Origin of the sequence: Klenkia soli, assembly GCF_900103975.1 — a bacterium.
Lineage (GTDB): Bacteria > Actinomycetota > Actinomycetes > Mycobacteriales > Geodermatophilaceae > Klenkia > Klenkia soli.
In genome coordinates this window covers 171,185-228,855 of record NZ_FNIR01000009.1, presented here as the reverse complement: position 1 = coordinate 228,855, position 57,671 = coordinate 171,185, and the positions used below count along the sequence as shown (strand labels likewise).

General features: G+C 74.4%; 53 protein-coding genes (2 of these 53 running past the window's edge). 28 read left to right on the top strand and 25 right to left on the bottom strand.

Annotated features, from left to right (window positions below; translation table 11 throughout):
• The 3 genes from BLS67_RS15435 to BLS67_RS15425 all read right to left on the bottom strand — a co-directional run.
• A protein-coding gene (locus BLS67_RS15435; RefSeq protein ID WP_091246764.1) for an ABC transporter ATP-binding protein crosses the window boundary here: on the bottom strand, positions 1–109 show its 5' end (the start). It extends 683 nt beyond the left edge of the window; only the first 109 of its 792 coding nucleotides appear in the window; its start codon is at positions 107–109; its stop codon lies off the left edge, out of view.
• 144 nt (positions 110–253) lie between these two features.
• A complete protein-coding gene (locus BLS67_RS15430; protein ID WP_165617611.1) occupies positions 254–826 on the bottom strand; it encodes a TetR/AcrR family transcriptional regulator in 573 nt (190 codons plus the stop codon).
• Positions 827–951: 125 nt separating this feature from the next.
• The gene (locus BLS67_RS15425; RefSeq protein ID WP_091246760.1) at positions 952–2,568 is read right to left on the bottom strand and encodes a hypothetical protein; all 1,617 of its coding nucleotides are present in this window, start codon (positions 2,566–2,568) and stop codon (positions 952–954) included.
• 191 nt (positions 2,569–2,759) lie between these two features.
• On the opposite strand from BLS67_RS15425, the gene BLS67_RS15420 reads away from it, so the two are divergent.
• The 7 genes from BLS67_RS15420 to BLS67_RS15390 are packed head-to-tail and all read left to right on the top strand — an operon-like array spanning position 2,760 to position 8,992.
• A complete protein-coding gene (locus tag BLS67_RS15420; protein ID WP_091246759.1) occupies positions 2,760–3,419 on the top strand; it encodes an HAD family hydrolase in 660 nt (219 codons plus the stop codon).
• 11 nt (positions 3,420–3,430) lie between these two features.
• Positions 3,431–4,675 carry a sedoheptulose 7-phosphate cyclase gene (locus BLS67_RS15415; RefSeq protein ID WP_091246757.1) on the top strand — a complete coding sequence of 415 codons (1,245 nt, stop codon included), beginning with the start codon at positions 3,431–3,433 and terminating at the stop codon, positions 4,673–4,675.
• On the top strand, positions 4,672–5,448 hold the full coding sequence (locus BLS67_RS15410; RefSeq protein WP_207500640.1) for an O-methyltransferase: 777 nt from the start codon (positions 4,672–4,674) through the stop codon (positions 5,446–5,448). The genes BLS67_RS15415 and BLS67_RS15410 overlap by 4 nt, the downstream gene beginning before the upstream one ends.
• 10 nt (positions 5,449–5,458) lie before the next feature.
• Positions 5,459–6,268 carry a TauD/TfdA dioxygenase family protein gene (locus BLS67_RS15405; protein ID WP_091246755.1) on the top strand — a complete coding sequence of 270 codons (810 nt, stop codon included), beginning with the start codon at positions 5,459–5,461 and terminating at the stop codon, positions 6,266–6,268.
• Positions 6,269–6,279: 11 nt separating this feature from the next.
• Positions 6,280–7,617, top strand: coding sequence for an ATP-grasp domain-containing protein (locus tag BLS67_RS15400; protein ID WP_091246754.1), 1,338 nt, complete (start codon positions 6,280–6,282; stop codon positions 7,615–7,617).
• Positions 7,617–8,621: a D-alanine--D-alanine ligase family protein gene (locus tag BLS67_RS15395; RefSeq protein ID WP_091246752.1), complete on the top strand. Its 1,005-nt coding sequence runs from the start codon at positions 7,617–7,619 to the stop codon at positions 8,619–8,621. Before BLS67_RS15400 ends, BLS67_RS15395 begins: the two co-directional genes overlap by 1 nt.
• 53 nt (positions 8,622–8,674) lie before the next feature.
• Positions 8,675–8,992, top strand: coding sequence for a hypothetical protein (locus BLS67_RS15390; protein ID WP_091246751.1), 318 nt, complete (start codon positions 8,675–8,677; stop codon positions 8,990–8,992).
• A gap of 96 nt (positions 8,993–9,088) precedes the next feature.
• Here the strand turns inward: BLS67_RS15390 and BLS67_RS15385 are convergent, their stop codons facing one another.
• The 11 genes from BLS67_RS15385 to BLS67_RS15340 all read right to left on the bottom strand — a co-directional run bounded on the left by BLS67_RS15385 (position 9,089) and on the right by BLS67_RS15340 (position 19,737).
• Complete coding sequence (locus BLS67_RS15385; protein WP_207500639.1) at positions 9,089–10,330, bottom strand: ABC transporter permease; 1,242 nt, start codon at positions 10,328–10,330, stop codon at positions 9,089–9,091.
• A 26-nt stretch (positions 10,331–10,356) separates the two neighbouring features.
• Positions 10,357–11,073 carry an ABC transporter ATP-binding protein gene (locus BLS67_RS15380; RefSeq protein ID WP_091246748.1) on the bottom strand — a complete coding sequence of 239 codons (717 nt, stop codon included), beginning with the start codon at positions 11,071–11,073 and terminating at the stop codon, positions 10,357–10,359.
• Positions 11,070–12,611: an efflux RND transporter periplasmic adaptor subunit gene (locus BLS67_RS24770; protein WP_207500638.1), complete on the bottom strand. Its 1,542-nt coding sequence runs from the start codon at positions 12,609–12,611 to the stop codon at positions 11,070–11,072. Before BLS67_RS24770 ends, BLS67_RS15380 begins: the two co-directional genes overlap by 4 nt.
• A 2-nt stretch (positions 12,612–12,613) precedes the next feature.
• On the bottom strand, positions 12,614–13,624 hold the full coding sequence (locus BLS67_RS15370) for a hypothetical protein (protein WP_091246746.1): 1,011 nt from the start codon (positions 13,622–13,624) through the stop codon (positions 12,614–12,616).
• Between the two features lie 117 nt (positions 13,625–13,741).
• Positions 13,742–14,437 (bottom strand): response regulator, encoded by a 696-nt coding sequence (locus tag BLS67_RS15365; protein WP_091246745.1) that lies wholly within the window; start codon positions 14,435–14,437, stop codon positions 13,742–13,744.
• Positions 14,434–15,651 (bottom strand): sensor histidine kinase, encoded by a 1,218-nt coding sequence (locus BLS67_RS15360; protein WP_242654118.1) that lies wholly within the window; start codon positions 15,649–15,651, stop codon positions 14,434–14,436. Before BLS67_RS15360 ends, BLS67_RS15365 begins: the two co-directional genes overlap by 4 nt.
• Before the next feature lie 80 nt (positions 15,652–15,731).
• Positions 15,732–16,424, bottom strand: a complete 693-nt coding sequence (locus BLS67_RS15355; RefSeq protein ID WP_242654117.1) for an HAD-IA family hydrolase — start codon at positions 16,422–16,424, stop codon at positions 15,732–15,734.
• A 105-nt stretch (positions 16,425–16,529) separates the two neighbouring features.
• Entirely contained in the window at positions 16,530–16,985 is a 456-nt protein-coding gene (locus BLS67_RS15350) for a universal stress protein (protein WP_091246742.1), read from the bottom strand.
• A 42-nt stretch (positions 16,986–17,027) separates the two neighbouring features.
• Positions 17,028–17,204, bottom strand: coding sequence for a hypothetical protein (locus tag BLS67_RS23855; RefSeq protein WP_165617610.1), 177 nt, complete (start codon positions 17,202–17,204; stop codon positions 17,028–17,030).
• On the bottom strand, positions 17,188–18,405 hold the full coding sequence (locus BLS67_RS15345) for a Rieske 2Fe-2S domain-containing protein (RefSeq protein WP_091246740.1): 1,218 nt from the start codon (positions 18,403–18,405) through the stop codon (positions 17,188–17,190). The genes BLS67_RS23855 and BLS67_RS15345 overlap by 17 nt, the downstream gene beginning before the upstream one ends.
• A gap of 75 nt (positions 18,406–18,480) precedes the next feature.
• Positions 18,481–19,737, bottom strand: coding sequence for an inorganic phosphate transporter (locus tag BLS67_RS15340; RefSeq protein WP_091246738.1), 1,257 nt, complete (start codon positions 19,735–19,737; stop codon positions 18,481–18,483).
• A 116-nt stretch (positions 19,738–19,853) separates the two neighbouring features.
• On the opposite strand from BLS67_RS15340, the gene BLS67_RS15335 reads away from it, so the two are divergent.
• Both BLS67_RS15335 and BLS67_RS15330 read left to right on the top strand, forming a co-directional pair.
• On the top strand, positions 19,854–20,210 hold the full coding sequence (locus BLS67_RS15335) for a DUF485 domain-containing protein (RefSeq protein WP_091246736.1): 357 nt from the start codon (positions 19,854–19,856) through the stop codon (positions 20,208–20,210).
• A complete protein-coding gene (locus BLS67_RS15330) occupies positions 20,207–21,832 on the top strand; it encodes a solute symporter family protein (RefSeq protein ID WP_091246734.1) in 1,626 nt (541 codons plus the stop codon). Before BLS67_RS15335 ends, BLS67_RS15330 begins: the two co-directional genes overlap by 4 nt.
• A 12-nt stretch (positions 21,833–21,844) precedes the next feature.
• On the opposite strand, the gene BLS67_RS15325 is transcribed toward BLS67_RS15330, so the two are convergent.
• Entirely contained in the window at positions 21,845–23,539 is a 1,695-nt protein-coding gene (locus BLS67_RS15325; RefSeq protein ID WP_091246732.1) for a class I adenylate-forming enzyme family protein, read from the bottom strand.
• Between the two features lie 182 nt (positions 23,540–23,721).
• Here BLS67_RS15325 and BLS67_RS15320 point away from each other — a divergent pair, with 182 nt between their 5' ends.
• From BLS67_RS15320 to BLS67_RS15280, 9 genes are read left to right on the top strand one after another with little or no spacing between them, the layout of a single operon-like run.
• Positions 23,722–24,876: an acyl-CoA dehydrogenase family protein gene (locus tag BLS67_RS15320; protein ID WP_091246730.1), complete on the top strand. Its 1,155-nt coding sequence runs from the start codon at positions 23,722–23,724 to the stop codon at positions 24,874–24,876.
• A gap of 11 nt (positions 24,877–24,887) precedes the next feature.
• Entirely contained in the window at positions 24,888–26,483 is a 1,596-nt protein-coding gene (locus BLS67_RS15315; RefSeq protein WP_091246729.1) for an AMP-binding protein, read from the top strand.
• Complete coding sequence (locus tag BLS67_RS15310) at positions 26,480–28,111, top strand: acyl-CoA carboxylase subunit beta (RefSeq protein WP_091246727.1); 1,632 nt, start codon at positions 26,480–26,482, stop codon at positions 28,109–28,111. The genes BLS67_RS15315 and BLS67_RS15310 overlap by 4 nt, the downstream gene beginning before the upstream one ends.
• A gap of 5 nt (positions 28,112–28,116) precedes the next feature.
• Positions 28,117–30,087, top strand: a complete 1,971-nt coding sequence (locus BLS67_RS15305; RefSeq protein ID WP_278247138.1) for an ATP-binding protein — start codon at positions 28,117–28,119, stop codon at positions 30,085–30,087.
• Positions 30,084–30,842: an enoyl-CoA hydratase/isomerase family protein gene (locus BLS67_RS15300; protein WP_091246725.1), complete on the top strand. Its 759-nt coding sequence runs from the start codon at positions 30,084–30,086 to the stop codon at positions 30,840–30,842. The genes BLS67_RS15305 and BLS67_RS15300 overlap by 4 nt, the downstream gene beginning before the upstream one ends.
• Complete coding sequence (locus tag BLS67_RS15295; RefSeq protein ID WP_091246723.1) at positions 30,842–31,627, top strand: TIGR03084 family metal-binding protein; 786 nt, start codon at positions 30,842–30,844, stop codon at positions 31,625–31,627. The genes BLS67_RS15300 and BLS67_RS15295 overlap by 1 nt, the downstream gene beginning before the upstream one ends.
• Complete coding sequence (locus BLS67_RS15290; RefSeq protein WP_091246721.1) at positions 31,624–33,384, top strand: acyclic terpene utilization AtuA family protein; 1,761 nt, start codon at positions 31,624–31,626, stop codon at positions 33,382–33,384. The genes BLS67_RS15295 and BLS67_RS15290 overlap by 4 nt, the downstream gene beginning before the upstream one ends.
• On the top strand, positions 33,381–33,974 hold the full coding sequence (locus tag BLS67_RS15285) for a TetR/AcrR family transcriptional regulator (RefSeq protein ID WP_091246719.1): 594 nt from the start codon (positions 33,381–33,383) through the stop codon (positions 33,972–33,974). The genes BLS67_RS15290 and BLS67_RS15285 overlap by 4 nt, the downstream gene beginning before the upstream one ends.
• Positions 33,975–34,008: 34 nt before the next feature.
• Positions 34,009–35,277, top strand: coding sequence for a glutamate mutase L (locus BLS67_RS15280; RefSeq protein ID WP_091246717.1), 1,269 nt, complete (start codon positions 34,009–34,011; stop codon positions 35,275–35,277).
• Between the two features lie 84 nt (positions 35,278–35,361).
• On the opposite strand, the gene BLS67_RS15275 is transcribed toward BLS67_RS15280, so the two are convergent.
• Together BLS67_RS15275 and BLS67_RS15270 are read right to left on the bottom strand one after the other, a co-directional pair.
• On the bottom strand, positions 35,362–35,997 hold the full coding sequence (locus tag BLS67_RS15275) for a pentapeptide repeat-containing protein (protein WP_091246714.1): 636 nt from the start codon (positions 35,995–35,997) through the stop codon (positions 35,362–35,364).
• A 24-nt stretch (positions 35,998–36,021) separates the two neighbouring features.
• Positions 36,022–37,464 carry an MFS transporter gene (locus BLS67_RS15270; protein WP_091246713.1) on the bottom strand — a complete coding sequence of 481 codons (1,443 nt, stop codon included), beginning with the start codon at positions 37,462–37,464 and terminating at the stop codon, positions 36,022–36,024.
• 122 nt (positions 37,465–37,586) lie between these two features.
• Here BLS67_RS15270 and BLS67_RS15265 point away from each other — a divergent pair, with 122 nt between their 5' ends.
• Positions 37,587–38,150 carry a TetR family transcriptional regulator gene (locus BLS67_RS15265; protein WP_165617609.1) on the top strand — a complete coding sequence of 188 codons (564 nt, stop codon included), beginning with the start codon at positions 37,587–37,589 and terminating at the stop codon, positions 38,148–38,150.
• 6 nt (positions 38,151–38,156) lie between these two features.
• On the opposite strand, the gene BLS67_RS15260 is transcribed toward BLS67_RS15265, so the two are convergent.
• Genes BLS67_RS15260 through BLS67_RS15250 form a run of 3 tightly spaced genes read right to left on the bottom strand, consistent with a single transcriptional unit; the run spans position 38,157 to position 40,679 of the window.
• Complete coding sequence (locus BLS67_RS15260) at positions 38,157–38,687, bottom strand: GNAT family N-acetyltransferase (RefSeq protein WP_091246709.1); 531 nt, start codon at positions 38,685–38,687, stop codon at positions 38,157–38,159.
• Positions 38,688–38,720: 33 nt separating this feature from the next.
• On the bottom strand, positions 38,721–40,166 hold the full coding sequence (locus BLS67_RS15255) for a PH domain-containing protein (protein ID WP_091246708.1): 1,446 nt from the start codon (positions 40,164–40,166) through the stop codon (positions 38,721–38,723).
• A 21-nt stretch (positions 40,167–40,187) separates the two neighbouring features.
• On the bottom strand, positions 40,188–40,679 hold the full coding sequence (locus BLS67_RS15250; RefSeq protein ID WP_091246706.1) for a PH domain-containing protein: 492 nt from the start codon (positions 40,677–40,679) through the stop codon (positions 40,188–40,190).
• A 42-nt stretch (positions 40,680–40,721) separates the two neighbouring features.
• Between BLS67_RS15250 and BLS67_RS15245 the strand changes: the two genes are divergently transcribed.
• Positions 40,722–41,051 carry a rhodanese-like domain-containing protein gene (locus BLS67_RS15245; RefSeq protein ID WP_242654124.1) on the top strand — a complete coding sequence of 110 codons (330 nt, stop codon included), beginning with the start codon at positions 40,722–40,724 and terminating at the stop codon, positions 41,049–41,051.
• Here BLS67_RS15245 and mptB read toward each other — a convergent pair.
• From mptB to BLS67_RS15225, 4 genes are all read right to left on the bottom strand, one after another.
• Positions 41,017–42,453 (bottom strand): polyprenol phosphomannose-dependent alpha 1,6 mannosyltransferase MptB, encoded by a 1,437-nt coding sequence (gene mptB, locus BLS67_RS15240; RefSeq protein WP_091246703.1) that lies wholly within the window; start codon positions 42,451–42,453, stop codon positions 41,017–41,019. The two genes, BLS67_RS15245 and mptB, sit on opposite strands and share 35 nt — an antisense overlap.
• A gap of 53 nt (positions 42,454–42,506) precedes the next feature.
• Positions 42,507–43,316: a polyprenol monophosphomannose synthase gene (locus tag BLS67_RS15235; protein ID WP_242654116.1), complete on the bottom strand. Its 810-nt coding sequence runs from the start codon at positions 43,314–43,316 to the stop codon at positions 42,507–42,509.
• A 107-nt stretch (positions 43,317–43,423) separates the two neighbouring features.
• Positions 43,424–45,022: a long-chain fatty acid--CoA ligase gene (locus BLS67_RS15230; RefSeq protein WP_242654115.1), complete on the bottom strand. Its 1,599-nt coding sequence runs from the start codon at positions 45,020–45,022 to the stop codon at positions 43,424–43,426.
• Between the two features lie 45 nt (positions 45,023–45,067).
• Positions 45,068–46,273 carry a cytochrome P450 gene (locus BLS67_RS15225; RefSeq protein ID WP_242654114.1) on the bottom strand — a complete coding sequence of 402 codons (1,206 nt, stop codon included), beginning with the start codon at positions 46,271–46,273 and terminating at the stop codon, positions 45,068–45,070.
• 40 nt (positions 46,274–46,313) lie between these two features.
• Between BLS67_RS15225 and BLS67_RS15220 the strand changes: the two genes are divergently transcribed.
• The gene (locus BLS67_RS15220) at positions 46,314–47,252 is read left to right on the top strand and encodes a DUF5926 family protein (protein ID WP_091246697.1); all 939 of its coding nucleotides are present in this window, start codon (positions 46,314–46,316) and stop codon (positions 47,250–47,252) included.
• Here BLS67_RS15220 and BLS67_RS15215 read toward each other — a convergent pair.
• On the bottom strand, positions 47,239–48,339 hold the full coding sequence (locus tag BLS67_RS15215) for a GGDEF domain-containing protein (RefSeq protein ID WP_091246695.1): 1,101 nt from the start codon (positions 48,337–48,339) through the stop codon (positions 47,239–47,241). The genes BLS67_RS15220 and BLS67_RS15215 overlap by 14 nt on opposite strands.
• Positions 48,340–48,724: 385 nt before the next feature.
• Between BLS67_RS15215 and chvE the strand changes: the two genes are divergently transcribed.
• From chvE to araA, 7 genes are all read left to right on the top strand, one after another.
• Positions 48,725–49,882, top strand: a complete 1,158-nt coding sequence (gene chvE / locus BLS67_RS15210; protein ID WP_091246693.1) for a multiple monosaccharide ABC transporter substrate-binding protein — start codon at positions 48,725–48,727, stop codon at positions 49,880–49,882.
• Positions 49,883–50,025: 143 nt separating this feature from the next.
• A complete protein-coding gene (gene mmsA, locus BLS67_RS15205) occupies positions 50,026–51,564 on the top strand; it encodes a multiple monosaccharide ABC transporter ATP-binding protein (protein WP_091246692.1) in 1,539 nt (512 codons plus the stop codon).
• Positions 51,561–52,823 (top strand): multiple monosaccharide ABC transporter permease, encoded by a 1,263-nt coding sequence (mmsB, locus tag BLS67_RS15200; RefSeq protein WP_091246690.1) that lies wholly within the window; start codon positions 51,561–51,563, stop codon positions 52,821–52,823. Before mmsA ends, mmsB begins: the two co-directional genes overlap by 4 nt.
• Positions 52,824–52,849: 26 nt before the next feature.
• On the top strand, positions 52,850–53,887 hold the full coding sequence (locus tag BLS67_RS15195) for a LacI family DNA-binding transcriptional regulator (protein ID WP_242654113.1): 1,038 nt from the start codon (positions 52,850–52,852) through the stop codon (positions 53,885–53,887).
• 85 nt (positions 53,888–53,972) lie between these two features.
• Positions 53,973–55,739: a ribulokinase gene (araB, locus tag BLS67_RS15190; RefSeq protein ID WP_207500634.1), complete on the top strand. Its 1,767-nt coding sequence runs from the start codon at positions 53,973–53,975 to the stop codon at positions 55,737–55,739.
• On the top strand, positions 55,723–56,445 hold the full coding sequence (locus tag BLS67_RS15185) for an L-ribulose-5-phosphate 4-epimerase (RefSeq protein WP_091246686.1): 723 nt from the start codon (positions 55,723–55,725) through the stop codon (positions 56,443–56,445). Before araB ends, BLS67_RS15185 begins: the two co-directional genes overlap by 17 nt.
• Positions 56,442–57,671 carry the 5' portion of an L-arabinose isomerase gene (araA, locus tag BLS67_RS15180; protein WP_242654112.1) on the top strand. Its footprint extends 297 nt past the window's final position, so only the first 1,230 of its 1,527 coding nucleotides appear in the window; its start codon is at positions 56,442–56,444; its stop codon lies off the right edge, out of view. The genes BLS67_RS15185 and araA overlap by 4 nt, the downstream gene beginning before the upstream one ends.

Here is a 57,671-nt window from a genome sequence, read left to right as displayed (position 1 = left end):
CGTGCACGGCGGTCTCGCCCTTCCCGTAGGTCTTGCGCAGGCCGGCGGCGCGGACGGCGGCGGTGGTGGGCGGGGCCTCGCCGGGGACGGTCATCACGGGCACGGACATCGGGGGCACTCCTCGGACGGGGATCGCGGTCGCCGTCCAGCGTGGCGGCGGGCACCCCCCGTCCGCGTCGGAGCTGGGGACCGGCTGTCGGGACCCTGTGCTGCACCCGTGGTCGGACCCGGGTCATCCCCAGGGGGGAGGCGGTCAGCCCTCGACGACGGGGAGCAGCACCCGGTCGACCAGCAGCGCCACCTCGGCGTCCGAGGCCACCACCGGGTCGGTGGTGCACCGTTCCCACCAGAGCGCCAGCAGCAGGCGGCGCAGCAGGGCCTCCTGGGTGTCCGACACCGTGTGGCCGCGACGGCCGTGCTGGGCGACGACGGCGGCCACCGCCACCCCCACCGGCTGCACGACCGCGCTGTCCAGACCCGCCCGCAGCTCGGGGCTGTGGCGGGCCTGCCCGAGGACGGCGGCGAGGGCGCGTTCGTCGCGGTCCAACCGGCGGGTCCACGGAGCGAGCAGACCCACGAGGTCACCGCGCAGGGACCCGGTGTCCGGGGCAGCCGGGATGGGCCGGCAGCGGCCGACCGCCTCGCCCAGCAACGCGTCGGTGTTGGGCCACCGGCGGTACACCGCGGCCTTGCCGGCGCCGGTCGCGGCCACCAGGGCGTCGGCGTTGAACCGGTCCAGGCCTTGCTCCGCGACCAGGGCCAGGGCCCCGCTGAGCAGGCGGCTGGTCAGCGCGGCGTCCCTCGGGCGGCCGCGCAGCGGGGTCACCGATCCGTCGTGGTCCGGCCCCTGCATCGTGCGCGCCCCCGTCGTCAGCGGGTGGGAAGTCCACCTCACCGACGCCCGGTGTTGGACGCCCCGGGTCTCCCGGTGATCAGAACCTACGCCTGCCCTCATCCGGCGAACAGGTCGGTGGGCCCCGTCGCGCTCACCGGCACCGAGGTCCCGTCCGCGGCGTCCACCACGACGTCGACGGTGCGCTGCTCGTCGGGCAGCAGGTCGGTGGAGGTCGGGCCGGTGACCACCACCGTGGCACGGGCGGCACCGGTGTCCCGGTCGGCGACCACGCACCGCGCGGCGGCGACCACCGTGGCCGGGTCGGTCCCCGCGGGGAAGGCCCGCGAACCGCAGCCGACCTCCTGCAGGGTGCCGTCCTCGCGCCGCAGCGCCCAGGCGGTGCTCACGACGAGGGCCCCGCTGGGCACCGGGACGGCGAGCACCACCGCGTCGACCGGGCCGGCCACGGGGTGCGGGAGGGTGCCCGCCCACAGCAGCACCGGTTCCAGGGCGGCGGGATCCAGCCCGGTGGGTGCGGCGACCGCCGCCAGCGCGGTGTCCGCCGCGGCCTGCCGCGCCCCGGCGTCGGGCTCGGCCCCGCGCAGGGGGGCACCCACCGCGGCCCGTGCCGTCGCGTCGGCGCCGCCGGCGCGGGTCACCGGGACGTCGGCCAGGGTCAGGGACGAGAAGTCCCCCGACCGGGCCACCCGCACCTGCAGGGCCACCCCGCCCGGGTCGGGTGCGGCCAGCTGCAGCGCACCGACGCCGTCCTCGACCGGCAGGGCCCGGAAGACCCGTTGCACCCCGCCCGAGGGCCCGACGACCTGACCGGTCGACACCCGCACCCCCTCGTCGTCGGCGGCGACCACGAGCAGGGTCCGGTCCGCCAGGAGGGCGGCCGGGCGGTCGGCCCGGAGGGCGACCGCCGGGTTGGCCGGCGCCAGCGCCTGCGCCGGGGCGCCGACCGGCGCGGTGGACCACTGCCCGCGCAGACCGTCCCCGGTGTCGCCCACGACCAGCACCCAGCGGGCGTCGAGGAGGTCGCCGGCGAACACCACCCGCCGGTCCGCGGGGGCCGGGGACCCGCTCCACGGGGTGTCGAGCGCCGCGGTCAGGAAGGCGTCGTCGCCGGCCAGCGACCCCCGGACCGGCCCGTCCCAGCGGCCGTCGGCGACGGGCGCGGCCGGCGCGGGGCCGGGCAGCCGCACCGCCAGCACCGCGAGCAGGGTGAGGACGGCGAGCGCCGCCACCGCGGCGAGGGGTCGCCGGCGGCGGGTGCGGCGGTGCCCGGCGACGACGGCCACCGCGGCGTCGTCGTCCAGCGCCGGGGGACGCCGGACGGCGAGCAACCCGCCGAGCGCCGCCGCCGGGTCGGCGACCCGCGCCCGGGCGCGGGTCAGCCGGTCCTGGTCGGCGGGCAGACCCTCGTGGTCGAGCACCAGGGCCGTGCGGTCGGCGGCGGCGAGCGCGTCGAGGGCGGCGGCGGCGGCCCGGGCGGTGGCCAGCTCGGCGGGGGAGACCCACCACGGGTCGGCGCCGGCCTCGGCGACGGCGCCGCGCGGTGGGCGGGTGCGCACCAGGGCCCGCACGGCCGCGGCGTGGTCGTCGTCGGGGGCGAGGCGGGACAGCGCGCGGTCCACCCGGTCCTCCGCGGCCCGCTCGTCGCCGCACAGCAGGAACGCCGTGCCGAGCAGGGCGTCGCGGTGCCGGCGCACGACCGCGGCGACGTCCACCCGGCTGATGGTGCACCTCGTCGGGCGGACCGGTCCGTCCGGTGGTCCACTGTCGGTGCGCGCACGCGGCGCGCGGGTGTCGAGCAGCTGAACGAACTCCACCCGACCTGCGTAAAGATCCCTTACCTGGATACAGTCCCCGCATCGCCAGGCCGTTCCGGCGCCCGGCCCACCACTTTGCGAGGTCCTGCGTGTCCGCTCTCCTGTTCGGCTCCATCAGCACGATCGCCGACACCTCCGAGCTCCAACGGGAGTCCTTCAACGAGGCGTTCGCCGCCCACGACCTCGACTGGCGCTGGGAGACCGACGAGTACCGCGAGATGCTCCGCGGCAACGGCGGGGCCGACCGGATCGCCGGCTACGCGGCCGACCGCGGCCAGGACGTCGACGCCGCCGCCGTGCACGCGACCAAGTCCGAGCTCTTCCAGCAGAAGCTGGGCCGCGGGGGCCTGACCGCCCGCCCGGGCGTGCTGGAGTCCCTGCGCAGCGCGAAGCAGGCCGGCGGCAAGGTCGCGCTGGTGACGACGACGTCGCCCGAGAACGTCGTGGCCCTCGTGCAGGGTGTCGACGAGCTGAGCCTGTCCGACTTCGACCTGGTCGTGGACAGCTCCGTGGTGTCGACGTCCAAGCCCGACCCGGCCGCCTACGCCTACGCGCTGCAGACCCTCGGCGAGGACGCGGCGGAGGCCGTCGCGGTCGAGGACAACGTCGGCGGGGTGGAGTCCGCCACCGCGGCCGGCGTCACCTGCCTGGCCTTCCCGAACACCAACACCGCCGGGCACGACTTCGGCGCCGCACGGGTCGTGGACCGGCTGGACCCGGCCGACCTGCCGACCGGCCTGCAGGCCTGAGGGGACCCGCCATGACCACCGTCAGCTCCAGCGTCACCCGCACCGACGGGGGCTTCTCCGTCGAGGCCGTGCACCGCACCGAGTACCGCCTGGTGCCGGTCGACGGCGTGTTCGCCCCGCACAACCAGCAGCTGGCCGACTGCTACCGCGAGGCCGGCCGCTGCCTGGCCGTGGTGGACGAGAACGTGCTGGCCCTGCACCGCGAGGCGATGGAGGCCTACTTCGCCGCCGCCGGCGTCGAGCTCACGATCGTCCCGGTGGCCATCGCCGAGACCGACAAGACCATGGACACCCTCGAGCGCCTGGTCGACGTCTTCGGGTCCTACGGCCTGCTGCGCACCGAGGCCCCGCTGGTCGTCGGCGGTGGCCTGGTCACCGACGTCGCCGGGTTCGCCTGCGCGGCCTACAAGCGGTCCACGCCCTACATCCGCATCCCCACCACGCTGATCGGGCTGATCGACGCCAGCGTGTCGATCAAGGTCGCGGTGAACCACGGCAAGGCCAAGAACCGGCTCGGCGCCTACCACGCGTCGTCCACGGTCTTCCTGGACTTCTCCTTCCTGGCCTCGCTCGCCGAGGACCAGGTGCGCAACGGCATGGCCGAGCTGATCAAGATCGCCGTCGTGGCGAACCGCACGGTGTTCGACCTCCTCGACGAGCACGGCGAGGAGCTGCTGCGCACCCGGTTCGGCCACCTCGACGGCAACCCCGAGATCCGCAAGGTCGCCGACCAGGTCACCGACGAGGCCATCGACACGATGCTCCAGCTCGAGGTGCCCAACCTGGCCGAGCTGGACCTCGACCGGGTGATCGCCTACGGCCACACCTGGAGCCCCACCCTCGAGCTCACCCCGGACATCCCGTACTTCCACGGGCACGCCATCTCGGTGGACATGGCCTACTCGGCGACCCTGGCCGCCGAGCGCGGGTACATCACCGTCGCCGACCGGGACCGGATCCACGCCCTGATGAGCCGGCTGGGCCTCACCGTCGACAGCCCGCACCTCACCGCGGACCTGCTGCGCGACTCCACGAGGTCGATCCTGCAGACCCGCGACGGCCTCCTCCGGGCGGCCGCCCCGAAGCCGATCGGCGAGTGCACGTTCATGAACGACGTCGCCGACGACGAGCTGGTGCAGACCCTCGAGCTGCACCGCGAGGTCGCCGCTGCGCTGCCGCGCGGGGGTGCCGGGGTCGACGCGTTCATGGTGCCGCGCACCAGCCCCGTCGTCAGCGAGGTCGTGGCAGGTCCGTGACCCCGGCCGTCGGACTGCGTCCGGTCACGCCGCTGGGGATCCTGGCGGCGCGGCTGGACGCGGTCTGCGCCCGGGCCGACCTGCCGCCCGACGTGGCGGCCGAGCTGGCCGCCGTCCTGGAGCTCGCGGTCGGCTTCGAGCCCTACCTGGAGCAGCACACCTCCCCGGAGTCCCCGGGGCTGGCCGCGCTGGCCGAGCGCACCCGCACCGCACCCTGGAGCGGGACGCTGGAGGCCGAGATGCTGTCCGGGCACGTCGAGGGCCGGTTCCTGGCCTTCCTGGTCGGCATGACCCGCGCCCGCCGGGTGCTGGAGATCGGCATGTTCACCGGCTACGGCGCGCTGGCCATGGCCGAGGCGCTGCCCGCCGACGGCGAGGTCGTGGCCTGCGAGCTCGATCCCGACGTCGCCGCCTTCGCGCGGGGCTGCTTCCCCGCGGGTGCCCGGATCGACGTCCGGGTGGGGCCCGCCGCGGACTCCCTGGCCGCCCTCGCGGCCGAGGGGCAGGTCTTCGACCTGGTGTTCGTCGACGCCGACAAGGCCGGGTACGCCGGCTACCTCGACACCCTGCTCGACTCGGGTCTGCTCGCCGCGGACGGCCTGGTCGCGGTCGACAACACCCTGATGCAGGGCCAGCCGTGGGCCGGCGAGCGCACCGCCAACGGCGAGGCCATCGCCGCGTTCAACACCCGGGTGACCGCCGACCCGCGGGTCGAGCAGGTGCTCGTCCCCCTGCGCGACGGCATCACCCTGGTCCGCCGCACCCCCAGCTGAGGAGAACCCCATGCAGATCCAGCCGCTCGAGCCGCTCGGGGCCGTCGTCGAGGGCGTCGACGTCGGACCGCTGGCCGCCGCCGACGTCGAGGGCCTGCGCGCCGCGCTGGCCGAGCACGGCGTCGTCGTCCTGCCCGACCAGCGCGTCGACGACACCGCCTTCCTGGCCTTCCTGGAGTCGTTCGGCCCGTTGACCTTCACCGCCGGCGAGACCCCGGTCGACGGGTTCCCCGACCTCAACGTGATCAGCAACGTGGGCCGGGCCGACCCGCCGCGCAGCACCTTCCACGTGGACAGCTCCTACCTGTCCACCCCGCCGGCGTACACCGCGCTGCGGGCCGTGCAGATCCCCTCGCAGGGCGGCGAGACGGTGTTCACCTCGCAGTACCGCGCCTGGGAGACCCTGCCCGCCGAGCTGGCCGACCGGGTCCGCGAGCGCAGCATCCGGCACGTGGTCACCGGCATCGACCCGACCCTGCTCACCGCGGACGACGAGACCGAGGCCGAGCACCCCGTGGTCCGCCCGCACCCGCTGACCCACCGGCCGGCGCTGTTCCTGACCACCCCGAAGCGGTGCGCGTCGGTCAGCGGGCTGCCCGACGACGAGGCCGCCGAGCTGGTCGCCCAGCTCTACGCCCACTCGACCACCGGGGAGAACAGCCTGGCCCACGCGTGGTCCCCGGGCGACGTGGTGATGTGGGACAACGCCTGCGTCCTGCACCGCGGCGACCACTCCGTCGTCGTCGGCGACCGGGTGATGCACCGCGGCATGGTCCGCGACCACGGCCCGGCCGCCGCGGACGCCGGGGTGACCTCCTGACCCCGCACCTGGTGGCACCCCCCGCCACGACCACCCGGCCGACCCCGACGCCGTGGCGGTCGGCGGGGGTGCTGGCCGGCCTGGCACTGACCCTGCCGGTGGACCTCGCCGTCACCGCGGCGGCGCTGCTCACCACCCGTCCCCCGCGCCCGGCGCCGGCGGCGCAGCCGCGGACCGTGCTGATCAGCGGCGGGAAGATGACCAAGGCGCTGCAGCTGGCCCGGTCCTTCCACGCCGCCGGGCACCGCGTGGTGCTGGTGGAGAAGGCGACCTACCGGTTCACCGGGCACCGGTTCTCCCGCGCGGTGGCCGCGTTCCACGTCGTGCCCGACCCGCGGGACCCCGGCTACGCGCAGGCGCTGCTGGACGTCGTCCGGGCCGAGGGGGTGGACCTCTACGTGCCGGTCTGCTCGCCGGTGGCCTCGGAGTTCGACGCCGCCGCGGCCGACCTGCTGTCCGGGGAGTGCGAGGTGCTCAGCCTGGACGCCGAGATGGTGCGCACCCTGGACGACAAGCACCGGTTCACCGAGCTGGCCGCGTCGCTGGGCCTCGGGGTCCCCGACACCCACCTGATCACCTCGGCGGACCAGGTGCTCGACCACGACTTCACCGGCGCGACGAAGCCCTACGTGCTCAAGTCGATCGCCTACGACCCGGTGCACCGCCTGGACCTCACGCCGTTGCCGCTGCCCTCCCGCGCGGCCACCGAGCAGTTCCTGGCGGGCAAGCCGATCAGCCCCGAGAACCCCTGGATCCTGCAGGAGTTCGTCACCGGCACGGAGATCTGCACGCACTCCACCGCCCGGGACGGCGTCGTCACCGTGTGGTGCTGCTGCCCGTCGTCGGCGTTCCAGGTCAACTACGCCCAGGTCGAGCGGCCGCGGATCCGCGAGTGGGTGACCACGTTCGTGCGCGAGCTCGGGCTCACCGGGCAGGTCTCGTTCGACTTCCTCGAGGACGCCGAGGGCAACCCGTACGCGATCGAGTGCAATCCGCGCACCCACTCGGCGATCACGATGTTCCACGACCACCCGGCCCACCCGGGCCTGGCCGACGCCTACCTCGGCACGCGGGACACCCCGCTGGAACCGCTGCCCGGCAGCCGCCCCACCTACTGGCTCTACCACGAGCTCTGGCGAGCGCTCAGCGCTCCGCGGACCGCGCGGGAGCGCTGGCGCGTCGTGCGCGCGGGCAAGGAAGCGGTGTTCGACCGCGCCGACCCCCTGCCCTACCTGGTGCTGCACCACGTGCAGATCCCGCTGCTGCTGCTGGCCAGCCTGCGGTCCCGGGGCGCGTGGATGCGGATCGACTTCAACATCGGCAAGCTCGTGCAGCCGGCGGGCGACTGATGACCCGGGTGCTGCACCTGGTCGGTTCGCCGACCAGCGCGTTCATGGACGACCTGTCCCGGCTCTACGCCGCCGACTGCCTGGCCAACGTGGGCACCGCCCACGAGCACCTGGTGGCCCACGTGTCGCCGGACGGCTCGTGGCGGTTCCCCGCGTCGCTGGCCGATCTGGCGGACGCCCCGCCCGTGCCCGTGGGGGAGGCCCTGGCCCGGTTGACCTCCCTCGAGGTCGACGTCGCGCTGCCGCAGATGTTCTGCATCCCGGGCATGACCACCTACCGGTCGCTGCTGGACCTGCTGGGCATCCCGTTCGTCGGCAACCCGTCCGACGTCATGGCGACGGGGGCGCACAAGGCGCGGGCCCGCGCGGTGGTCGCCGCGGCCGGGGTGCGGGTGCCGGCCGGGGAGGTGCTGCCGCCGGGGGCGGAGCCGACGCTGGCGCCGCCCGTCGTCGTGAAGCCCGTCGACGCGGACAACTCCGCCGGGATCTCGCTGGTCCGCGCACCCGAGGAGTTCTCGGCGGCGCTCGCCGCCGCCCGGGCCGAGTCCACGGACGTGCTGGTCGAGGACTTCGTGCCGCTGGGTCGCGAGGTGCGCTGCGGGGTGGTCGTCCGGGACGGCGAGCTGGTGCCGTTGCCGTTGGAGGAGTACGGGTTCGCGGCCGGCCACGAGGTGCGCACCGCCGAGGACAAGATCCGCAGGTCCGACGACGGCCGGCTGGGCCTGATGGCCAAGGACACCCCGACCGTCTGGATCGTGGACCCGGCCGACCCGGTGACGGCCCCGGTCTGGGCGGCGGCCCGCCGCGCCCACGTGGCGCTGGGCTGCCGGGACTACTCGCTCTTCGACTTCCGGGTCGACCCCGACGGCGTCCCGTGGTTCCTCGAGGCGGGCCTGTACAACTCGTTCGCCCGGCAGAGCGTCATCCCCACGATGGCCCGGGCCGCGGGGATCGAGCTGCCCGAGCTGTTCGCCGACGCGGTGCGGGCTGCCCTCGCGCGGTGACCGGAGCGCTCGTAGGGTCTGCCGGTGATCTTCGCGCACCTGGACGGACGCCGGTGAGGCCGTCGCTGCTGGGCGTCTGGACGGCCGAGGAGCTCGAGGTCGCCCTCATCCGCACCGCCTGCGGCGACCCCGGGCTGGAACCCGCGCTCGAGCTGGTGATCGACGAAGGCCCCAGCGTCTTCGCGCTGCTGGCGGCCGGGCTGCTCCGCGTGCAGCCCGACGTCGACGAGCTCGGTGGTGGTCTGTGGGCCGAGATCGAGTGGTCCGACATCGACGACGCCGTCGACCGCGGGGCACTGCGGGCCACCCCCGCCGAGCTCGAGACGCTGCGCGGTGCGGCTGCGCTGGCCGGGCTGTTCCCCGACACCTGAGGGCCGACGAGCGCGGGCGCCGCGTCGCGTGGCGTCCGGTGGTTCGGGATGGGCTGATCCGGAGCCCTGAGGCGCCACTCGACGGTCATGACGGGGTCACGTGCCGCCGCGGAGGGCCTCGACGGGTTCGATGCGGGCGGCGCGGCGGGCCGGCAGTCCGCCGGCGACCAGCCCGAGGACGGCGCCGAGCACCGTGCCGCCGAGGGCCACCCAGGGGTCGACCACCGGCGCCCAGTCGCGCGCCGCGGAGATGACCACGACGGCGGCGACACCCACCGCGGCCCCGATCAGCCCGCCCAGCACGCCGATGACCACGGACTCGGCCACGAACTGCCCGGCGATCTGCCGGGAGGTGGCGCCCACCGCGCGGCGCAGGCCGATCTCGCCGGTGCGTTCGACGACCGACAGCATGGTCACGCTGGCGATGCCGACCCCGCCGGCCAGCAGCACGATCACCGAGAGGATCACGAACACCCCGTTGACGTCGGCCTGCACCGACTGGCCCAGCTGCGACCGCGCCGAGGGCGCCCGCACGTCGAGGCTGCCGGGCTCGTCGGGCGCCAGCGTCAGGGGTGCCTGCTCGCTCAGCTGCGGCCCGGTGCCGACGGCGATGCGGGCCTGCAGGTCACCGGGGGTCGCGAGGCCGACGTCGGCCCGGGCCGTGCCCGTGGGCATGATCACCGCGTCCAGCAGCTCGCCGCGCACGTCGGTGCGGTCGACGATGCCCAGCACGGCGTAGGCGATCCCGTCGACGAAGATCGAGGGCTGGCTGTCCACCCGCTCGACGCCCAGCCGGTCGGCGGCCCGGGCACCCAGCACCACCACCCGGTCCCCGCGGGCGTCGTGGCCGGAGTCGAAGAACCGGCCCGTGGCCAGGTGCCCGCCGACGGCGTCCATCAGCTCGGCCGACGCGGCGTACAGCGCCGGCGGCGCCACCGGGGCCTGCGACGGGTCGTTGACGGGGACGGCGGTGACGGTCGCCTCGGGCAGCGACAGCTCGGCCAGCAGCGCGGCGGACTCCACCCCGGCCAGCCGTTCCACGCGGTCGACGGCGTCCCAGGGCAGCACCCCCGTGGCCACCGTGGATCCGTCGCCCCCGCCGGTGTTCGCCGTCGCCGGGGTGACCACCAGCGCGGTGGCCGCCGAGGCGTCGAACTGCCGGGCGATCTGGCCGGCCGCGGTCTGCGCGAAGCCGATGGTCGCGATGAGCGCGGCCACGCCGAGCACGGTGCCCACGATCGTGGTGACCAGTCGGCCCGGGCGGGAGCCGATGTCGGCGGTGGCCTCGCCCAGCAGGTCGGTGAAGCGGAACCGATCGGCGGCGGGCGTGGGGTCCACCGCCGAGGACGGTCGACGACGGAGCCTCACACCTCCTCCGCGCGGCCGTCGGTGAGCCGGATGCTGCGCCGGGCCCGCCGGGCGACCCCGCCGTCGTGGGTGATGAGCACCAGGGTGAGCCCGTCGGCGTGCAGCTCCTCGAACAACGCCATGATCTCGCCCGTCGTGGTCTGGTCCAGGTTGCCGGTGGGCTCGTCGGCCAGCAGCACCCGCGGCCGGGTGGCCACCGCACGGGCCACGGCGACCCGCTGGCGCTCACCGCCGGAGAGCCGGCCGGGCAGGAACCCCATGCGGTGGCCCAGGCCCACCCGCTCGAGCGCGGCGCGGGCCCGCGGCTCGCGCTCGGCGCGCGGGGTGCCGGCGTAGAGCATCGGCAGCATGACGTTGTCCAGCACCGTGCGCCGGGACATCAGGTGGAAGGCCTGGAAGACGAAGCCCAGCTGACGGGCCCGCAACGCGGCCCGCTCGTCCTCGGTCAGGGCACCGGTGAGCACCCCGCCGAGCCGGTACTCCCCGACGGTGGGGCGGTCGAGCAGCCCCAGCAGGTTGAGCATCGTGGACTTGCCCGAGCCGCTGGGCCCGATGATCGAGACGTAGTCGCCGTCGGGGATGGTCAGGTTGACGCCCTTGAGCGCCTGCACCTCGGGCGGCCCCGGGAACGAGCGGGTGACGTCGCGCAGCTCGACGGCCGGCGGTACCTCCTCGGGTGCCGTGGGCTCGACCGCCGGCGCGGGTGCGGTCATCTGCCGACCACGACGAGGTCGCCCTCGCCGAGGTTGCCGTCGGTCGGCCGGATCTCCACCGCGCCGTCGGCGGCCAGCCCGGTCTCCACGGTGACCAGCCGGGTCTCGGCGCGGTCGCCGTCGCGGGGGTCGCCGTCGACGACCTCGACCCGGGACTCCCCGCCCGGGCCGGCGGTCAGCGCGGCCAGCGGCACCGAGAGGACGTCGCCCTCGGTCGCGCCCACCGGGATGGAGACCCGCACGTTCGTCCCCTGCAGGACCGTGACCTGCTCGGGCGTGAGGTCGGCCGGGCTCAGCTCCACCGTCGAGCGCGCCTCGGCATCGGCCCCGGGGGTGACCGCGGTGATCGTCGCGGTCGCCTCGCCGCCGTCGGGCAGGTCGAAGGTCGCCGTCATGCCGGCGGTGAGCAGGCGGGCGTCGGCCGGCGCCACGGTGCCCGACAGGCCGAGGGTGGCGCCGGAGACCGTCATGGCGGTGCCCTCCAGCACCGCGCCCCGCTTCAGCTCGGTGGCGTCGACCCGGCGGGGGAGCTGCGTGAGGTAGAGGATCTCGCCGGCCGGCAGGGCCGGGAGCGCGTCCTGCTGGGCCACCGCGAGGGCGTCCTGGGCGTCGGAGACCGCGTTCTGGGCGTTGGTCACCGCGGCCTGCTCGGCGGAGGTGTCGGGCGCGGCGTTCAGCTGCTGGCGCTGCAGCTGGGCCAGCGCCAGGGCGTCGCGCAGGTCGCCGATGGTCGCGGCGTCGTCCGGGGAGGTGGCGAGCGCGGCGTCGAGGGCGCGCTGGGCGCTGGACACCGCGTTGTCCGCCGTCCGGACGTCGACGGCCGTGGGGCCGGCCCGCTTGGCCGACAGCTCGGCCTGCGCTGCGGTGAGCCCCTGCTGGGCCGATCGGACCCCCTCCTGGGCGGCGGCGACGCCCTCGGCGGCGCCCTCCTCGCCGGCGGGGGCGGGGTAGCCGGCCTGGGCGTAGAGGGTGACCACGGCATCGGCCGCGGTGCGGTCGAACACGTCGTTCGCCGGGTCGCCGGCGTCGAGCCCGACGGCCCGCATGGCCTCCTTGAACTGCACGACGTCGGGACCCGAGACCCCGAACCGCAGGGTGCGGTAGGCCGGCAGCTCACCGGGCAGGACGACGACCGGGCGGCCGGCCAGCTCCAGGGCCACCGACAGCGGGCCGAGCTCCGCGCCCACCTCGGGCACCTGCCCGGTCACCACCGCCGGGCCGGACAGGCTCGACGTGTCGACGGTGACCTCGACCGGGTCGGCGTAGCCCACCTCGCCGCGGATCGTCACGTCGTTGCTCAGCGGGCCCAGCTCGACCGGGGCGGTGACCAGGCCGGGCTCGGGGGTCTGCGCCGCGGCGTCCTCCGGGGTGAACGCGTAGCGCCCCAGCACCAGGCCGGCGACGAGTGCCACCACGGCCACCGCGGCGGTGATCCACAGCGGTCGGTTGCGCCGGGCCAGGCTCGACCACGCCCCCCATCGCCCGGTGCGACCGGTGGTGGGGGTGTCCTCGGTGGCGGGTTCCTCGGGTCGGGTCACGCTCAGTCCTGCTCGGCGGCAGCGCGCAGCGCTTCCAGCTCGGTCTTGTGGTCGGCCACGAACTGCTCCTCGACCGCGAACTGGATGTCCTCGGCCCGCTGGCGGTAGTCGGTCTCCTCGCGGCAGTCCAGGTCGGCCAGGGCCAGGGTGATCTCCTCCTCGCCCAGGGCGTCCATCGCGGCCTGGTCCGGCTCGCCGGTGCTCATCCCCTCGTCGTCGACCGGGACGGCGTTCCAGAGCTCGTTCTGCGCGTCGTAGATGGAGTTCTGCGCGTCGAACTGGGTGGTGAACCCGGGGTGCCCGGCGGCGTCCATGCAGGCCGCCCACTCGGCGTCCAGCGCGGTCAGCTCCGGGGAGTTCTGGCTGTCCTCGTAGAGGGAGTTGATCTCCTCGAACAACGGCGCGAACTCCTCGGACTGGCTGAGGTCGTCGGCCTCGTAGACCTCCTGCTGCGCGGCGCCGTAGCACCCGGCGTTCGCCGGGTCGTACTCGTAGCTGCCGTCCTCCATCGCGGCCTGCTCCTCCTCGGTCGGCTGCGGGCCGTAGAGGGACTCGTTGAAGGCCTGCTGCTCGGACTCGCTGAGGCTGGCGACGTAGTCGGCGTTGGGGTCGACGTACTCCTGGCCGGGGTCGCTGGACTGCTCGTCGCGGCCCGGGTAGTTGATCGCCCCGTACCCGTACTGGCTCACCCAGTCGCGGTCGTCGGGCTCGTAGACGTTCTCGTCACCGGAGTAGACGACGCCGCCGTTGGTGGTGTTCGGGATGTACTCGAAGCCCTCGTCCTGCATGCACGAGGCGACCATCTCCTCGACGCGTGCGTTCTGGTCGTCGTACTGCGCCTGGAGCTCCTCGTCGGAGAGGTCGCCCCCGTACACGGCGTCCAGGTAGACGCTCAGCGGCGAGGTCCGCTCGGCGGCGTCGGTGTCGTCGTCCGGGGACGAGGAGCACCCCGCCAGGACGACGGCGGTCGCGGCCAGCGCGGTGAGCGCGACGGGGAGACGACGAGTGCGCATGGTGACCCTCTCGAGTGGCGGCTGCTCGAGAACGGTAGGACACTCCCAGGCTTCTCCGAGTCATCCCTGGGTCGGATTCACAGGTTCTCGTATGCGCCCCCGGACCGAGCCCGGCGGTCAGCCCGCGGCGTCGCGGAGCAGGTCGCCGGGGTGCACCAGCCCCGAGCGGAAGGCCAGCACCACGGCCTGCACGCGGTCCCGGCTGCCGGTCTTCGCCAGCACCCGCCCGACGTGGGTCTTCACGGTGGCCTCGCTGACGAACAGCCCGCGGGCGATCTCGGTGTTCGAGGCCCCGTAGGCCATCTGCACCAGCACCTCGGTCTCGCGGGGGGTCAGCTCGGCCAGGGCGGGGTCCGGTCCGCCGGGGGACGCCGGTGCGCCACCGCGCAGCAGCGGTGCCACGTGCTGCAGCAGCCGGCGGGTCGAGCTGGCCGCGATCACCGAGTCGCCGGCGTGCACCGTGCGCAGCGCGGCCAGCATCTCCTCGGGGGCGGCGTCCTTGAGCAGGAAACCGCTGGCCCCGGCCCCGATCGCGGCCACCACGTACTCGTCGAGGTCGAAGGTCGTGAGGACGACGACCCGCGGCGGCTCGGGCAGCGCGGTCACCTGCCGCGTGGCCTCGATGCCGTCGGTGCCCGGCATGCGGATGTCCATGAGGACGACGTCGGCCGGGGTGCGCCGCAGCAGCTGGACCGCCGCCGCGCCGTCACCGGCCTCGCCGACGACCTCGAGGTCGGGCTGGGAGTCGATGACCATGCGGAACCCGGCCCGGACCATCTGCTGGTCGTCCACCAGCACGACACGGATCGTCATCGGCGTCGACGGTAGGGCAGGACGGCGTGGACGCCGAACCCGCCGCCGTGCCGGGGGCCGGTCTCCAGCCGTCCGCCGTGCAGCACAGCCCGCTCGCGCATGCCGATCACGCCCTGGCCGTTGCCGTCCGGCGCCAGCATGGCGGCGGCACCGCGGCCGTCGTCGAGCACCGAGACCTCCAGCGCGTCGGCCCGCCACTGCAGCCGCACCCAGGCCCGGCTGGCCGGGCCGGCGTGCTTGAGCACGTTGGTCAGCGACTCCTGCACGATCCGGTAGGCGGCCAGCTGCGCGCCGCCGGCCATCTCGACGGGCTCGCCCTCGGTCAGCAGGTCGACGTCCAGCCCGCTGCGCCGGACGTCCTCGACCAGGGCCGGGACGGCGGCGACGTCGGGCTGCGGGGCGAACTGCTGCGCGTCCCCCTCGCGCAGCACCCCGAGCAGCGAGCGCATGTCGGCCAACGCCTGCCGGCCGGTGCTCGAGATCTGCTCCAGCGCACCCACGGCGGCCTCCGGGTCCGTGCGCCCGGCGTACCGGCCGCCGTCGGCCTGGGCGATGACCACCGACAGCGAGTGGGCGACGACGTCGTGCATCTCGCGGGCGATCCTGGCCCGCTCGGTGGAGGCGGCCAGCCGCAGTTCCTGGTCGCGTTCGAGCTCCAGCAGCTGTGCTCGTTCCCGCAGCGCCGCCTCGCGCTGCAGGCGCCCGCGACGGACCATGCCCATCGACCAGCTGGCCAGCACGAGGACGCCGATGCCACCGGCCGTGACGACCACCTCGAGCAGCCCGCGGCCGTAGAGGTCGGCGGGTCCGGAGCTGAACGAGTAGCCGCCGAAGTAGCGCAGCGCAGCCAGCCCCGCACCGACGAGGCCGGCCCCGAGCCCGGCCCGCGCGGCCCAGCGCGGGCCGTAGGCGGCCAGCGCGTAGACCATGGCCGGGGCGGCGACGTTGCCGGCCAGGAACTGGTCGCTCAGGAGCAGCTCGGCCAGCCCGGTGACCACGACGACGCCGGCGGCCGGCACCGGTGCCCGCCGGCGCCAGGCCAGCGGGGCCAGCAGGCCGGCGCTCAGCAGCCACTCCGTGGGGCCGTAGCTGGCGGTGGCCCCGAACAGCGCCAGCAGGCCGAGCCCGAGCAGCGCCGCGAGGGCGATGTCGACCTCGAACGGGCGTGCCCGCAGCCGGTCGGCCAACCGGGTCAGCGGCGGGGTGGGCTCCACCGGCACGACGGTAGGCAGTCCACGGGCCGGCGTCGTCGTCCCGGGGGATGAGCCGGGGTCAGCCCCCGGGTGCAGCGGGCTCAGGCCAGGGCGACGGTGATCCCGGCCGGGCTGCTGCTGAACCGCACGTGCCCGAGGTCGGGCGCGTAGCCGTCGGCCTCGAGCTCGCTGTGGTGGTGCGTGTCGCCGACGGCGAGGGTCGCGCAGCCGGCGGCCCGCCCGGCGGCCAGGCCGGCCGGGGCGTCCTCGACCACCAGGCACCGGTGCGGGTCCACCCCGATGCGGTGCGCGGCCAGCAGGAACGGGTCGGGCGAGGGCTTGCCGTTGGCGACGTCGTCCACGCAGACCACCTCGCGCGGCGGGCGCAGGCCCGAGGCGGTCAGCCGGGCACCGAGCAGCGGGCCCGTGCAGGAGGTGACGATCGCGACCCGGTTGGCCGGCAGGGCGCCGAAGGCCTCGACGACACCGGGGAGCACCGCGATGCCCTCGCCGGCGGCGGCCACCTCGAGCTCGTGGATGCGGGCCAGGGCGGACGTGCGCCGGGCCTCGGGCACCAGCTCGGCCACGACCCGCACCGCGGGCAGGCCACCGAGGGCGCCGAGGGCGGCGGGGTCGACGTCGTGCTCGTCGGCCCAGGTGCGCCAGGCGGCGACGGAGCTGCGCATCGAGTCGATGAGCGTGCCGTCCATGTCGAAGAGCACGCCGTCGAAGGTGCGACCGGTCAACGCGTCGAGGTCGAGGAAGGCGCCCGCGGGCGCGGAGATGCGTTGCACGGGATCCATGGTCGCACCACCGATCTGCCGGAGGGCGGCCGCGCGGGGGCGTGGGGGTGGCCGATGGTTGACGAATTGCTGCGGACGATTTCGTTCCGTCTGCGGTCAGGGGACGACGGTGACCGGCCACCGCCCGGCCCGCACCAGCCGGACGGCGATCGAGCCGACCCACCGGTGGCCGGCCTGCTCGGAGGTGCCGACGACCACCGCGTCGGCCAGCATCCGGTCGGCCACCCGGGTGATCTCGACCGCGGGGTCGCCCGCGGCCACCACGTACTCGACCGGGATGCCGATCTGCGCCGCGCCGCGGGCCACCAGCTCCTGCACCTCGTCGGCGATCTCGCCGGCGGCACCCGAGGCGACCGCCGCCGACCCCGGCACCAGCCCGGCCAGCGGGGTGAACGCCGACCGGACGTGCACCACGACCAGGCGGGAGTGCTGCCGGCGGGCCAGCCCGGCGGCGTAGGCGGCCGCCCGCAGCGAGGTCTCGGACCCGTCGACGCCGACCAGCACCACCTTGGGGCCGTCGGTGCCGCGCTCGAACACTCCCTCGACCGTCACCCCCCGATCGTGCACCGGCCCGGTCGCGGCGACCTGCGCGGGCTACTCGACGCCGTCCACGACCGGACCGGTCCGGCTGGTGCCCCACGGCCGGGCCTGCCGGGTCGGGGGGCGGGGCGCCGGCCGGTCGAGCCCGTGGTCGAGGGCGAGCCGGACCAGGGTCGGCGGGTCCCACCGGGGGTCGTCGGTCGGGCACACCGGTTCAGGCAGCGGCCACATCGTCGTCCTCCTGGATCGTGCGGGCGGAGACCAGCAGGTCGGCGAGGGCGTGCCGGAGGGCCAGCCCCAGCCGGTCGGCGGGGACGTGCACCTCGTCCCGCGGCGTCAGCGGCAGGCCGGGACCCCCGTGCGGGATCCGGTCGAGGTCGGCGAGGTCGCGCTCGACCCGGTCGACCTCGGCCGCGAGCTCGACCCGCGTCGGCCGCCCGTGCACCGAGACCCGGGCGTGCACCCGGGTGGAGTCGGCGTCCTCGGGCTGGACGAGCAGGAGCAGCGACCGGACGGTGCCGTCGACCAGCTCCTCGCGGCGCAGCAGCTGGAACGGCGCCGCCACCTCGACCGACACCCGCCGGGCGCCGTCGTCCCACCGGCCGGTGAACCCGCCGCGGGCCAGCACCACCTCGGGCACGACCGGCGCCCCGCCCCCGCGGTTGGGGTCGAGGACGGCGTCCAGCAGGGCGGCGGCCGGCGTGCGGGTGCGCCGCGGGGGCAGCCAGGCCGACCGCCCGGCCGGTTCGTCGGCCGGGACGTCCAGCCCGCGGGGCTGCTCGGGGGCCAGCCAGACGACGCCGGAGACCTCGCGCACGCCCCAGGGCGCGGGTCCGGCGGTCACCGCACCGGCCCGCCGCTCGAGCGTCCAGGTGCGCCCGAGCAACCGGACGGCGAGCCAGCCGCCGTCCACGAGCTGGTCGGTCGTGGCGACCGGGTGCCAGGCGTGCGCGAGGGCGGGCTCCAGGCCGGTGAGCACCGGGCCGGCCGGCGCGGGCAGGTCGGGCACCGGTTCGGCCGTCGTCGCCGGGGAGGCCCGCGGCGGGCGGTGGTGCAGCGTGCGCTCGGGGGCGATCCAGACCCAGCCGTCGCGCTCCTCGACCGCCCACGGCGCGGACAGGTCCGCCCGGGGAGGCGGGACGGCGTCGGCGCCCAGCGCCGGGACGGCGGTGCACCGGCCGTCGGCGAGGAACCGCCAGCCGTGCCCGGCGCACTCGAGGGCGCCGTCCACGACCCGCGCCGAGGTCAGCGGCACCAGCCGGTGCGGGCAGCGCGGGGACAGCGCGGTGACCTCGCCGCCGGGCCGGAGCCGGACGACGACCCACGGCCGGTCGCCGGCGCCCACCTGCAGGGGGGTGCCACCGACGTCGCCGGAGCGGGCGACCGGGAACCAGCCGGAACCACCGGGGGACGGAGTCCGCGAGAGGGCCATGACCCATGGAACCGCCCGCGCGTTCCCGCCGTGTTGCCCCGGCGTGACGTCTTCGGGCGGTCCCGGGCCCGGGTCTCAGAGCGGGACGGGCCGGCGGGCGGCGGCCTCGGCGGCGTCCAGGTCACCGCCGGCGGCCAGGACCTCCCGGCTGGCCGGCACCCCGCGGACGTCGATCACCGAGCCCGCGCCGGTGCGCAGCGGCAGCGCCATCTCCTCGTCGTCCCCGGGGGCCACGTCGCCGGCCTTCGGCGCGGCCCGCAGCGCCACCGCGAGTGCGCCGACCAGGACGACGAGCACCAGGGTGACCAGCACGGCCGAGACCGGGTGCGGCAGCGCCGTGGTGAGCCAGTAGCCGACCGCGGCGACGATCCCCGCGGCGGGCATGGTGACCACCCAGGCGATGGTCAGCCGGCCGAACACCGACCAGTGCACGGTGGCCCCGCGGTTGGTCCCCCCCACGCCGGTGATCGCCCCGGCCACGGTGTGCGTGGTCGACACCGGGGCACCCAGGGCGGTCGAGCCGAAGATGGCCACCGCGGCCGCCGTCTCGGCGGCGAACCCGCTGACCGGCCGCAGCTGGGTGATGCTCGAGCCCATGGTGCGGACGATCCGCCAGCCGCCGGACAGCGTGCCCGCGGCGATCGCGGCGTAGGCGACGAGCACCACCCACAGCGGGATGGGCAGCTTCCCGTCGGCGCCGGCCTGCAGGTACCCGGTGCTGACCAGCAGCGCGGCGATCACCCCCATCGTCTTCTGCGCGTCGTTGCCGCCGTGGGCCAGCGACACCGCCGCCGAGGAGGCCAGCTGCAGGATCCGGAAACGCTTCTCGGTGGTGGGGACGTCGGCCCGGCGCAGCGCCAGCCGCAGCAGGGTCATGGCCAGCCCGCCCAGCAGCAGCCCGGCCACCGGCGAGACCACGATGAACAGCGCGGTCTTCTCCACGCTCTCGCCCTTGATCGCGGCCAGCCCACCCGCGGCGAGCCCGGCGCCGACGAGGCCGCCGACCAGGGCGTGCGAGCTGGACGTCGGCAGGCCCAGGTGCCAGGAGGTGAAGTTCCAGACGATCGCCCCCAGCAGGGCGGCGAACACGACGGCCGGCCCGAAGAACTCGGTCTGCACCGTGGAGCCCACGGTGTTGGCCACCGCCGTGCCCACGAAGAAGAACGCGACGCAGTTCCAGCCCGCGGCCCAGGCCACCGCCCAGCGGGGCTTCAGCACCCGGGTGGCGACGACGGTGGCGATCGAGTTCGCCGCGTCGTGGAACCCGTTGGTGTAGTCGAAGAGCAGGGCGAGGGCGATCAGCCCGACGAGCGTCCACAGCGCGAGGTCCACGGCGCGAGCGTGGGCCGGGTGGTTGCCCGGCGCACCTACGCGCGGGTGAAGCGCAGATGAACGGCACCCTCTAGTGTCGGCGATCACACAGCGGATCCACAGTGAGGTGTCTCCCCGTGACCGAACCCGAACGCCGCCTGCTCACCCCCGAGGAGTACCGGCAGGCCCAGGACTCCCCGGAGTTCACCGAGCTCCGGCGCCGCTTCCGGCGGTTCGCCGTCCCGATGACCGTGGCCTTCCTGGCCTGGTACCTGCTGTACGTGCTGCTCTCGACCTATGCGGTCGACCTGATGAGCACCCACGTGTTCGGGGACGTGAACCTCGGCATCGTGCTCGGGCTCGGCCAGTTCGTGACGACGTTCCTCATCACCCAGCTCTACGTCGCGTACTCCTCCCGGCAGACCGACCCGGTCGCCGACGAGATGCGCGAGCGGCTCGAGGCCCACGAGTACCGGTCGGAGGGCCAGCAGTGACCATCGGCAACCCGGTCATCAACATCTCGATCTTCGGCGTCTTCGTCCTGATCACCCTGGTCATCACCTTCCGGGCCAGCCGCACCAACGCCAGCGCCGCCGACTTCTACGCCGCCGGCCGGAACATCTCGGGCACCCAGAACGGGCTGGCCATCGCCGGTGACTACCTCTCGGCGGCCTCGTTCCTGGGCATCGCCGGCGCCATCGCCGTCTACGGCTACGACGGCTTCCTCTACTCGATCGGCTTCCTGGTCGCCTGGCTGGTGGCCCTGCTGCTGGTCGCCGAGCTGCTGCGCAACACCGCCCGGTTCACCATGGCCGACGTCCTGGCCTTCCGGATGCGGCAGGGCCCGGTGCGCACCGCGGCGGCGCTCTCGACGCTCGCGGTCTCGCTGTTCTACCTGCTGGCCCAGATGGCCGGCGCCGGCGGGCTGGTCACCCTGCTGCTGGGCATCAGCGGCGCCGGGGCGCAGGCCGCCACGGTCGTGGTCGTCGGCGCGCTGATGATCTTCTACGTGCTGGTCGGCGGCATGCGCGGCACCACCTACGTGCAGCTGATCAAGGCGACGCTGCTCATCGCCGGCGCGTTCGTGATGACGGTCTGGGTGCTGGGGAAGTACGGGTTCAACCTGTCCTCGCTGCTCGGCGGGGCCGCCGACACCGCGGCCCAGCAGGCCACCCCGCGCGACGTGCTCTCCCCGATGGGCCAGTACGGCGCGACCGGCACCTCGAAGCTGGACTTCGTCTCGCTCGGGCTCGCGCTCGTGCTGGGGACGGCGGGGCTGCCGCACGTGCTCATGCGCTTCTACACCGTGCCCACGGCGAAGGACGCCCGGAAGTCCGTGGTCTGGGCGATCTGGTTGATCGGGTTCTTCTACCTGTTCAGCCTGGTCATCGGCTACGGCGCCGGTGCCCTGGTGGGGGCCGACGAGATCCTGGCCGCTCCCGGCGCGGTGAACTCCGCGGCCCCGCTGCTGGCCTTCGAGCTGGGCGGCACCGTGCTGCTGGGCATCATCGCCGGGGTCGCGTTCGCCACCATCCTGGCCGTGGTCGCCGGGCTGACGATCACCGCGTCGGCGTCCTTCGCGCACGACATCTACAACTCGGTGGTCAAGAAGGGGTCGGCCACCGGCAAGCAGGAGGTGCGGGTCGCCCGGATCACCTCGGTGGTCATCGGCGCGGTCGCGATCGGGCTGGGCATCCTGGCGCTGCAGGCCGGGCTCAACATCGCCTTCCTGGTGGCGCTGGCCTTCGCCGTCGCCGCCTCGGCGAACCTGCCGACGATCCTCTACACGCTGTTCTGGAAGCGGTTCACCACCCAGGGCGCGCTGTGGTCGATCTACGGCGGGCTGATCTCCTGCCTGGTCCTGATCGTCTTCTCCCCGGTCGTCTCGGGTGCGCCGGTCAACCCGGTCACCGGGGTCTCGCCGTCGCTGATCCAGGGCGACGGGTTCTCCTGGTTCCCGCTGAACAACCCGGGCCTGGTCTCGATCCCGCTGGCCTTCTTCCTGGGCTGGCTCGGGACGATGCTGTCGAAGGAGAAGCCGGACGTGGACAAGTACGCCGAGCTGGAGGTGCGCTCCCTCACCGGCATCGGCGCCGAGAAAGCCGTCCCCCACTAGCGCCGGGCGACGTCAGCGGGGAGTGGGGGCGAGGTCGGCGGCGGTGTCGTCGTAGAGGTCGGCCATGGCCTGGCGGAGCTTGTACTTGAGCACCTTGCCGCCCACGGTCTCGGGCAGCGCGTCGCTGAACAGCACGGCCTTCGGCGTCTCGAAGCCGGCCAGCCGCTCGCGGCACCAGTCGACCAGCTCGCGCTCGGTGACCGTCGCCCCCGGCGCCCGGACGACGACCGCCGTCACCGCCTCGCCCCACCGGTCGTGCCGCAGCCCGACGACGGCGGCCTTCGTGACCTGCGGGTGCTCGTGCAGCAGCGCCTCGACCCGCAGGCTCGAGACGTTCTCGCCGCCGCTCTTGATGATGTCCTTGTACCGGTCGACCATGATCCGCAGGCCGTCCTCGTCGACCACGCAGCTGTCGCCCGAGTGGAACCAGCCGTACCGGAAGGCCTCCTCGGTGGCGGCCCGGTCCCGGTAGTAGCCGGCGGTCACGGCGGGGGAGCGGTACACCGCCTCGCCGGGGACGCCGGGCTGCTCCATGAGCGAGCTGCCGTCGACGTCCATCACGATCGAGGACAGCAGCGGGTTGGGGATGCCCACGTAGTTCAGCGACGTCCCGGCCGCGGCCACCTTGGCCTCCTCGGTGGCCGGCCAGAACCGGTGGCAGCTGATCGCCTCGGTCTGCCCGAAGATGCCCATCAGCGTCAGGTCGTCGCCGCAGCTGGCCCGCAGCGAGGACCGGACGCCGGCCTCGACGGCGCCCCACCCGTAGACGACGACCCGCAGCGGGCTGCGCGGACCGTCGCCGACCTCGGCGGCCAGCGCAGCGGCGAAGGCCTTCACCAGCTGCGGCGAGCCGCCCCAGATGCAGGTGCCCGACTCCTGCTGCACCGCCGCGGCCATCTCGGCCGGGACCGGACGCCGCCCGAGCACCAGCCGACCGCCCGAGAGGAACGCCGACAGCGACAGGCACTGGTCGGCGACGTGGTAGATCACCGGCAGGAAGGCCACCTGCACCAGGTCGGCCTCGACGGCCAGCCCGCGGGTCATCGACAGGGCGAACGAGTACGCCCCGAAGTGCGCGTAGTGGTGCGAGAGCATCACGCCCTTGGGCAGCGCCGTCGTCCCCGAGGTGAAGAGGATCTCCCAGATGTCGTCGCCGTGGACGGTGGCCCCGGCGTCCTCGGTCGTCTGCGCGGCGACGAAGTCGGCGAAGGCCACGGAGCCCTCGACCGGTCCGCCCCCGATCGGGATGGTCACGTCCACCCGCAGACCCTGGTCGGCGAAGGCCGGCCGCACGTGCTCCCACAGCTCGGCGTCGACGACGGCGAACCGGGGCTGCGCGAGCTCGACCAGCTGCGCCACGACGTCCGGCGCCAGCGACGGGTTGAGCGGCACAGACACCAGCCCGGCCCGGGCCGCCCCGAGCTTGGTCAGGTAGGCCTCGACCGAGTTCTCGCAGACCAGCAGCACCCGGTCGCCGCGCTGCAGCCCGGCGGCGAGCAGCCCGTTGGCCACCCGCTCGACCACCGCGGCCGCCTCGCGGTAGGTGAGCCGTTCGAACGCCGGGTCGCCGAAGGCGCCGGCCCAGCCGGTGATCGCCACCCGGTCGGGCCGGCTGTACGTCAACCGCTCGAGGACGTCGCCGACGCTGGTGCGGTTCCAGCGGTCGTCCGCCCGGCGGTCGTACAGGCTCTCGACGTCGATGGCCACGGTGCGCTCCTCGGTCCCGCGCCGGCGTCGTCGCTCGGCGTCGTCCGGAGTGAACCGTCGACCACTGCACCCTCCGCCGTCAAGACCTGCGCGTGAGCGGTGCCACAGCAAGCCCTGGTTGTTCGCCGACCGGGGCGCTATGGTCGGGCCGTAGTGAACGACCGATCACACTGGAGTGCGTCATGGAGTTCGCCGAGAAGCCGGAGCTGCAGGCCCTGCGCGAGACCGTGGGGCAGATCGCCGCCCGCTACGGCAGCGCCTACTACGTGGAGCGCGCGGCGAAGCACGAGCCGCTGACCGAGCTGTGGGCGGACCTGGCCAAGGCCGGGTTCATCGGGATCAACGTGCCCGAGGAGTACGGCGGCGGGGGCGGCGGGCTGGTCGAGCTGGCCATCGTCTGCGAGGAGATCGCCGCGCAGGGCTGCCCGATGCTGCTGCTCCTGGTGTCGGCCGCCATCTCGGCCGAGGTGATCACCCGGTTCGGCGACGACGAGCAGAAGCAGCGCTGGCTGCCCGGCCTGGCCGACGGCACGAGCAAGGTGGTCTTCGCGATCACCGAGCCCGGCGCCGGCTCCAACAGCCACCAGCTCGCCACCAGCGCCCGCCGCGACGGCGACGACTGGCTGATCTCCGGCACGAAGTACTACATCTCCGGCGTCGACGAGGCGCAGGCGCTCATGGTCGTGGCCCGCACCGGCACCGACGAGGTGAGCGGCAAGGCCCAGATGTCGCTGTTCCTGGTGCCCACCGACGCCCCCGGCCTGGTCGCCCAGCCGCTGCCGGTCGACGCGATGCTGCCCGAGCGCCAGTTCACGCTGTTCTTCGACGACGTCCGGGTCGGGCCCGAGATGGTCGTCGGCGAGGTGGGCGCCGGGTTCGCCCAGGTGTTCCACGGGCTCAACCCCGAGCGCATCACCGGCGCGGCGCTGTGCGTCGGCATCGCCCGGTACGCGCTGGGCAAGGCAGCCGAGTACGCCAACCAGCGCACCGTGTGGAAGGCGCCGATCGGTGCCCACCAGGGCGTCTCGCACCCCCTGGCCAAGGCCGCGATCGAGACCGAGCTGGCCGCGCTGATGACCCGCAAGGCCGCCTGGGCGCACGACTCCGGGGTGCCCGCGGGGGAGGCCTCGAACATGGCCAAGTACGCCGCGGCCGAGGCGGCGCTCGGTGCCGTCGACGCCGCGATCCAGACCCACGGCGGCAACGGGCTGTCCACCGAGTACGGCCTGGTGCCCTACTGGGGGCTGGCCCGGCTGCTGCGGATCGCCCCGGTGAACCGGGAGATGGTCCTCAACTTCGTCGCCCAGCACACCCTGGGCCTGCCCCGCTCGTACTGAGGAGACCGGCGATGCCCACCCCCCTGCAGGACAACCTGGTGCACCGGGTCAACGTCGGCGACACCCTCACCCGCACCGCCGACCGGCTGCCGGACAAGGTCGCGCTCGTCGACGGCGACCGGCGGATCACCTACCGCGAGCTCGACGGCTGGACCGACCGGCTGGCCCGCGGGCTGGTCGACCGCGGCTACGCGCCCGGCGACTCCCTGGCGCTGGCCTCGGGCAACAGCGCCGAGTTCCTCGCCGTCTACTACGCCTGCGCGAAGGCCGGCGTCGTCTGCGTCCCGCTCAACCTGGGCTGGCGGCCCGACGAGGCCGGCTACGTGCTCGGGCACGCCGGCGTCCGCGGGGTCGTGGTCGAGACCCAGCTCGCCGACTGGGTGGGTCAGGCCCTCGACGGTCTGGACGGCGTCACCGACGTCGTGGTCGCGCCCGGCACGGGAGGAGCGGTCCCGGGGACCGTCGCCGGCCGGGCCACCACGCCGATCGGGGAGTTCGAGGGGGCCGACGGGCCGGTCGAGGTGCTGGTCGAGGACCGCGCGCCGGTGACCTACCTCTACACCTCGGGCACCACCTCGGCCCCGAAGGGCGTGGTCGGCAACCACACGGCCGTCGTCGTCGAGTCGCTGACCATGGCGCTCGAGGCACGCTGGACCGACGACGACCGGTTCGTCGCGATGATGCCGATGTTCCACACCGCCCAGCTCAACTGCTTCTGCACCCCCGCGGTGATCCTGGGGGCGACGCTGGTCGTGCACCGCGGCTTCGACGCCGACCGGCTGCTGGACACCATCGAGGCCGAGCGCATCACCCAGGTGTTCGGCCTGCCGATGATGTTCCGGGCCCTGACCGAGCGCCCCGACATCGCCGACCGCGACCTCTCCACGCTGCGCCGGGCCTGCTACGCCATGGCGCCGATGCCCGAGCCGCAGCTGCGCCGGGCGATCGAGGTGCTCGGCTGCGAGATGTTCCTGCTCTTCGGGCAGACCGAGATGAGCCCGACCACCACGCTCTTCCGGCCCGAGCACCAGCTCACCCACGCCGGCGCCGTCGGCACCCCCACGGTCAGCGTCCGGGTGGCGCTGATGGGTCCGGACGGCGAGCGGGTGGCCCCCGGCGAGCAGGGCGAGATCGTCTACCGCAGCCCGCAGGCGCTCACCGGCTACCTGCACGACGAGGCGGCCACCGAGGCCGCGTTCGCCGGTGGCTGGTTCCACTCCGGCGACATCGGCCGGTTCGACGCGGACGGAGTGCTCTGGTTCGCCGACCGGTCCAAGGACGTCATCAAGACCGGTGGTGAGAACGTGGCCTCGATCGAGGTCGAGCGGGCGCTGTACGCCGCCGACCCGCGGATCGCCGAGGTGGTCGCCGTCGGGCTGCCGCACGAGCGCTGGACCGAGGCGATCACCGCGGTCGTCGTCGCCCAGCCGGGCGCCTCGATCGACGAGGCCGAGCTGCTCACCGCCGTCCGGGCGCACCTGGACGGCTTCAAGGTGCCCAAGGCGGTCGTCGTCCTGACCGAGCTGCCCCGCACGTCCACCGGCAAGGTGCAGAAGAACGTGCTGCGCCAGCGGCTCGCCGACCACTACCGCGAGGTGACCGCATGACCGTCTCCATCGACCCGCGCGTCGCCGAGGGCACCGTGCTCAGCTCGGCGCTGGACACCCGGGGCGAGCAGTACGCCGCCAACCGGACGGCGTCCCTGGCGGTGCTGGACCAGCTGGAGGAGCAGCTGGACCTGGTCCGGGCCGGTGGCGGCGAGCGGTACGCCGCCCGGCACCGCGACCGCGGCCGGCTGCTCGCCCGGGAGCGGATCGAGCTGCTGCTCGACCGGGACGGTTCGTTCCTCGAGCTCAGCTCGCTGGCCGCCTGGGGCACGCCGTTCACCGTCGGCGCCAGCATCGTCACCGGCATCGGCGTCGTCTCCGGCGTCGAGTGCGTGCTCATCGCGCACGACCCCACCGTCCGCGGCGGCGCGATGAACCCCATCTCGCTGAAGAAGACGCTGCGGGCCCTGGAGATCGCCCGGGTCAACCGGCTGCCGGTCGTCAACCTGGTCGAGTCCGGCGGCGCCGACCTGCCCAGCCAGGCCGACCTCTTCGTGCCGGCCGGCCAGATCTTCCACGACCTGACCCAGCTCTCGTCCCTGGGCATCCCGACCCTCGCCCTGGTGTTCGGCAACTCCACCGCCGGCGGGGCCTACGTGCCCGGCATGTGCGACTACTCGGTGCTGGTCGACCGGCAGGCCAAGGTGTTCCTCGGCGGGCCCCCGCTGGTGAAGATGGCCACCGGCGAGGACGCCGACGACGAGGAGCTGGGCGGGGCGGCCATGCACTCGCGGGTCTCCGGGGTGGCCGACCACTTCGCCGTCGACGAGCGCGACGCGATCCGGCTGGGCCGGCGGATCGTCTCCGAGCTGAACTGGCGCAAGCAGGGCCCGGGTCCGAGCCTGCCGGCCGACGAGCCGCTGTACGACCCCGAGGAGCTGCTGGGCATCGCCCCGGCCGACATCCGGGTGCCCTTCGACCCGCGCGAGGTGCTGGCCCGGGTGGTCGACGGCAGCCGGTTCGGTGAGTACAAGCCCGAGTACGGCACCAGCCTGGTCACCGGGTTCGCCTCGGTGCACGGCTTCCCGGTCGGCGTGCTGGCCAACGCCCGCGGCGTGCTGTTCAGCGAGGAGGCCAAGAAGGCCGCCGAGTTCATCCAGCTGGCCAACCAGGTCGACACCCCGCTGGTCTTCCTGCAGAACACCACCGGCTACATGGTCGGGAAGAGCTACGAGCAGGGCGGGATCATCAAGGACGGCGCGAAGATGATCAATGCGGTGACCAACTCGACGGTCCCGCACATCACCATCAACACCGCGGCGTCGTTCGGGGCCGGCAACTACGGCATGAGCGGGCGGGCCTACGACCCCCGGCTGATGTTCGCCTGGGCCGGCGCCAAGCTCGCCGTCATGGGCGCCGCCCAGCTGGCCGGGGTCATGTCCATCGTCGGCAAGGCCTCGGCGGAGGCCTCGGGGCGGCCGTTCGACCAGGCCGCGGACGACGAACGACGACGCGGCATCGAGGCCCAGATCGAGGCCGAGTCGCACTCGTTCTTCATCACCTCGAAGGTCTTCGACGACGGCCTGCTCGACCCCCGCGACACCCGCACGGTGCTCGGCATCGCGCTGTCCGCCGCCCACTCGGGCCCGATCGAGGGACGCCGCGGCTACGGCGTCTTCCGGATGTGAGCGCCGTGATCATCACCAAACTGCTGGTGGCCAACCGCGGCGAGATCGCGCTGCGGGTCATGCGCACCGCCCGCGAGATGGACGTCGCCACCGTCGCCGTCTTCTCCGACCCCGACGCCGACGCACCCTTCGTGCACGCGGCCGACGAGGCGGTGCGGCTGCCCGGCGCCAGCCCGGCCGACACCTACCTGCGCGGTGACCTGGTCATCGCCGCGGCGCTGGCCACCGGCGCGCAGGCGGTGCACCCGGGCTACGGGTTCCTCTCCGAGAACGCCGGCTTCGCCCGGGACTGCGCCGCGGCGGGCCTGGTCTTCGTCGGGCCCACCCCCGCGGCGATCGACGCCATGGGGTCGAAGACCGCGGCCAAGGAGCTGATGGCCGCCGCCGGGGTGCCGGTGCTGCCCGGGGTCGTGGTCGGCGACGACACCACCGACCTGCCCGCCCAGGCCGCCGGCATCGGCTACCCGGTGCTGGTGAAGGCCGCGTTCGGCGGCGGTGGCCGGGGTATGCGGATCGTCGCCGGCCCCGACGAGCTGGTCGACGCGGTCGCCAGCGCCCGGCGGGAGGCGGTGTCGGCGTTCGGCGACGGCACGGTGTTCCTCGAGCGCTACGTCGAGCGGCCGCGGCACGTCGAGGTGCAGGTCGTCGGTGATACGCACGGCACCGTCGTCCACCTGTTCGAGCGCGAGTGCTCCATCCAGCGCCGGTACCAGAAGGTGCTGGAGGAGGCGCCCTCGCCGGCGGTGGACGACGCGCTGCGTGCCCAGCTGGGCAAGGCGGCCGTCGCCGCGGCCGAGGCGATCGGCTACGTCGGCGCGGGCACCGTGGAGTTCGTGCTCGCCCCCGACGGCGAGTTCTTCTTCCTCGAGGTGAACACCCGGCTGCAGGTCGAGCACCCGGTGACCGAGCTGGTCACCGGCCTCGACCTGGTCCGGGTGCAGCTGCAGGTCGCCGAGGGCCTGCCGCTGCCGCCCGAGGTGGTGGACGCCCGGGTCACCGGTCACGCGATCGAGGCCCGGCTCAACGCCGAGGACGTGCCGGCCGGGTACCTGCCGGTCACCGGCACCGTGCACCGGTTCGCCGTCCCCGACCTGACCGGCGTGCGGGTGGACAGCGGTGTCGCCGACGGCTCGGTCGTCGGCGTGCACTACGACTCCATGCTGGCCAAGGTCATCGCGTACGGCGCGACCCGCGACGAGGCGTGCCGTCGGCTGGCCCGGGCGCTGGCCGAGACCCGGGTGCACGGCATCGTGACCAACCGCGACCTGCTGGTCGCCGTGCTGCGGGAGCCCGAGTTCCGGGCCGGAGAGATCGACACCGGCTACCTGGGCCGGCACCCCGAGCTGACCTCCCCCGCGGTCTCCTCGCACGTCGTGGCCCTGCACGCGGCCGCGGCGGTGCTCGCCGACGCGGCCGCCCGCCGGGCCGGGGCTCGGGTGCAGCACGCGGTGCCCAGCGGGTGGCGGAACGTGCCGAGCGTGGACCAGGTCGCCCTCCTCACCCACGGGGACGACGAGCTGGAGGTGCGCTACCGCCGGCACCGCGACGGCTGGCGGGTGCGGGTCGGCGGCACCGCGCTCGACGTCGGCGCCGTGCAGGCGACCGCGGACCGGGTGCTGCTGACCGTCGGCGGGGTCCGCCGGTCGCTGGCCGTGCACCGGGTCGGGGACGACGTCTTCGTCGACGGCCCGGGCGGGTCGACGGCGTTCACCGAGGTGCCGCGGTTCCCCGTCCCGGGCAGCGCCGCGGGGGAGGGGTCGCTGCTGGCCCCGATGCCCGGCACCGTCGTCCGGGTCGCGGTGGCCGAGGGCGACACGGTGACCGCGGGGCAGACCGTGCTGGTGCTGGAGGCGATGAAGATGGAGCACGTGGTGGCCGCGCCCACCGACGGCGTGGTCGGCGAGCTGCACGCGGCGGTCGGCGAGACGGTCGACACCGGTGCGGTGCTGGCCGTGGTGACGGCGGTGGACGCGTGACCGTCACCTACGAGGTGGTGCGCCGGGTCGCCTGGCTGACCATCGACCGGCCCGAGGCCCGCAACGCGCTGTCCGCCGAGGTCCGCCGGCTGCTCACCGAGGGCTTCGAGCGCTTCGCCGCCGACGACGAGGCCGCCGTCCTGGTGCTCACCGGCGCCGGGGACAAGGCCTTCTGCGCCGGCGGCGACCTGCGCGAGATGGCCGACACCGCGCTGACCGTGCCGCCGCCGGACTTCGTGCCCCAGCCCGGCCGCACCATCGAGCTGACCAAGCCGGTGATCGCCGCGGTCAACGGCATCGCCTACGGCGGCGGGTTCCTGCTCGCCCAGCAGTGCGACCTGGTGATCGCCGCCGAGCACGCCCGGTTCGCGGTCAGCGAGGCGAAGGTCGGCCGGGGTGCGCCGTGGGCCGCGCCGCTGTCCTGGCTGGTGCCGCCGCGGATCGCCATGCAGCTGCTGGTCACCGGCGACCCGATCACCGCGCATCGTGCCCACGAGGTCGGCCTGGTCAACGAGGTCGTGCCGCTTGCGCAGCTGCACGACGCCGCGCAGGCGCTGGGCGAGCGGATCGCGGCCAACGCGCCGCTGTCGGTGGCCGCGGCCAAGCAGACCGTGCGGCTGATGGCAGCCGAGCGGTTCGCCGACGCCTACGCCGCGGCCGAGGCGCTCTGGGAACCGGTCTACCTGTCCGCGGACGCGCAGGAGGGCCCGGCCGCGTTCCGGGACAAGCGCACCCCGGTCTGGACCGGCCGCTGATGCCCGCCGACATGGCCGCGCTGGTGGCCGACCTGGCCGCGGAGTCCGCCGACCTGGACCGGGTGCTGGCCGGGCTGGACGACGCCGCGTGGGCCACGCCCACCCCGGCGGCGGGCTGGACGGTCGCCGACCAGGTCGTGCACCTGGCGCACTTCGACGAGACCGCCACCACCTCGGCGGTCGACCCCGACCGGTTCCGGGCCGAGGCCGACGCGCTGGTCGCCCACGGCGACGACTTCACCGAGGTGGTGGCCCTGGCCAACCGCGGCCGGTCGCCCGCGGACCTGCTGGCGTGGCTGCGCACCGCCCGCGCCGAGTACCTGCGGGTATTCGCCGCCCTGGATCCCGGGACGACGCTGCCCTGGTACGGCCCGCCCATGAGTGCGGCCTCGTCGGTGACCGCCCGGCTGATGGAGACCTGGGCGCACGGCCAGGACGTCGTCGACGCGGTCGGCGCCACCCGCGAACCCACCGCGCGGCTGCGGAACATCGCGCACCTGGGCGTGGCCACCCGCGGGTGGAGCCACCGGGTGCACGGCGAGGAGCCGCCGTCCGAGCCGGTGCGGGTCGAGCTCACCGCACCCGACGGCCCCGTCTGGATCTGGGGTCCCGAGGACGCCGCCGACCGGGTCACCGGCCCGGCGCTGGACTTCTGCCAGCTGGTCACCCAGCGCCGGCACCGCGCCGACCTCGCGCTGACCGCCACCGGCCCGGTCGCCGACCACTGGCTCGACGTCGCGCAGGCCTTCGCCGGCCCGCCCGGACCCGGGAGGCAGCCCTCGTGACGCGGGACCCGATCAGGATCGCCAACTGCTCCGGCTTCTACGGCGACCGGCTGGCCGCCGCCCGGGAGATGGTCGAGGGCGGGCCGATCGACGTCCTCACCGGCGACTACCTGGCCGAGCTGACCATGCTCATCCTCTGGAAGGCCCGCCAGAAGGACCCCGACGCCGGCTTCGCCCGCACGTTCCTCACCCAGCTCGAGGAGGTGCTGGGCACCTGCCTGGACCGGGGCATCAAGGTGGTCAGCAACGCGGGCGGCCTGAACCCGGCCGGGCTCGCGACGCAGATCGGCGCGCTCGCCGAGCGGCTCGGTCTGCACCCGCAGGTGGCGTACGTGCACGGCGACGACCTGCTGCCCCGCCTGCCGCAGCTGCTCGCCGACGGCGTGGACCTGGCACACCTGGACACCGGCCGGCGGCTGGCCGACGCCGGGGTCGACCCGGTCTCGGCGAACGCCTACCTGGGTGGCTGGGGCATCGCCGAGGCGCTGGGGGCGGGCGCGGACGTCGTGGTCACCGGGCGGGTCACCGACGCGTCGGTCGTCGTCGGACCGGCCGCGTGGTGGCACGGCTGGTCGCGCACCGACTGGGACGCCCTGGCCGGTGCAGTCGCTGCCGGGCACGTGATCGAGTGCGGGCCGCAGGCGTGCGGCGGCAACTACGCCTTCCTCGACGAGGTCGTGGACCGCCGGTACCCGGGGTTCCCGATCGCCGAGGTCGCCGCCGACGGGTCCAGCGTGATCACCAAGCACGCCGACACCGGGGGCCTGGTCTCGGTCGGCACGGTCACCGCCCAGCTGCTCTACGAGATCGACTCCCCGGTCTACGCCAACCCCGACGTCGTCGCCGACTTCGGCACCTGCGAGCTCACCCAGCAGGGCCCGGACCGGGTGCTGATCTCGGGCACCCGCGGGTCCGCGCCGTCGGAACGGCTGAAGGTCGCGCTGAACCACCTGGGTGGTTACCGCAACACCATGACCTTGGTGCTCACCGGCCTGGACCTCGAGGAGAAGGCGGCCTGGGCCGAGGCCGAGCTGTTCGGCATCCTCGGCGGCCGCGACTCCTTCGCCGACACCGACGTCTCGCTGCTCCGCTTCGACACCCCCGACGCGGAGACGAACGTGCAGGCCACCGCGCACCTGCGGATCACCGTCAAGGACACCGACCGGCGCAAGGTCGGCCGGCGGTTCTCCGACGCCACCATGCAGCTGGCCCTGGGCGGGTACGCCGGGTTCCACACCACCACCCCGCCGTCGGCCGAGAGCGCCTACGGCGTCTACTGGCCCGCGCTGGTGCCGCGGGACCTGGTCGAGCACGTCGTCGTCCTGCCCGACGGCACGTTGACCGTCGTCCCGCACTCCCCCTCCGGCCCGGCACCCGACTCCCGGAAACCGCGGTTTCCGGGAACGGGGGAGGACGACGGGGCTACGGAGCGGGTGCCGCTGGGGCGGCTGGTGGGGGCGCGGTCGGGGGACAAGGGCGGCAACGCCAACGTCGGGCTGTGGGCCCGGGACGACGCGACGTGGGAGTGGCTGGCCGCGACCATGACCGTCGAGCGGTTCCAGGAGCTGCTGCCCGAGGCCGCCGACCTCGCCGTCCGCCGGTACGAGCTGCCGAACCTGCGGGCGCTGAACCTGGTCGTCGTCGGGCTGCTGGGCGAGGGCGTGGGGTCGGCGACCCGGCCGGACCCGCAGGCCAAGGGGCTGGGGGAGTACCTGCGGTCGCGGACCCTCGAGGTCCCGGTCAGGCTCCTCCGGTGAGCAGCAGCGAGGGGGTGCGCACCCGCGACCCGGACCGGCGGGTGCGGATCCTGCGCGCCGCCACCGACCTGCTGGCCGAGCGCGGGTTCCACGGCGTCTCGATGGCCGACATCGGCGGGGCCGCGGGCATCGTCGGCTCCGGGGTGTACCGGCACTTCGACAGCAAGTCCGCGGTGCTGGTCGCGCTGCTGGACGAGGTCATGGAGCGGCTGCTGCGCACCGCCTCGGACGCCGCCGGCTCGGGCCGGGACGAGCGCGCGGTGCTGGCCGACCTGGTGCACGGCCAGGTGCTGTTCGCCGTCGACGACCGGGCGCTGCTGCAGCTCTACCAGCGCGAGGTGCACAGCCTGCCCGACGCCGACCGCCGTCGGCTGCGCCGCCTGCAGCGGCACTACGTCGAGGAGTGGGTGCACGTGCTGCTCGAGCTGCGCCCCGAGCTGGCCGACGGCGTGGCCCGCGCCTCGGTGCACGCGGCGATCGGCGCCGTGCAGTCGGTGGCCACCTACGACAGCGGGCTGCCGCGCGACGAGGTCGTGGCCCTGCTGACCGGCTCGGCCTTCGCCTGCCTGGGGGTCCCCGCGGATCGCTGAGGGAGGTGGGGCACCGCACGGCTACGGTGCCGGGGTGTCTCCCGTGGCCTGCGTCGACATCGGGTCCACGTTCACCAAGGCGGCGCTGGTCTCCCCGGCCACCGGCGAGCTGCTGGCCACCGCGCAGGCCCCCACCACGCTGGACGACGTCGTCCGCGGGGTGCTGGACGCCACCGCCGGGTTCCCGGACGGCGTCCCGGTGCTCGCCTGCTCGTCGGCCGGCGGCGGGCTCCGGCTGGCCGTGGTCGGCTACGAGCAGCTGATCAGCGCCGAGGCCGGGCACCGGGCTGCGCTGAGCGCCGGCGCCCGGGTGGTGCACGTGGCCGCCGGCCGGCTCGACCCCCCGGGGCTGGCCGCCCTCGCCGACGCCCGGCCCGACGTCCTGCTGCTCGTCGGCGGCACCGACGGCGGCGACACCGCGGTGCTGCGGCACAACGCGGCGGCCCTGGCCGGGTGGGACCGGTCCGTCCCGGTCGTGCTGGCCGGCAACGCCCACGTCCAGGACGAGGTCGCGGCGACGCTGCGGGCCGAAGGCCCGCCGGTCACCGTCTGCGCGAACGTGCTGCCCGACATCGGCGAGCTGGCCCCCGAGTCGGCCCGGGCCGGCATCCGTGCGGTGTTCCTGGAGCACGTGATCGGCGGCGACAAGCTCTCCACCGACCCCCGGCTGCGGCAGTGGGTCCGTGCCGTCACCCCCGACGCGGTGCTGGACGGCGTCGTCGTCCTGGCCGGGCTGCGGACCGCGGCCGAGGTGCCCGGGGTGGTGGTGCTCGACGTCGGCGGGGCCACCACCGACGTCTACTGCGTCCCCGACCTGGACGCCGAGCAGACCGCGCTGCGCCGCGAGGCGGTCGGCGTGCCAGCCCACCGACGCACCGTCGAGGGCGACCTGGGCGTGCACCACGCCGTCGCCGACCTGCGCGCGGCCGCGCACGCCGAGGGTCTGCCGCCGCTGGCCGACGACGCCCTGGCGCTGGGGGAGGCCGCGGCCACCGTGGCGCTGCGCCGGCACCTGCGGGCGGAGGCGGCGTACGGCGCGGGGGGCGCCAGCGCGCGGGGGGTGGGTCTCGTCGTCCTGTCCGGCGGGGTGTTCCGGCACGCCGACGCCGCGGCCCGCGACGCCGTCGTCACCCGGCTGGCGGGCGACCGGGGCGGCGCGGCCGGAGTCCTGGGCGGCACACCCGTGGTGGTGGACGCCGACTACGTGCTGGCCGCCGCGGGCCTGCTCGCCGGTGACCACCCGGAGGCCGCGCGGGCGCTGGCCGCCACCCTCCTGCTGCCCGACTCTGATCAGGTGACCTGATCACCGGTGCGCCACCCTCACCACCGTTGGTGTGGTCGGAGCCCCGTGGATCAGGTGACCTGATCGACGTGGGGCGCCGTGGCGTCAGCGGGCGATGCGGATGCCCAGGTGGGCGGCCATCCCCGGGGACCAGCCGGCCAGCTGGGCGGCGCTGATCGTGGCGCCCTGCAGGCCGGTGACGCCGTCCAGGTCGGGCAGGCCGGCGCCGGTGAGGTCGACGTCCCGGCAGCGTGCCCCGGACAGGTGCAGCGTGCCCAGCTCGCCGCCGGTGACGGTCACCCGCCGCAGGTCCGCACCGCCCAGGTCGAGCTCGCCGAGCACGCAGTCGACCAGCTCGACCTCGACCAGGGTGGCGCCGCGCAGGTTGACGTAGTCGGCCCGCACCCCGGTCAGCGTGACCCGGGTCCACGTGGCGCCGTGCGCGGTGAACGCCCCGAACCGGCCGCCCTCGACCACGGTGTCCAGCCAGGTGCCGTCGGACACCAGCAGCTCCGTGGACCGGCAGCGCAGCACCCCGACCGTGGCCAGCCGGGCCCGGGTGAGCACCAGCCCGTCCAGCGCGCAGTCCTCGAGCAGGCACTCCAGGAGGGCGGCGCCGGTGGCGTCGTCGGTCAGCTCCAGCTCGGCGAAGCGCAGTCCGTCCGCGGTCCCGCCGGCCAGGTCGTACGGGCCGGCGTCGGTGAGGTCGGGCAGGGGCTCGAGCAGCGCGGCGACGTCCACCGGGTCAGCCTCCCAGGGGCGGGGTCAGGCGGTCGCGGGGGCGTCGACGGCAGGCACCCGCGGGATGAGCAGCGCGATCACGGCACCGAGCAGCGCGGCCCCGGCGCACACCGCGAAGAGCACCCGGTAGGCGGTGAGCGAGGGCAGCACCGCCGTGCCCAGCGTGATCGTCGAGGCGGCGAGCAGCGTGCCGCCCACGGCGCTGGCCAGCGAGCTGCCCACCGACCGGGCGAGGGTGTTCAGCCCGTTCGCGGCCGCCAGCTCCGACGCCGGGGCCGCCCGCAGCACGAGGCTGGGCATCGCGGCGTAGGCGATGCCGGTGCCCGCGCCGGCGACCGTGGTGAACACGACCACCTCGGTGAACGAGCTGGTGAACACGATGCGGCCGAGGAAGCCGATCGCGATGACCGCAGCACCCAGGGCGAGGGTGACCTTGGGCCCGAAGCGCAGCGACAGCTTCGCCGACACCGGCGACAGCAGGATCATCGCGACGCCCGAGGGCAGCAGGCACAACCCGCTGGCCAGCACCGTCGAGCCGAAGCCGTAGCCCGAGGCGGCGGGTGCCTGCACGTAGGACGCCGTCCCGATCAGGCTGGCGAACAGCGCGAACCCGACGCAGACCGAGGCGATGTTGGTCAGCAGCAGCGCGGGCCGGGCGTTGGTGACCATGTCGACCAGCGGGGACGCCGTCCGGCGCTCCACCAGCACGAAGGTCACCAGCAGGACGGCGGCCAGCACCAGCAGACCGATCGTCCACGGGTCGGCCCAGCCCCAGCGCGAGGCCTGGGCGAGCGGGAGCAGCAGCGACACCAGGGCGGCGGCCAGCAGCACCGCGCCGGGGAGGTCCATGCGGCCGGTCGCGACCGCCGGCACCTCGCGCAGCACGGCCAGGATGCCGACGACGGCGAGCACCCCGCCGGCCACGCAGATCCAGAACAGCACGTGGTAGTCGGTGTGCTGCGCGACGAACGCGGCCAGCGGCAGGCCGAGTGCCCCGCCGATGCCCAGCGTGGCGCTGACCAGGGCGATCCCGGTGCCGGCGCGCTTCGCCGGCAGCACCGTGCCGATCAGGCTGATGCCCAGCGGGATCGCGGCGGTCGCCAGGCCGGTGATCGACCGGCCGACGATCAGCCACGGCAGCGTGTCCGAGAGGGCGCAGACGAGCGAGCCCACGGTGAGGGCGACCGCGGCCACCACCAGCATCCGGCGCTTGCCGTGCAGGTCGGCCAGCCGCCCGATCACCGGGACGGCGACGGCGCCGACCAGGAGCGTGGAGGTGAGCAACCACGGGGTGCCCGGGCCCAGCTCGGCCGAGAGCTGGGGCAGCACCGGCACCAGCAGCGAGGTGGTCAGGGCGACGATGACGCCGAGGACGGCGACGACGCCCAGCGCGGTCAGCTGCGGGGCGGTCCAGCCGTCCTCGTCGGTGCCGGGTCCGGCGGCAGCCGGCAGGGTGGAAGCGGACACGGGATGCTCCTGGGGAGTGGCCGGGCGGATAAAGTGGCATGAACTGCCAGATGGCACCGTATGCCAGATGGTTGCCCCGTGCACCTGTCCGGGGCATGAGCTGGACCACAGGGAGGTGGACGGTGGAGGGGTTGCGCGAGCGCAAGCTGGCCGCGAGCCGGGCGCGGGTCGTGGACGCCGCCTTCGACCTGTTCGCCGAGCGGGGGTTCGACGCCGTGACCGTCGCCGAGGTCTGCGCGGCGGCCGACATCGCCCCGCGCACCTTCTTCCGCTACTTCCCGACCAAGGACGACCTGCTCGCCGAGCCTGCCCGGGTGATGGCCGACCGCATGCGCACCGCGCTGCGCGAGGTGCCGCCCGAGCTGTCCGACGCGGCCGCGCTCCGGGGGGCCGTCCTGGCCCTGGGGGAGGCGGTGGTCGCGGACGCCGCCCGCACCGCGCGGCTGTTCCGGGTGGTGCGGTCCAGCGCCGCCGCCCGGCCGCACCCGTTCCTCCGGCTCACCGAGCGCGAGCGCGAGCTGGCCGAGCTGCTGGTCGCCCGGTCCGGCCGCAGCGAGGTCGACTGGCGCACCCGGCTGCTGGTCGCCCGGGCCACGGCGGCGTTCCGGGTCTGGCTGGACGACCTGGTCGACGGCGCGGGCGGTGACCCGGTGCAGCACCTGGCCGAGGTGCTCGACCTGCGCTGAGACCGGTCAGGCGTCGGGGTCGCGCAGGCCGACCGCGTCGTGCCGCCAGAAGACGTCGGGGTAGACCAGCGTCCCGGTCATCCACGGTTCGTGGGCGGGCAGCAGCACCACCTGGAACGCGGCCTCGGGGATGCGCAGCGACGGACGCCGGAACCCCAGGTCGCCGGCGGCGCGGAAGCCCAGCCGGCCGTAGTAGCCCGGGTCGCCCTCCAGGAAGATCGCCGGCGCGCCCTGGTCCCCGGCCCGGTCCAGCGCGGCGGCCACCAGCGCGGCACCGGTGCCCCGCCCCTGGTGGTCCGGGAGCACGGCCAGCGGGCTGAGCACCTGCACCACCACCAGCCGGCGGGGGGCGTCCAGCCAGCCGGGCCCGCACTGCACGTGGCCGACCACCTCGCCGTCGGCCTCGGCGACCAGCGAGGTCGTCGCCGTCAGCTCGGGGAGCAGGCCCGCGACGACGGCGCCGTGGTCGCCGAACGCGGTCCGGTGCACGTGGTCGACGGCGGGGAGGTCAGCGCTGGTGGCGGGCCGGATCTGCACGCCGGCCGACCCTGCCAGCGCCGCACGCCGTCGTCACCCGGTTTCCGGCTCCGGCGACAGCGCCGCCGCCCACCGGCCGGACGCCGCCACCGCGAACGGGACGGCGTCGGCCGCGCCGATGTCCAGCGCGCGGTACCCGCCGGAACCCGCACCCACCGCGGCGACCACCGTGGCCACGCCCTGCCGGCGCTGGAAGAACGACTGCTGCACCTGCCAACCGACGACGGCGCGGCGCTGCAGCACGGCCTGCTCGCGGACCAGCCAGCCCGACCGCACCGAGAACGTCCGCGGCCCGGCGACGTGGCCGAGCGCGGCGTACCGCCCCAGCCCGACCGGCACCCCGAGCCCGGCCAGCACGACGCCGGCGACCAGCAGCCACCACAGCCCGGACGTCACGGTCAGCACCGCACCGGCCACCGCGACGACCGCCCCGGGGAGGACGGCGCGGACCAGCCGGCGGCGCCGCGCGGCCGGCGGGTGCGGGCGCAGCGGTCCCGGGTCCTCGACCAGCCGGCCGGTCACCGCCCAGGCCTCGGCGCGCGGGCCCAGCGGCAGCAGCTGACCCCGGCGGGCGGCGTCGCCCAGACCGGTGACCAGGGCCGTGGCCCGGGCCGCGCGCACCCAGCGCATGCCCAGGCCCTCGGTCACCGTGCCCCCGCGGATCCGGTCGATCTCCAGCTCGGTGTGCCGCCGGTTCAGCAACCCGCGGACGGCGACCAGCGACCCGCCGCGCCGGACCAGGCGGAACCGCCAGTTGACCAGCGCGCTGCCCACGACGGAGCCCAGCACCAGCAGCACGGCGACGGCGACCAGCACCCCGGCCAGCACGGCCGTGTCCGACAGGTCGGGCCGGCCCAGGTCGGGTCGCCAGCGGCGGGGCAGCTCGTCGACCAGCCGGAACAGCGCCCCGACGGCGGCCAGCGGCACCGCCAGGTAGCTGCCCACCAGGGGTGCGTAGAGCAGCCAGCGGTCGTCGAACCGCGCGAACTCCTCCTCGGCGGGCGCCGCCTGCTCCCCCTCCCCGGGGACGGCGACGGTGCGGCGGACGAGCAGGTGGGCGCGCAGCCGGTCGGCCTCCACCGGGGGCAGCCCGTCGACGACCAGCTCCTCCTCGTCGGCCTGCACGGAGCCGGCCGCGGCGTCGATGCGCACCCGCACCAGGCCGAGCAGCCGGTGCAGCGGGGGCGCCTCGACCTCGACCCCGCGCACCCGGTCCAGGGGCACGGTGCGCACCGAGCGGGACAGCAGCCCGCGGGTCACCACGATCGCGGTCGGGCCGGGCTCGTAGCGGAACCGCCACCACCCCAGCACGGCCGAGGCCAGCGAGATCGCCGTGACGAGGGCGACGACCAGCACCACGGCCAGCGGCCCGTCGGTGAGGCCGCGGAAGGCGCCGAACGCCAGCACCGCCGGCACCCACTGCCGGGCCTGCCGGAAGGTGATCGTGTGCACCAGCACGATCCGCCACGACGTCCTCATGCAGGCCTCACGGCGTCGTCCTCATGTCGCCTCGTCCCGCACCAGCTCGGCGCGGCGGGCCAGGTCGTCGGCCACCCGGGCGGCGACGTCGGCGTCCAGGTGCGGGATGCGCACGGTGCCCTGCGAGGACGCCGTCAGCACGGCCACGCTGGCCAGCCCGAACAGCTGCTGGACCACGCCGCGGGTGACGTCGACGGTCTGGATGCGCGAGACCGGGACCAGCGTCCAGGTCCGGGTCAGCCAGCCGGTGCGGGTGCCGACGGCCTCGTCGGTGACCTCCCACCGGTGCACGCGGAAGCGCAGCCGCGGGGCGACGCCGACCGCGACCACGGCCTCGGCGACCACCAGCACCGGCAGCAGCAGGGCCAGCCAGGTCGGCAGGGGCAGGAGGACCTCGAGCGCGACGACGACGGCGGCCAGCACGAGTGCCCCGACCGCGCCCTGCACGGCCCACAACCCGATCGCGTTGCGGGACGGCGACCAGGCCGGCGCACGGGCCGGGTCGGGGTGCATGGGCCCCATCTTCCCGGGTGCGCCACCATGGGGTGCGTGACGATGCCGCAGCAGGTCCCGACCGTGCCCGCCCACGAGGTCCCCGAGGACGCCGTCGTGCTCGACGTGCGCGAGGACGACGAGTGGGTGGCCGGCCACATCGAGGGCGCGACGCACATCCCGATGGGGCAGGTGCCGGCGCGGCTGGACGACCTCCCCGAGGGCGACCCGCTCTACGTGACCTGCCGCGGCGGGGGGCGCTCGGCCCGGGTGGCCGCCTGGCTGAACCAGAACGGCTACGACGCGGTCAACGTCGGCGGCGGCATGGGCAGCTGGCAGGACGCCGGCCGCCCGATGGTCAGCGAGACCGGCTCAGCACCGACGGTGGCCTGAGCAGCAGCGCGGGCAGGTCGCCGGCGACGCGCACGGCGCCGGCGACCATGGCGAGGGCGCACCCCGCGCAGACCAGCTGCACGGCCAGGCCCTCGGTGACGGTGCCGGCCAGGGTCAGGTAGACCGCGATGCCGACCAGGGCGGCGCGGGCCCGCACCCCGCCGGCGGCGGCGACCGCGAAGGCGCCCCAGGCCAGGTACCAGGGGTAGAGGGCCGGTCCGCTCAGCGCGAGGGCGAGCAGCGCCAGGCCGACGGTGGCCATCGCCTGCCGGGGGGTGCCCCCGGCGGCGCGCCACAGCAACCAGGCGGCCAGGGCCGCCCCCGCCACGGCGACCACCAGCCGCCCCGCGGTGAGCGCCTCGTCCAGGCCCAGGCCGGGGACGAGCCAGTCCAGGCCGTAGGCCAGCCACGTGCTCGGTGCCGTGCCGTTGCGGACGATCCCGGGGACGCCGAGGGCCCCCAGCCAGCCCAGCGGGTCGGGCAGCACCACCAGCACGGCCGCGGTGACCCCGGCCGCCGTGGCCAGCGCGCGGGCCAGCGCGGCCCGCGCGCCGGGCCGCGCTGCGCGGAGCAGGTGCAGCAGCACGTAGCCGACCAGCACGGCGCCGGGCGCCTTCACGAAGGTCGCGAGCACGGCCAGCGCCACCGCGGTCGAGGTGTGCCCGCGGCGGACCAGCAGCACGACGGCGACGGCGGCCAGCCCGAGCAGCACGTCGACGTGCGCCCCGCCGACCACGTGCACCACCACCAGCGGGTTGCCGGCGGTCAGCGCGATCGCCGCTGCCCGGTCCCGGGGCGCGGCGGCGAACGCCACGAGGACGACCGCCGCGACGAGGGCCAGCACGGCCACCGCGCGGATCGCCAGCACGGCCAGCTGCTGGTCGCTGCCGGTCAGGTCGACCAGGAACCGGAACAGCGCCACCTGGACCGGGCCGTAGGGGGTGGGGGTCTGCCGCCACATCGGGTCCACGGCCGCGCCGAAGGAGTCGCCCAGCGCGATGGGGAAGATGCGGTAGGGGTCCAGGCCGAGGTGGGCCAGCCGGCCGACCGCGGCGTAGCTGTCGACGTCGAGGCTGCTGGTCGGGCCACCGGTCAGGAACGGCAGGATCCCCCACCCGGCCAGCGCGGACACCACGACGAGGTCGCGGCCCGACGCCGCTGCCCGGGCCCGCAGGAGCCGGCGGACCAGCACGGCCCAGCAGGCCAGCCAGGCGGCCGTGGCCACCACCCCGGTGAGCCGCCAGCCCAGCTGCCCGCCGGACTCGCGGACCGGCCAGCTGCCCCACCAGTCGGGCAGCCGCACGAGCTGGGTCACCCCGGCCTGCGCGGTGGCCAGCGCGACGACGGCCGGGAGCACCAGGCAGCCGGCGAGCACCAGCCGACCGGCCCGGTCGGCCGGCACCCCGCCGCGGACCGGGGCGGCCGCGGTGGTGGCCGGCCCGGTCGCGGTGCCGGTCAGGCTGCGCCGTCCAGCTCGAGGCGGAGCATCCGGCTGCGCGGTGCGGACCCCGGACGCGCCCGGGCCGGTTCGCCCCGGGCGATGCGGGCCAGCTGGCCGCTGCGCTCCGTGATGGCCCAGCGGGTGACCCGCACCAACGACTCGCGGACGATGTCACCGCTCATCTTCGAGACGCCGAGGGTGCGCTCGACGAAGGTGATGGGCACCTCGACCACGTGGCACCCGGCGCGCAGCGCGCGCCAGGCCAGGTCGATCTGGAAGCAGTAGCCCTGCGAGGTCACGGACCGGAGGTCGAGGTCCTCGAGCACGTGGGCCCGGTAGGCCCGGTAGCCCCCGGTGGCGTCGCGCAGCCGCAGGCCCAGCGCCCACCGGGTGTAGGCGCTGCCGCCGCGGGAGAGCAGCTGCCGGTGCAGCGGCCAGTTGACCACCTCGCCGCCGGCCACCCACCGCGAGCCCAGGACGACGTCGGCGTCGGCCAGGGCGTGCAGCAGCCGGGGCAGCTGCTCGGGCAGGTGCGAGCCGTCGGCGTCCATCTCGACCAGCACGTCGTACCCGCGCTCCAGGCCCCACGCGAACCCGGCCCGGTAGGCAGCGCCGAGCCCGGCCTTCCCGCTGCGGTGCAGCACGTGCACCGAGGAGTCGAACCGGGCCAGCCCGTCGGCGACCTCCCCGGTGCCGTCGGGGGAGGCGTCGTCCAGCACGAGGACGTCGGCCTCGGGGACGGCGGCCCGGATCCTGCCGACCACCCGCGGCAGGTTCTCCCGCTCGTCGTAGGTGGGGAGCAGCACCAGCACGCGCTCGTTCACGGGGACCTGCCGTCCGGACGGGGATGGGTCAGCGCACTGGACCATCCCCGTCTGAACGGTGGGTGACGGGACCCTGAGCGGCCGCTGTCAACCAGGTCAGGAGGAGCTCAGGACCCGTAGTCGGCGAAGCGGGTGCGGAGGTCCTTCTTGGAGAACTTGCCGACGCTGGTCTTGGGCACCTCGTCGATGAACTCCACGGCCGAGGGCAGCCACCACTTGGCGACCATCGGGGTGATGTGCTCGATCACCTCGTCGGCGGTCAGCTCCTGGCCGTCGGCGACGACGACGCAGGCCAGCGGCCGCTCGTCCCACTTCGGGTCGGGGATGCCGATGACGGCGGCCTCCTTCACCTTCGGGTGGCTCATGATCGCGTTCTCCAGGTCGACCGAGCTGATCCACTCGCCGCCGGACTTGATCAGGTCCTTCGTGCGGTCGGCGATGCGCACCGAACCGCTGGCGTCGATCGCGGCGACGTCGCCGGTCTTCATCCAGCCGTCCGACGTCGCCAGCTCCACGCCCTCGTCGGGGTTGTAGTAGTCCAGCGCGGTGGTCGAGCCGCGGACCTGCAGCTCGCCGGTGGCGACGTCGTCCCAGGGCAGCTCGTCGGTGGTGCCGGCCTCGACGATGCGCACCTCCACGCCCATGAACGGGATGCCGGCGCGGGCGCGGTAGGCGGCCTTGTCCTGGTCGGAGCCGTCGAACAGCCGGCGCGGCAGCCGGGCCGAGGTGGCCACCGGGTGGGTCTCGGTCATGCCCCAGGCCTGCAGGATCGGCAGGCCGACCCGCTCGCGGTAGGCCTCGCTCAGCGCCTTGGGGACGGCGGAGCCGCCGCAGCCGATGTCCCGCAGCTTGTGCTCGCGGCCCTCCAGCTCGGGCAGCACGCCCTGCCAGATCGTGGGCACCCCGGCGGTGAAGGTGACGCCCTCGTCGACGATCAGGTCGGCCAGCGCCTTGGGCTGCATCATCGGGCCGGGGAAGACCATCGCGGCCCCCACGGCCGGACCGGCCTGCGCGAGGCCCCAGGCGTTGGCGTGGAACATCGGGACGACCGGCATGACGACATCGGTCTCGGCCATGCCGAACACGTTGGGCTGCACCACGGCCATGGTGTGCAGCACCGTCGAGCGGTGGCTGTAGAGCACGCCCTTGGGGTTGCCCGTGGTGCCCGAGGTGTAGCACATGCTGGCCGCGGTGTTCTCGTCCTCGACCCGGAAGTCGACGGGCTCGGCGGCGGCGATCAGGTCCTCGTAGAGGGAGACCCGGGGGTCGTCGGGGATCTCGTTGTCGCCGCCGTCGTCCATGACCACGACGTGCTGGACGGTGGTCATCGTGTCGATCAGCGGCCACAGCAGCGGCAGCACGGTGCGGTCCACGAAGACCGCCTCGTCCTCGGCGTGGTTGGCGATGTAGGTCAGCTGCTCCGGGAAGAGCCGGATGTTCAGCGTGTGCAGCACCCGCCCGGTGCTGGGGACGGCGAAGTACAGCTCCAGGTGCCGGGCGCTGTTCCAGGCGAAGGTGCCCACCCGGCCGTCGGCGCTGATGCCCAGGGTGTCCAGCACGCCGCCGAGCTTGCGGGTGCGCACCGCCCACTCGGCGTAGGTCGTCCGCACCGGGCCGGTGGGGGAGTTCGTGACGATGGTCTTGTCGCCGTGGTGTCGCTCCACGTAGCGGAAGATCGAGTCGATCGTCAGGGGCGTCTGCTGCATGAGGCCGCGCATGAGCGGCATCAAACCAGTGACAGCCGACACCTTCTACCCGTGGGTAGCCACCGGCTCCAGCGACAGCGGCAGCTCGGCCAGGCCGCGGATGACGAACTCGGGCCGGCGACGGGCCTCGCCGGCCAGCTCCAGGCTCGACGTGCGGGCCAGCAGCGCCCCGAACGAGGCCTGCAGCTCGACCCGGGCCAGCGGTGCCCCGATGCAGAAGTGCACCCCGGCGCCGAAGGATATGTGCGGGTTGTCGGTGCGGCCGACGTCCAGGGTGTCCGGGGCCTCGAACACCGCCGGGTCGTGGTTGCCCGACCCCAGCAGCGCGGCGATCTTCTGGCCCTGCGCCACGGTGACCCCGCCCAGCTCGACGTCGGCGGTGGCGGTGCGCTCGAACAGCTGCAGCGGGGCGTCGAAGCGCATCAGCTCCTCGATCGCGGTCGGCAGCAGCGCCGGGTCCGCCCGCAGGCGGGCCAGCTGGTCGGGGTGCTGCAGCAGGGCGAGCAGGCCGTTGCCGGTGACGTTGACCGTGGCCTCGTGGCCGGCGTTGAGCAGCAGGACGCAGGTGGTGACCAGCTCGTCCTCGGTCAGCCGGTCGCCGTCCGCGTCGCGCGCGGTGACCAGGTGGGTCAGCAGGTCCTCACCCGGCGCGGTGCGCCGCTGCGCGGCGAGGTCGCGCAGGTAGGCGACGAACTCCGCGGCGGCGACCTCGGCGGCGTCCTCGGTCTCGGTGGTGCGGCCGTACTCGTACATCTTCACGATCGCGTTGGACCACGGCCGCAGCAGCGGGCGGTCGGCCTGCGGCACGCCCAGCAGCTCGGCGATGACCTCCACCGGCAGCTGCTCGGCCATGCCGGTGAACAGGTCGACCGGCTCGCCCGCGACCGAGCGCTCGACCATGCCGTCGACCAGCGAGCCGGCCAGCTCCTCGACCCAGGGCCGCAGCCGCTCGACGTGCCCGCGGGCGAACGCGGCGCTGATCAGCCGGCGCAGCCGGGTGTGGTCCGGCGGCTCCATCTCCAGGATCGCGTTGCGGTGGATCAGGTTGAACTGGCCGAACCGCTCGGCCGGGGCGCGGTCGGTCCAGATCCGGCCCAGCGCCCGGGTGCGCAGCACGGCGTTGGCCTCGGCGTGCCCGTAGGCCAGCCACATGCCCAGGCCGTCGTCCCACTGCACCGGCGCCCGGTCGCGGGCCGCGGCGAAGGCGGGGTAGGGGTCCTCGACGAAGGCGGCGTCGGTCAGGTCCAGCACCGGGCGATTGTGCACCTGCCCGACGCATAGGCTCGGACGCATGGCCCGTACGCAGACCAAGCGCCGTCCCGCCCCCACCCCCGCCGCGGCGGGGGAGCAGAATCCGAAGGCGCCGTGCGCGTGCGGCTCGGGCCGCAAGTACAAGCACTGCCACGGCTCGGCCTACGCCCCGGTCGTCACCCGGCCCTTCGAGGGCCTGCCCGGCGAGGTCCACTGGGTGGCCCTGCGCGAGCTCGTGCCGGCCGCCACCGCCGTGCTGACCACGAAGGACGGCCGCACGGCGACCCTGGCCAGCGTGCTCCCCGGCGGTGCCCCCGGCCTGGTCCGGGCCAACGGCGAGGTGCTGCTCGGCGTCCAGCTGGCCGCCTCCTCCGACGACGTCAGCCGCGACCTGGGCACGGCCCTGGCTGCCGCGCTCGAGGCCCCGGCGGGCAACCCGGTCGACCCCGGTCCGGTGGGTGCCGAGGGGTCGGCCGGCCCGCGGCTGCAGGAGCTGCTGGACCCGGCGGCCGAGCTCGAGGTCACCGTGCACGACGACTTCGGCTTCTGGCTGGAGGGCACCGGCGCGGGCCCGGCGGCCCTGGCCGGCCTGGAGCAGGCCAACGAGGCGATCATCCCCACGGTGCTGCTCGCCGGGCTGGGTGCGGCCTACTGGTGCCGGCCCGCCGCCGACCGCGCCCACCTGCGGTGGGTGCGACCCGAGCCCGAGGAGCAGCTGCTGGACGCGCTGGCCCGGCTCGGTGGCGCCGAGCAGCTGACGCTGGGCGAGGGCACGAAGTACGCGGGCGCCTTCCGCGCGCACGGTCTCGTCGTCCCGGTGTGGGACGTCCCGGCCGACGTCCCGGCGGCGGACTGGACCGGACCGGCCACCGAGCTGGACCAGCGGCTCACCGCGGCCCTGGCCGTCACCGACCCGCTGACCGCCGACGAGCGCCGCTCGCGGGCCGGCCTGCTCTCCCGCCAGGTCACCCTGCGCTGAGCGGTCCGGTGGCCGCGACCGCGCGGTCGCGGCCACCGCGCTTGGCCTCGTAGAGGGCGCGGTCGGCGGCGGTGTAGAGCGTCCGGACGTCCCCGGCGTGGGTCGGGGACTGCGCGACGCCCACGCTGACGGTGAGCCGGAGCAGGGTGCCGTCGGCCAGCGGCAGCGGCTGCGCGCGGACGGCGGCCACCAGGTCGTGGGCGCGGCGCTCGGCGACCTCGGGCGGGCACGCGGTCAGCAGGACGGCGAGCTCGTCACCGCCGAGCCGGCCGACGACGGCGTCCCCGTCGCGCACGGCGTCCCGCAGCACCCGGCCCAGGTGGCGCAGGGCGTCGTCCCCGACCGGGTGGCCGTGCTGGTCGTTGACGGCCTTGAACTCGTCGACGTCGACCAGGACCAGCGCGGTGCCGTGCCCGGCCGACCCGCCCACGGACCCGGCCAGCGCGGCGTCCAGCACGTGGCGGGTGACCAGACCGGTGAGCGGGTCGACGGTGGCCTGCTCGCGCAGCCGCCGGACCAGGTGCTCCTGCTTGTCCCCGGCGTGGGCCAGCAGCCCGGTGGCCAGCGCCAGCGTCGCGGCGACGAAGACGGCGTCGGGGACGGCCTTCTCGAGCACCTCCAGGTGCAGCACGAGCACGGCGTTGGTCACCCCGGAGAAGGCGGCGACGGCCCAGGCCCCGACCGGGCGCAGCTGCGAGGCCGCCCAGAGGGTCGGCAGGACGGCGAACACCTGGGCGGCGGCGGAGGTGTCGCGGGTGACCCAGTTCAGCGTGGACAGGACGACGGCGCCGCCCAGCGGCACGAGGGCGAGCAGTCCGAGGGCGTCCCAGCGGTGCGGGTCGGTCCGGGCCAGCCCCAGGCTGACCAGCACGAGCGCGCCGACGGTGAGCCACGAACCGACGTCGGCGACGGTGCCCTGGTCGCCGAACAGGGCGAAGCACGCCTGGACGACGGCAGCCGGGAGCATCACCCAGATGGCCAGGCGGACGGCCGTGCGCGGATCCCGCGTGCCGAACCACCGGTGCCGGCGCGTGGTGGCGGGCGGCCCGGGGGGCGGGGTGGCGGTGGGTGCTGGCGGGGTGCTCACGGGTCTCCGGTCCTGACGGGCCCGCCGGGGTGTCCCGGTCCACTCGTCTCGTCCCCCTGGTGTCGGCTCGTGCGGGTCCGGAGTTGAACCGGCCGTCGCCGACCACCCCGGACGGGTGGGGCCACCGAGGACCACGGGGCCCGGTTCGTCGCGCCTGCACCCGGTCCGGCGGTGCCAGGACGACGCACCGGCCTGCACCGGGCCGATCCGGAACCCGGCGACATGACAGCCGGGCACCAGGTTCGTTACGAGAACGTGACCGCGACGGGGTCGTGCGGTCTTGACGGGCCCCCGTTGTTAGCGTTCACAATGTGAGCGCTCGCACAGACGCGGGCCTGAGCGCCGAGATGTGTACGGCGGCAGACGTCTCGTAGAGGAGATAGCAGTGAGCAACAAGCTCAGGTTGACCGCTCTGGGTGCCGCGCTGGCATTCGGCCTGACCGCCTGCGGTGGCGGCGGTGCCGGTTCCGGCGGGGGCAACGACACGGCGAACGCCGACCCGTCCGACCTCACCATCGGTGTCTCGATGCCGACCCAGACCTCCGAGCGCTGGATCGCCGACGGCAACAACGTCGAGTCCCAGCTCGAGGACGCCGGCTACAAGGTCGACCTCCAGTACGCCAACGACGACATCCCGACCCAGCAGCAGCAGCTCGACCAGATGATCACCGAGGGCGCCGACCTGCTGATCGTCGCCTCCATCGACGGCACCGCCCTCAGCTCGCAGCTGCAGGCCGCCGCCGACGCGAACATCCCGGTCATCGCCTACGACCGCCTGATCCGCGACACCGACAACGTCGACTTCTACGTCACGTTCGACAACTTCGCGGTCGGCCAGGCGCAGGCCAACGCCCTCCTCGTGGGCCTGGGCCTGCAGAACGCCGACGGCTCGAAGGGCTCGGCCACCGGGCCGTTCAACATCGAGCTGTTCGCCGGTTCGCTGGACGACAACAACGCGTTCTTCTTCTTCAACGGTGCGATGGACGTCCTCCAGCCCCTGATCGACGACGGCACGCTCGTCGTCCCCTCGGGCCAGACCGACATCGAGCAGGCCGCCACGCTGCGCTGGCAGCAGGAGACCGCCCAGTCGCGCATGGAGACCCTGCTCACCGGGTCCTACAACGACGGCACGGTCCTCAACGGCGTCCTGTCGCCCTACGACGGCATCTCGCGCGGCATCATCACCGCCCTGCAGAACGCCGGCTACGGCCCGAACCTGACCTCCACCCCGCGGGCCCTGCCCGTGGTGACCGGCCAGGACGCCGAGATCGCCTCGGTCGCCCTGATCGACCAGGGTGTCCAGAGCTCCACGATCTTCAAGGACACCCGCAACCTGGCCGAGCAGGCCGTCACGGCTGCCCAGGCGTTCCTCGAGGGTGACGAGCCCGAGGCGAACGACACCGAGTCCTACGACAACGGCAACAAGGTCGTCCCGGCCTACCTGCTGCCCGTGCAGACGGTGTTCAAGGACGACATCCAGTCCGTGCTCGTGGACTCCGGCTACTACACCGAGTCCGAGGTCCAGTCCGGCCAGGCCGACTGACCCTCCCCTGAACCCGGCCGGGCCTGGCAGCGCACGCTGCCGGGCCCGGCCGGCTCCACGAGGGACCTGCACGACCAGCGCCACCCGCACCACCTGCACGGAACCCAGAACCACCGCCCGGCCCTGCGAGACGACGGAGTCCGATGTCCGACCACATCCTCGAGATGCGCTCCATCACCAAGACCTTCCCCGGCGTCAAGGCGCTCTCCGACGTCACCCTGTCGGTCGAGCGCGGCGAGGTCCACGCGATCTGCGGGGAGAACGGCGCCGGCAAGTCGACCCTGATGAAGGTCCTGTCCGGGGTCTACCCGGCCGGTGAGTACGACGGCGAGATCGTCTTCGACGGCCAGGTCGTGTCCTTCGGCGGCATCCGCGACTCCGAGCACGCCGGCGTCGTGATCATCCACCAGGAGCTCGCCCTGGTGCCCTACCTCTCGATCGCCGAGAACATCTTCCTGGGCAGCGAGAAGCGCGGCCGCCTGGGTCTCATCGACTGGAACCTGGCCAACGCCGAGGCCGGCAAGCTGCTGCGCTCCGTGGGCCTGGACGAGAACCCGGTCACCCCGGTCGGCCAGCTCGGCGTCGGCAAGCAGCAGCTGGTCGAGATCGCCAAGGCGCTGAGCAAGGACGTCAAGCTGCTCATCCTCGACGAGCCGACCGCCGCGCTCAACGACACCGACTCCGCGCACCTGCTCGGGCTGATCCGCGGTCTCAAGGACCAGGGCATCACCTCGATCATCATCTCGCACAAGCTGAACGAGATCGACGCGATCGCCGACCACACCACGATCATCCGCGACGGGCAGACCGTCGAGACCCTGGACATGGCCGACCCCGACGTCACCGTCGACCGGATCATCCGCGGCATGGTCGGGCGCGCGCTGGACTCCTACTACCCCGAGCGCGAGTCGCACCCGGGCGAGGAGGTCCTGCGGGTCGAGGGCTGGACGGTCAAGCACCCCAGCCAGGACCGGCTGGTCGTCGACCACGCCAGCTTCGACGTCCGGGCGGGCGAGGTCGTCGGCATCGCCGGGCTCATGGGCGCCGGTCGCACCGAGCTGGCCATGAGCATCTTCGGCCGCTCCTACGGCACCTTCGTCGAGGGCAAGATCTTCCTGCACGGCAGGGAGACGAAAGCCCGCAGCGTCGCCGAGGCCATCGACGCCGGCATCGCCTACGCGACCGAGGACCGCAAGAAGTACGGCCTCAACCTCATCGACGACATCGCGCGCAACAACTCCGCGGCGGCGCTGGACAAGCTCTCGACGCGGGGCTTCGTCGACGCCAACGAGGAGACCAAGGTGGCCGAGGAGGGCCGCCGCTCGATGAACATCAAGGCGCCCACGGTGAAGTCGATCGTCGGCAAGCTCTCGGGCGGCAACCAGCAGAAGGTCGTGCTGAGCAAGTGGCTGCTCACCGACCCCGACGTGCTGATCCTCGACGAGCCCACCCGCGGCATCGACGTCGGCGCCAAGTACGAGATCTACACGATCATCAACAAGCTGGTCGCCGCCGGCAAGGCCGTCGTCGTCATCAGCTCCGAGCTGCCCGAGCTGCTCGGCATCTGCGACCGCGTCTACACCCTCTCGGCGGGGCGCATCACCGGCCAGGTGCCGGTCGCCGAAGCCACCCAGGAACGCCTCATGACCCTCATGACCCAGGAGAAGGAGCTCGTCGGATGACGCGCAGCGTCGGCCCCACCTCGGAGCCCCAGGCGGATGACGCCACGAAGGCCAAGGACGTCGCACCGGCCGCCGCGCTCGGCGTCGGCACCAGCGACATCCGCACGCTGCTGACCCGCAACCTGCGCACCAGCGGCATCTACATCGCGTTCGTCGTGGTGGTCGCGCTGTTCGCGATCATCACCGGCGGCACGTCGCTGTCGCCGGGCAACATCACCAACATCATCCTGCAGTACTCCTACATCCTGATCCTGGCGATCGGGATGGTCATCGTGATCATCGCCGGGCACATCGACCTGTCGGTCGGGTCGGTGGTCGCGGTGACCGGCGCGGTGTCGGCGGTGCTGGTCATCCGGCACGACCAGCCGTGGTGGGTCGGTGTCCTCGCCGCTCTCGCCGTCGGGCTGCTGATCGGCGCGTGGCACGGGTTCTGGGTGGCCTTCGTCGGCATCCCGGCGTTCATCGTGACCCTCGCCGGCATGCTGCTGTTCCGCGGCCTGACGCTGCAGGTGCTCGACAACGTCTCGCTGTCCCCCTTCACCCCGGAGTACGGCAAGATCGCGTCGGGCTTCAGCAACGGGCTGCTGGGCGGCAACGGGTTCGACGCGTTCACCCTGCTGATCTTCGCGGTGGCCGTGGTGGCCTACGGCTACAGCCAGTTCCGCACCCGGCTCGCCCGCATCCGCTACAACCAGCCGGTCCCCTCGTTCCCGCTGTTCGTGGCCCAGGTCGTCGTGGTCGCGGCGGTCGTCATGGCCTTCGCCTACCAGCTGGCCACCGCCCGCGGCCTGCCCTACGTGCTGGTCATCCTGGCCGTGCTGATCATGGTCTACGGCGTGGTCACCAAGCGGACCGTCTTCGGCCGCCAGGTCTACGCCATCGGCGGCAACCTGGCCGCGGCCACGCTCTCCGGCGTCAAGGTCAAGGCGGTCAACTTCTGGATCTTCGTGAACATGGGCTTCCTGGCCGCCGTGGCCGGTGTCGTGTTCTCGTCCCGGTCCAACGGTGCGCAGCCCGGTGCCGGCAACAGCTTCGAGCTGGACGCCATCGCCGCGGCCTTCATCGGTGGCGCCGCCGTCACCGGTGGCGTGGGCACGGTCGTCGGCGCCATGGTCGGCGGTCTGCTGGTCGGCGTGATGAGCAACGGCATGCAGCTGCTGGGCATCGACCAGTCGATCCAGTCCATGGTCAAGGGCCTGGTGCTGCTGCTGGCCGTCGCCTTCGACGTCTACAACAAGCGCCGCGCCGGCGGCCGCTGACGGTCCGGGCCGGGGAGGAACCGCAGGTGTCGACCGACACGACCGGCTCCGCCCCGGCCCGCCCGCTCGTGATGAGCGACGTGGCCGCCCGCGCCGGGGTGTCCCACCAGACCGTCTCCCGGGTGGTCAACGGCCACCCGAACGTCGCGCCGGTGACCCGGTCGCGGGTGCAGCGGGCCATCGAGGAGCTGGGCTACCGGCCCAACGCGGCCGCCCGCGCGCTGGTGACCGGCTCCTCGCGCACCATCGGGCTGGTCACGATGAACGTGAACCAGTACGGCCCCGCGCAGACCATGATCGGCCTGGAGCAGGCAGCCCGGGTGGCCGGCTACTCCCTCTCGGTGGCGATCGTCGAGGGCGCCGGGGTGGAGAGCATCGCCGAGGCCGTCGACCGCTTCGTGGCCCAGTCCGTCGACGCCGTCGTGGTGCACACCGCCGACCTGGAGGCCGTGGCGGCGCTGGGTGTGCTGGACCCGCCCGTGCCGTTGGTCGCCGTGCAGATGGGCGGCGAGGAGCTCGGCCCGACCGTCACCGTCGTCCAGGAGGCCGGTGCCCGGCTGGTGGTCGACCACCTGCTGGGGCTCGGGCACACCACCGTCCACCACCTCTCCGGCCCGGAGCACTCGATGGAGTCCCGGCGGCGGGTGGAGGGCTGGCGCGACGCCCTCGCCGAGGCCGGCGCCCCGCCCGGGGAGCTGTGGCACGGTGACTGGTGGCCGTCGTCCGGGCACGAGGTGGGGATCGAGGTGGCGGCCCGCATCCGGGGCGGGCAACCCATCACCGCGGTGTTCGCGGGCAACGACCAGATGGCCCTGGGCCTGATGGTGGCCCTGCACGAGCAGGGGTTGTCGGTCCCGGGCGACGTCAGCGTCGTGGGGTTCGACGACGTCCCCGAGGCCCCGTACTTCAGCCCGCCGCTGACCACGGTGCAGCAGGACTTCTCCGAGCTCGGCCGGCGCGGGGTCCAGCTGGTGCTCGCCCGGCTCGCCGGGCAGCACTGCGAAGCCGACCAGGTGCAGCCGCGGCTGCTGGTCCGCCGGTCGACGGGTGCACCCCCGCGCTGATCCCGGCGGGTGAGGTGTGTTCCGAACCACTGTTGTTAGCGCTAACATGTCCGTCGGAGCACGCGTCGACCGCAGGAGGAGCAACGTGAGCGAGCAGTACGTGGTGGGGGTCGACTACGGCACCCTGTCGGGGCGGGCGGTCGTCGTCCGGGTCTCCGACGGGGCCGAGCTGGCCAGTGCCACCCACCCCTACCCGCACGCCGTGGTCGACCGCGAGCTGCCCGGCACCGGCGAGCTGCTGCCGCCGGACTGGGCCCTGCAGGTGCCGGCGGACTACGTCGACGTGCTGCGCACAGCGGTGCCGAAGGCGCTGCGCGAGTCCGGCGTCGACCCGGCCGACGTCGTCGGCATCGCCACCGACTTCACCGCCTGCACCATGGTGCCCACCACGGCCGACGGCACGCCGCTGTGCGAGCTCGAGCAGTTCGCCGGCCGCAAGCACGCCTTCGTCAAGCTGTGGAAGCACCACGCCGCCCAGCCGCACGCCGACCGGATCAACTCCCTCGCCGCCGAGCGCGGCGAGGTATGGCTGCCGCGCTACGGCGGGCTGATCTCCAGCGAGTGGGAGTTCGCCAAGGGGCTGCAGCTGCTCGAGGAGGACCCCGAGGTCTACGCGGCCATGGACCACTGGGTCGAGGCCGCCGACTGGATCGTCTGGCAGCTGTGCGGTGAGTACGTGCGCAACGCCTGCACCGCGGGCTACAAGGGCATCCGGCAGGACGGCGCGTACCCTTCGCGCGACTACCTGGCCGCGCTGAACCCCGACTTCGCCGGGTTCGTCGACGACAAGCTCGACCACCGCATCGGCGAGCTGGGGGAGCGGGCCGGTGGCCTCACCCGTCAGGCCGCGCAGTGGACCGGGCTGCCCGAGGGCATCGCGGTCGCCGTCGGCAACGTCGACGCGCACGTCACCGCCCCGGCCGCGCAGGCCATCGACCCGGGTCAGATGGTCGCCATCATGGGCACCTCGACCTGCCACGTGATGAACGGCGAGACCCTCGCCGACGTCCCGGGCATGTGCGGGGTCGTCGAGGGCGGGATCACCGCCGGCCGGTACGGCTACGAGGCGGGGCAGAGCGGCGTCGGCGACATCTTCGGCTGGTTCGTCGACACCTCGGTCCCCCCGGCCTACGTGCAGGCCGCCGGCGAGCGCGGCATCAGCGTGCACCAGCTGCTCACCGAGCTGGCCGCCCAGCAGGAGGTCGGAGAGCACGGCCTCGTCGCGCTGGACTGGCACAACGGCAACCGCTCCGTGCTGGTCGACGCCGAGCTGTCCGGGGTCGTGCTCGGCCAGACGCTGGCCACCCGTCCCGAGGACACCTACCGCGCCCTGCTCGAGGCGACCGCGTTCGGCACCCGCACGATCATCGAGGCCTTCGAGGGCTCGGGCGTGCCGGTCACCGAGCTGGTCGTCGCCGGTGGGCTGCTGAAGAACACCTTCCTCATGCAGCTCTACTCCGACATCTGCCGCCGCCCGCTGTCGACGATCGACTCCGAGCAGGGTCCGGCGCTGGGCTCGGCCATCCACGCGGCCGTCGCCGCGGGTGCGCACCCCGACGTCCCGGCCGCCTCGCGCGCGATGGGCAAGGTGCTGCGCGGGGTCTACACGCCCGACGACGAGCGGGCCGACCGCTACGACGCGCTGTTCGCGGAGTACCGCCGGCTGCACGACTTCTTCGGCCGCGGCGAGGGTCAGGCCGGGGGCGGCAACGACGTCCTGCACCGGCTGCGCGCCCTGCGCCGCGACGCGGCCGCCCGCCGCGCCGGCGGCGCGCCGTCCACCGCCACCCCCGTCGCGCCCGAGGTCGAGGCGCCCGCGATCGAGGAGCAGTCCGATGTGCTCAGCGTGTGACAGCCCGACGTCGGCCCGGCTGACGGTCCGCACGGCGACCGGGGAGGAGCGCGGCACCCACCGCGAGCAGCGCGAGCACGTCGCCGCGCTGCACGGGCTGCTGGTGACCAACGCCCTGGTCACCTGGACGGCGGGGAACATCAGCGAGCGGGTGCCCGGCGAGGACCTCTTCGTCATCAAGGGCAGCGGCGTCGACTACGACGGGCTGACCTGGGAGGGCATCACCGTCTGCGACCTGGACGGCGTCGCGGTGGACGGCGTCCGCGGTCCGTCGTCGGACACCGACGCGCACGCCTACGTCTACCGCACCATGCCCGAGGTCAACGGTCAGGTGCACACGCACAGCACCTACGCGGCGGCCTGGGCCGCGCGGGCCGAGCCGGTGCCCTGCGTGCTGACGGCGATGGCCGACGAGTTCGGCGGGCCGATCCCGATCGGGCCGTTCGCCCTCATCGGCGACGACTCCATCGGCCGCGGCATCGTCGAGACGCTGTCGGGCCACCGGTCCACGGCGGTCTTCATGCAGAACCACGGGGTGTTCACCATCGGGAAGAGCGCCCGGGCCGCGGTCAAGTCCGCGGTGATGGCCGAGGACGTCGCCCGCACCGTGCACATCTCCCGGCAGCTGGGTGAGCCCGTGCCGATCCCCCAGGCCGACATCGACGCCCTGTACGAGCGCTACCAGAACGTCTACGGACAGAAGTGAGCACGCAGATGACCAGCGAGTCCCCGTTCCCCGACCAGGAGATCTGGTTCCTCACCGGCAGCCAGGAGCTCTACGGCGAGGAGACCCTCCAGCAGGTCGCCGAGCAGTCGCAGCGGGTCGCCGAGACCCTCGACGCCGCGGCCGGCGTGCCCGTGCGCATCGTGTGGAAGCCGGTGCTCAAGGAGCCCGGCGCCATCCGCCGGGCGATGGGCGAGGCCAACGAGACCGCGGCCTGCGTCGGCGTCATCACCTGGATGCACACCTTCAGCCCGGCCAAGATGTGGATCGCCGGCCTCGACGCGCTGCGCAAGCCGCTGCTGCACCTGCACACCCAGGCCGACGCCGCCCTCCCGTGGGCGACGATCGACATGGACTTCATGAACCTCAACCAGGCCGCCCACGGCGACCGGGAGTACGGCTACGCCCTCACCCGGCTCCGGGTGCCCCGCACCACCGTGGCCGGGCACGCGGGCAACCCCGCCGTGCAGGCCCGCGTGGGCGGCTGGGCCCGCGCCGCCGTGGCCGCGGCCGAGGCCCGCTCGCTGAAGCTGGCCCGGTTCGGCGACAACATGCGCAACGTCGCGGTGACCGAGGGCGACAAGGTCGAGGCGCAGCTGCGCTTCGGCGTCTCCGTGAACACCTACGGCGTGAACGACCTGGCCGCCGTCGTCGACACCGTGACCGACGCCGCCGTCGACGCGGTGATCGCCGAGTACCTCGACCTGTACGCGATCGCCGACGACCTGCGCCCGGGTGGTGACCGGCACGACTCGGTGCGCTACCAGGCCCGGCTCGAGGTCGCGCTGCGCCAGTTCCTCACCGAGGGCGGCTTCGGCGCCTTCACCACGAACTTCGAGGACCTCGGTGCGCTGCGCCAGCTGCCCGGCCTCGCCGTGCAGCGGTTGATGGCCGACGGCTACGGCTTCGGCGGCGAGGGCGACTGGAAGACCTCGGCGCTGCTGCGGGTGCTCAAGACCGCCGGCCGCGGCCTGCCCGGCGGCACCTCCTTCATGGAGGACTACACCTACGACCTCTCGTCCGAGACGCCGAAGATCCTCGGTGCGCACATGCTCGAGGTCTGCCCGACGATCGCCGGCGAGCAGCCCTCGCTCGAGGTGCACCCGCTGGGCATCGGCGGCAAGGAGGACCCGGCCCGCCTGGTCTTCTCCGCCGCCCCGGCCGAGGGCGTCGTCATCGGCTGGGCCGACCTGGGCGAGCGGTTCCGC

Excerpts from the sequence above, each read along its gene's own strand:
- BLS67_RS15415 (WP_091246757.1), top strand. The coding sequence starts at position 3,431 with ATGACCACCGTCAGCTCCAGCGTCACCCGCACCGACGGGGGCTTCTCC.
- BLS67_RS15405 (WP_091246755.1), top strand. The coding sequence starts at position 5,459 with ATGCAGATCCAGCCGCTCGAGCCGCTCGGGGCCGTCGTCGAGGGCGTC.
- BLS67_RS15395 (WP_091246752.1), top strand. The coding sequence starts at position 7,617 with ATGACCCGGGTGCTGCACCTGGTCGGTTCGCCGACCAGCGCGTTCATG.
- BLS67_RS15380 (WP_091246748.1), bottom strand. The coding sequence starts at position 11,073 with ATGACCGCACCCGCGCCGGCGGTCGAGCCCACGGCACCCGAGGAGGTA.
- BLS67_RS15370 (WP_091246746.1), bottom strand. The coding sequence starts at position 13,624 with ATGCGCACTCGTCGTCTCCCCGTCGCGCTCACCGCGCTGGCCGCGACC.
- BLS67_RS15365 (WP_091246745.1), bottom strand. The coding sequence starts at position 14,437 with ATGACGATCCGTGTCGTGCTGGTGGACGACCAGCAGATGGTCCGGGCC.
- BLS67_RS23855 (WP_165617610.1), bottom strand. The coding sequence starts at position 17,204 with ATGTGGCCGCTGCCTGAACCGGTGTGCCCGACCGACGACCCCCGGTGG.
- BLS67_RS15345 (WP_091246740.1), bottom strand. The coding sequence starts at position 18,405 with ATGGCCCTCTCGCGGACTCCGTCCCCCGGTGGTTCCGGCTGGTTCCCG.
- BLS67_RS15320 (WP_091246730.1), top strand. The coding sequence starts at position 23,722 with ATGGAGTTCGCCGAGAAGCCGGAGCTGCAGGCCCTGCGCGAGACCGTG.
- BLS67_RS15315 (WP_091246729.1), top strand. The coding sequence starts at position 24,888 with ATGCCCACCCCCCTGCAGGACAACCTGGTGCACCGGGTCAACGTCGGC.
- BLS67_RS15310 (WP_091246727.1), top strand. The coding sequence starts at position 26,480 with ATGACCGTCTCCATCGACCCGCGCGTCGCCGAGGGCACCGTGCTCAGC.
- BLS67_RS15295 (WP_091246723.1), top strand. The coding sequence starts at position 30,842 with ATGCCCGCCGACATGGCCGCGCTGGTGGCCGACCTGGCCGCGGAGTCC.
- BLS67_RS15255 (WP_091246708.1), bottom strand. The coding sequence starts at position 40,166 with ATGAGGACGTCGTGGCGGATCGTGCTGGTGCACACGATCACCTTCCGG.
- BLS67_RS15250 (WP_091246706.1), bottom strand. The coding sequence starts at position 40,679 with ATGCACCCCGACCCGGCCCGTGCGCCGGCCTGGTCGCCGTCCCGCAAC.
- BLS67_RS15245 (WP_242654124.1), top strand. The coding sequence starts at position 40,722 with ATGCCGCAGCAGGTCCCGACCGTGCCCGCCCACGAGGTCCCCGAGGAC.
- BLS67_RS15230 (WP_242654115.1), bottom strand. The coding sequence starts at position 45,022 with ATGCAGCAGACGCCCCTGACGATCGACTCGATCTTCCGCTACGTGGAG.
- BLS67_RS15220 (WP_091246697.1), top strand. The coding sequence starts at position 46,314 with ATGGCCCGTACGCAGACCAAGCGCCGTCCCGCCCCCACCCCCGCCGCG.
- mmsA (WP_091246692.1), top strand. The coding sequence starts at position 50,026 with ATGTCCGACCACATCCTCGAGATGCGCTCCATCACCAAGACCTTCCCC.
- mmsB (WP_091246690.1), top strand. The coding sequence starts at position 51,561 with ATGACGCGCAGCGTCGGCCCCACCTCGGAGCCCCAGGCGGATGACGCC.
- BLS67_RS15185 (WP_091246686.1), top strand. The coding sequence starts at position 55,723 with ATGTGCTCAGCGTGTGACAGCCCGACGTCGGCCCGGCTGACGGTCCGC.